Origin of the sequence: Lysinibacillus zambalensis, from assembly GCF_040183165.1 — a bacterium.
Lineage (GTDB): Bacteria > Bacillota > Bacilli > Bacillales_A > Planococcaceae > Lysinibacillus > Lysinibacillus zambalensis.
The window spans coordinates 115,344-172,353 of the sequence record NZ_JBEGDG010000010.1 but is presented as its reverse complement, the minus strand read 5'-3'; the positions used below and the strand labels follow the sequence as shown (position 1 = coordinate 172,353).

66 protein-coding genes (2 of these 66 only partly in view) are annotated in these 57,010 nt (G+C 37.5%); 59 read left to right on the top strand and 7 right to left on the bottom strand.

Translation table 11 applies throughout. From position 1 onward, the window contains the following. The 27 genes from ABNX05_RS14930 to ABNX05_RS14800 form a co-directional block, all read left to right on the top strand. Positions 1-875: the 3' portion of a major capsid protein gene (locus ABNX05_RS14930; protein ID WP_349660437.1), read on the top strand. The gene continues 151 nt to the left of window position 1, outside the view; the window shows 875 of its 1,026 coding nt (coding positions 152-1,026); its start codon lies off the left edge, out of view; it ends in the stop codon at positions 873-875. Positions 876-888: 13 nt separating this feature from the next. Further along, entirely contained in the window at positions 889-1,254 is a 366-nt protein-coding gene (locus ABNX05_RS14925; protein ID WP_349660436.1) for a DUF7210 family protein, read from the top strand. Beyond that, positions 1,247-1,579, top strand: a complete 333-nt coding sequence (locus tag ABNX05_RS14920) for a hypothetical protein (protein WP_349660435.1) — start codon at positions 1,247-1,249, stop codon at positions 1,577-1,579. The genes ABNX05_RS14925 and ABNX05_RS14920 overlap by 8 nt, the downstream gene beginning before the upstream one ends. 8 nt (positions 1,580-1,587) lie before the next feature. Beyond that, positions 1,588-2,127, top strand: a complete 540-nt coding sequence (locus ABNX05_RS14915; RefSeq protein WP_349660434.1) for a phage tail protein — start codon at positions 1,588-1,590, stop codon at positions 2,125-2,127. A 3-nt stretch (positions 2,128-2,130) separates the two neighbouring features. Beyond that, positions 2,131-2,625: a hypothetical protein gene (locus ABNX05_RS14910; protein WP_349660433.1), complete on the top strand. Its 495-nt coding sequence runs from the start codon at positions 2,131-2,133 to the stop codon at positions 2,623-2,625. Continuing rightward, the gene (locus ABNX05_RS14905; protein WP_349660432.1) at positions 2,609-2,914 is read left to right on the top strand and encodes a hypothetical protein; all 306 of its coding nucleotides are present in this window, start codon (positions 2,609-2,611) and stop codon (positions 2,912-2,914) included. Before ABNX05_RS14910 ends, ABNX05_RS14905 begins: the two co-directional genes overlap by 17 nt. A gap of 1 nt (position 2,915) precedes the next feature. Continuing rightward, on the top strand, positions 2,916-4,355 hold the full coding sequence (locus tag ABNX05_RS14900) for a phage tail sheath family protein (protein WP_349660431.1): 1,440 nt from the start codon (positions 2,916-2,918) through the stop codon (positions 4,353-4,355). A gap of 13 nt (positions 4,356-4,368) precedes the next feature. Beyond that, positions 4,369-4,887 carry a phage major tail tube protein gene (locus ABNX05_RS14895; RefSeq protein ID WP_349660430.1) on the top strand — a complete coding sequence of 173 codons (519 nt, stop codon included), beginning with the start codon at positions 4,369-4,371 and terminating at the stop codon, positions 4,885-4,887. 22 nt (positions 4,888-4,909) lie between these two features. Then, positions 4,910-5,275 carry a phage tail assembly protein gene (locus ABNX05_RS14890; protein ID WP_349660429.1) on the top strand — a complete coding sequence of 122 codons (366 nt, stop codon included), beginning with the start codon at positions 4,910-4,912 and terminating at the stop codon, positions 5,273-5,275. Between the two features lie 144 nt (positions 5,276-5,419). Next, positions 5,420-8,239 carry a phage tail tape measure protein gene (locus tag ABNX05_RS14885; protein ID WP_349660428.1) on the top strand — a complete coding sequence of 940 codons (2,820 nt, stop codon included), beginning with the start codon at positions 5,420-5,422 and terminating at the stop codon, positions 8,237-8,239. After that, positions 8,232-8,447, top strand: a complete 216-nt coding sequence (locus ABNX05_RS14880) for a tail protein X (RefSeq protein ID WP_349660427.1) — start codon at positions 8,232-8,234, stop codon at positions 8,445-8,447. The genes ABNX05_RS14885 and ABNX05_RS14880 overlap by 8 nt, the downstream gene beginning before the upstream one ends. Next, positions 8,444-9,466, top strand: coding sequence for a phage late control D family protein (locus ABNX05_RS14875; protein ID WP_349660426.1), 1,023 nt, complete (start codon positions 8,444-8,446; stop codon positions 9,464-9,466). Before ABNX05_RS14880 ends, ABNX05_RS14875 begins: the two co-directional genes overlap by 4 nt. Further along, entirely contained in the window at positions 9,466-9,705 is a 240-nt protein-coding gene (locus tag ABNX05_RS14870) for a hypothetical protein (RefSeq protein ID WP_349660425.1), read from the top strand. The genes ABNX05_RS14875 and ABNX05_RS14870 overlap by 1 nt, the downstream gene beginning before the upstream one ends. Positions 9,706-9,720: 15 nt before the next feature. Continuing rightward, positions 9,721-10,380, top strand: a complete 660-nt coding sequence (locus ABNX05_RS14865; RefSeq protein WP_349660424.1) for a phage tail protein — start codon at positions 9,721-9,723, stop codon at positions 10,378-10,380. A gap of 4 nt (positions 10,381-10,384) precedes the next feature. Then, a complete protein-coding gene (locus ABNX05_RS14860) occupies positions 10,385-10,693 on the top strand; it encodes a GPW/gp25 family protein (RefSeq protein ID WP_349660423.1) in 309 nt (102 codons plus the stop codon). Beyond that, a complete protein-coding gene (locus ABNX05_RS14855; RefSeq protein WP_349660422.1) occupies positions 10,680-11,795 on the top strand; it encodes a baseplate assembly protein in 1,116 nt (371 codons plus the stop codon). Before ABNX05_RS14860 ends, ABNX05_RS14855 begins: the two co-directional genes overlap by 14 nt. Then, positions 11,788-12,753 carry a phage tail protein I gene (locus tag ABNX05_RS14850; protein WP_349660421.1) on the top strand — a complete coding sequence of 322 codons (966 nt, stop codon included), beginning with the start codon at positions 11,788-11,790 and terminating at the stop codon, positions 12,751-12,753. The genes ABNX05_RS14855 and ABNX05_RS14850 overlap by 8 nt, the downstream gene beginning before the upstream one ends. A 102-nt stretch (positions 12,754-12,855) precedes the next feature. Beyond that, a complete protein-coding gene (locus ABNX05_RS14845; protein WP_349660420.1) occupies positions 12,856-13,236 on the top strand; it encodes a phage tail-collar fiber domain-containing protein in 381 nt (126 codons plus the stop codon). An 18-nt stretch (positions 13,237-13,254) separates the two neighbouring features. Beyond that, positions 13,255-14,082 (top strand): hypothetical protein, encoded by an 828-nt coding sequence (locus ABNX05_RS14840; RefSeq protein WP_349660419.1) that lies wholly within the window; start codon positions 13,255-13,257, stop codon positions 14,080-14,082. A 16-nt stretch (positions 14,083-14,098) separates the two neighbouring features. Next, on the top strand, positions 14,099-15,703 hold the full coding sequence (locus ABNX05_RS14835; protein ID WP_349660418.1) for a glycine-rich domain-containing protein: 1,605 nt from the start codon (positions 14,099-14,101) through the stop codon (positions 15,701-15,703). A 13-nt stretch (positions 15,704-15,716) separates the two neighbouring features. Next, positions 15,717-16,004: a hypothetical protein gene (locus ABNX05_RS14830; RefSeq protein WP_349660417.1), complete on the top strand. Its 288-nt coding sequence runs from the start codon at positions 15,717-15,719 to the stop codon at positions 16,002-16,004. 1 nt (position 16,005) lies between these two features. Further along, the gene (locus ABNX05_RS14825) at positions 16,006-16,155 is read left to right on the top strand and encodes a hypothetical protein (protein WP_349660416.1); all 150 of its coding nucleotides are present in this window, start codon (positions 16,006-16,008) and stop codon (positions 16,153-16,155) included. A 169-nt stretch (positions 16,156-16,324) separates the two neighbouring features. Further along, the gene (dcm, locus tag ABNX05_RS14820) at positions 16,325-17,593 is read left to right on the top strand and encodes a DNA (cytosine-5-)-methyltransferase (RefSeq protein WP_349660415.1); all 1,269 of its coding nucleotides are present in this window, start codon (positions 16,325-16,327) and stop codon (positions 17,591-17,593) included. Positions 17,594-17,713: 120 nt separating this feature from the next. Further along, on the top strand, positions 17,714-18,211 hold the full coding sequence (locus ABNX05_RS14815) for a phage holin family protein (RefSeq protein WP_349660414.1): 498 nt from the start codon (positions 17,714-17,716) through the stop codon (positions 18,209-18,211). Then, positions 18,211-18,477: a holin gene (locus ABNX05_RS14810; protein WP_349660413.1), complete on the top strand. Its 267-nt coding sequence runs from the start codon at positions 18,211-18,213 to the stop codon at positions 18,475-18,477. The genes ABNX05_RS14815 and ABNX05_RS14810 overlap by 1 nt, the downstream gene beginning before the upstream one ends. Next, positions 18,477-19,148: a M15 family metallopeptidase gene (locus tag ABNX05_RS14805; protein ID WP_349660412.1), complete on the top strand. Its 672-nt coding sequence runs from the start codon at positions 18,477-18,479 to the stop codon at positions 19,146-19,148. The genes ABNX05_RS14810 and ABNX05_RS14805 overlap by 1 nt, the downstream gene beginning before the upstream one ends. Positions 19,149-19,267: 119 nt before the next feature. Continuing rightward, positions 19,268-19,624, top strand: coding sequence for a YhjD family protein (locus ABNX05_RS14800; protein WP_349660411.1), 357 nt, complete (start codon positions 19,268-19,270; stop codon positions 19,622-19,624). Between the two features lie 268 nt (positions 19,625-19,892). On the opposite strand, the gene ABNX05_RS14795 is transcribed toward ABNX05_RS14800, so the two are convergent. Then, positions 19,893-20,081: a hypothetical protein gene (locus ABNX05_RS14795; protein ID WP_349660410.1), complete on the bottom strand. Its 189-nt coding sequence runs from the start codon at positions 20,079-20,081 to the stop codon at positions 19,893-19,895. Positions 20,082-20,558: 477 nt separating this feature from the next. On the opposite strand from ABNX05_RS14795, the gene ABNX05_RS14790 reads away from it, so the two are divergent. Continuing rightward, complete coding sequence (locus ABNX05_RS14790; protein WP_349660409.1) at positions 20,559-21,035, top strand: PH domain-containing protein; 477 nt, start codon at positions 20,559-20,561, stop codon at positions 21,033-21,035. 80 nt (positions 21,036-21,115) lie between these two features. On the opposite strand, the gene ABNX05_RS14785 is transcribed toward ABNX05_RS14790, so the two are convergent. After that, entirely contained in the window at positions 21,116-21,313 is a 198-nt protein-coding gene (locus ABNX05_RS14785) for a helix-turn-helix domain-containing protein (protein ID WP_340809465.1), read from the bottom strand. 175 nt (positions 21,314-21,488) lie between these two features. Between ABNX05_RS14785 and ABNX05_RS14780 the strand changes: the two genes are divergently transcribed. Then, a complete protein-coding gene (locus ABNX05_RS14780; RefSeq protein ID WP_349660408.1) occupies positions 21,489-22,349 on the top strand; it encodes a helix-turn-helix domain-containing protein in 861 nt (286 codons plus the stop codon). Here ABNX05_RS14780 and ABNX05_RS14775 read toward each other — a convergent pair. Both ABNX05_RS14775 and ABNX05_RS14770 read right to left on the bottom strand, forming a co-directional pair. Continuing rightward, positions 22,336-22,938, bottom strand: a complete 603-nt coding sequence (locus tag ABNX05_RS14775; protein ID WP_349660407.1) for a hypothetical protein — start codon at positions 22,936-22,938, stop codon at positions 22,336-22,338. The genes ABNX05_RS14780 and ABNX05_RS14775 overlap by 14 nt on opposite strands. Positions 22,939-23,066: 128 nt before the next feature. Next, the gene (locus ABNX05_RS14770) at positions 23,067-23,279 is read right to left on the bottom strand and encodes a helix-turn-helix domain-containing protein (RefSeq protein ID WP_349660406.1); all 213 of its coding nucleotides are present in this window, start codon (positions 23,277-23,279) and stop codon (positions 23,067-23,069) included. A 264-nt stretch (positions 23,280-23,543) separates the two neighbouring features. Here ABNX05_RS14770 and ABNX05_RS14765 point away from each other — a divergent pair, with 264 nt between their 5' ends. The 10 genes from ABNX05_RS14765 to ABNX05_RS14720 all read left to right on the top strand — a co-directional run bounded on the left by ABNX05_RS14765 (position 23,544) and on the right by ABNX05_RS14720 (position 31,921). Continuing rightward, positions 23,544-24,842: an FtsK/SpoIIIE domain-containing protein gene (locus ABNX05_RS14765; RefSeq protein ID WP_349660405.1), complete on the top strand. Its 1,299-nt coding sequence runs from the start codon at positions 23,544-23,546 to the stop codon at positions 24,840-24,842. Further along, entirely contained in the window at positions 24,781-25,377 is a 597-nt protein-coding gene (locus tag ABNX05_RS14760) for a replication-relaxation family protein (protein ID WP_349660404.1), read from the top strand. Before ABNX05_RS14765 ends, ABNX05_RS14760 begins: the two co-directional genes overlap by 62 nt. Before the next feature lie 13 nt (positions 25,378-25,390). Continuing rightward, complete coding sequence (locus ABNX05_RS14755) at positions 25,391-25,921, top strand: hypothetical protein (protein ID WP_349660403.1); 531 nt, start codon at positions 25,391-25,393, stop codon at positions 25,919-25,921. A gap of 58 nt (positions 25,922-25,979) precedes the next feature. Continuing rightward, positions 25,980-26,855: a hypothetical protein gene (locus ABNX05_RS14750; protein WP_349660402.1), complete on the top strand. Its 876-nt coding sequence runs from the start codon at positions 25,980-25,982 to the stop codon at positions 26,853-26,855. Positions 26,856-27,024: 169 nt separating this feature from the next. Then, positions 27,025-28,374: a tRNA (N(6)-L-threonylcarbamoyladenosine(37)-C(2))-methylthiotransferase MtaB gene (gene mtaB, locus ABNX05_RS14745; RefSeq protein ID WP_349660401.1), complete on the top strand. Its 1,350-nt coding sequence runs from the start codon at positions 27,025-27,027 to the stop codon at positions 28,372-28,374. A gap of 403 nt (positions 28,375-28,777) precedes the next feature. Further along, positions 28,778-29,449, top strand: coding sequence for a deoxyribose-phosphate aldolase (deoC, locus tag ABNX05_RS14740; RefSeq protein ID WP_079563484.1), 672 nt, complete (start codon positions 28,778-28,780; stop codon positions 29,447-29,449). Positions 29,450-30,029: 580 nt separating this feature from the next. Further along, on the top strand, positions 30,030-30,515 hold the full coding sequence (locus ABNX05_RS14735) for a DedA family protein (RefSeq protein WP_349660400.1): 486 nt from the start codon (positions 30,030-30,032) through the stop codon (positions 30,513-30,515). Positions 30,516-30,740: 225 nt separating this feature from the next. Next, positions 30,741-30,968 (top strand): spore coat associated protein CotJA, encoded by a 228-nt coding sequence (locus ABNX05_RS14730; RefSeq protein WP_349660399.1) that lies wholly within the window; start codon positions 30,741-30,743, stop codon positions 30,966-30,968. Continuing rightward, positions 30,961-31,224, top strand: coding sequence for a spore coat protein CotJB (locus ABNX05_RS14725; RefSeq protein WP_079563481.1), 264 nt, complete (start codon positions 30,961-30,963; stop codon positions 31,222-31,224). The genes ABNX05_RS14730 and ABNX05_RS14725 overlap by 8 nt, the downstream gene beginning before the upstream one ends. A 127-nt stretch (positions 31,225-31,351) precedes the next feature. Then, entirely contained in the window at positions 31,352-31,921 is a 570-nt protein-coding gene (locus ABNX05_RS14720; RefSeq protein WP_079563480.1) for a manganese catalase family protein, read from the top strand. A gap of 68 nt (positions 31,922-31,989) precedes the next feature. Here the strand turns inward: ABNX05_RS14720 and ABNX05_RS14715 are convergent, their stop codons facing one another. Then, positions 31,990-32,646: a potassium channel family protein gene (locus tag ABNX05_RS14715; RefSeq protein ID WP_349660398.1), complete on the bottom strand. Its 657-nt coding sequence runs from the start codon at positions 32,644-32,646 to the stop codon at positions 31,990-31,992. A 25-nt stretch (positions 32,647-32,671) separates the two neighbouring features. Then, positions 32,672-34,009, bottom strand: a complete 1,338-nt coding sequence (locus ABNX05_RS14710) for a TrkH family potassium uptake protein (protein WP_349660397.1) — start codon at positions 34,007-34,009, stop codon at positions 32,672-32,674. Between the two features lie 223 nt (positions 34,010-34,232). Here ABNX05_RS14710 and rpsU point away from each other — a divergent pair, with 223 nt between their 5' ends. The 14 genes from rpsU (at position 34,233) to ABNX05_RS14640 (ending at position 48,661) form a co-directional block, all read left to right on the top strand. Next, on the top strand, positions 34,233-34,406 hold the full coding sequence (rpsU, locus tag ABNX05_RS14705; RefSeq protein WP_004227078.1) for a 30S ribosomal protein S21: 174 nt from the start codon (positions 34,233-34,235) through the stop codon (positions 34,404-34,406). A gap of 323 nt (positions 34,407-34,729) precedes the next feature. Further along, the gene (locus ABNX05_RS14700; protein ID WP_349660396.1) at positions 34,730-36,058 is read left to right on the top strand and encodes an NfeD family protein; all 1,329 of its coding nucleotides are present in this window, start codon (positions 34,730-34,732) and stop codon (positions 36,056-36,058) included. 3 nt (positions 36,059-36,061) lie between these two features. Beyond that, on the top strand, positions 36,062-37,066 hold the full coding sequence (gene floA, locus ABNX05_RS14695) for a flotillin-like protein FloA (RefSeq protein WP_349660395.1): 1,005 nt from the start codon (positions 36,062-36,064) through the stop codon (positions 37,064-37,066). A gap of 27 nt (positions 37,067-37,093) precedes the next feature. Next, positions 37,094-37,576 carry a YqfB family membrane protein gene (locus tag ABNX05_RS14690; RefSeq protein WP_349660394.1) on the top strand — a complete coding sequence of 161 codons (483 nt, stop codon included), beginning with the start codon at positions 37,094-37,096 and terminating at the stop codon, positions 37,574-37,576. 55 nt (positions 37,577-37,631) lie between these two features. Further along, positions 37,632-37,892: a hypothetical protein gene (locus ABNX05_RS14685; protein ID WP_079563475.1), complete on the top strand. Its 261-nt coding sequence runs from the start codon at positions 37,632-37,634 to the stop codon at positions 37,890-37,892. Beyond that, on the top strand, positions 37,882-39,000 hold the full coding sequence (locus tag ABNX05_RS14680) for a sporulation protein YqfD (RefSeq protein ID WP_349660393.1): 1,119 nt from the start codon (positions 37,882-37,884) through the stop codon (positions 38,998-39,000). The genes ABNX05_RS14685 and ABNX05_RS14680 overlap by 11 nt, the downstream gene beginning before the upstream one ends. 2 nt (positions 39,001-39,002) lie before the next feature. Next, complete coding sequence (locus ABNX05_RS14675; RefSeq protein ID WP_349660392.1) at positions 39,003-39,959, top strand: PhoH family protein; 957 nt, start codon at positions 39,003-39,005, stop codon at positions 39,957-39,959. Positions 39,960-40,453: 494 nt separating this feature from the next. Then, positions 40,454-42,574 carry an HD family phosphohydrolase gene (locus ABNX05_RS14670; RefSeq protein WP_349660391.1) on the top strand — a complete coding sequence of 707 codons (2,121 nt, stop codon included), beginning with the start codon at positions 40,454-40,456 and terminating at the stop codon, positions 42,572-42,574. Positions 42,575-42,582: 8 nt separating this feature from the next. Next, a complete protein-coding gene (gene ybeY / locus ABNX05_RS14665) occupies positions 42,583-43,056 on the top strand; it encodes an rRNA maturation RNase YbeY (protein ID WP_349660390.1) in 474 nt (157 codons plus the stop codon). Beyond that, on the top strand, positions 43,057-43,407 hold the full coding sequence (locus ABNX05_RS14660; protein WP_349660389.1) for a diacylglycerol kinase family protein: 351 nt from the start codon (positions 43,057-43,059) through the stop codon (positions 43,405-43,407). 459 nt (positions 43,408-43,866) lie between these two features. Continuing rightward, the gene (locus tag ABNX05_RS14655) at positions 43,867-44,280 is read left to right on the top strand and encodes a cytidine deaminase (RefSeq protein ID WP_079563886.1); all 414 of its coding nucleotides are present in this window, start codon (positions 43,867-43,869) and stop codon (positions 44,278-44,280) included. Beyond that, positions 44,267-45,184: a GTPase Era gene (era, locus tag ABNX05_RS14650; RefSeq protein ID WP_079563883.1), complete on the top strand. Its 918-nt coding sequence runs from the start codon at positions 44,267-44,269 to the stop codon at positions 45,182-45,184. The genes ABNX05_RS14655 and era overlap by 14 nt, the downstream gene beginning before the upstream one ends. 134 nt (positions 45,185-45,318) lie before the next feature. Continuing rightward, positions 45,319-46,113: a DNA repair protein RecO gene (gene recO, locus ABNX05_RS14645; protein ID WP_349660388.1), complete on the top strand. Its 795-nt coding sequence runs from the start codon at positions 45,319-45,321 to the stop codon at positions 46,111-46,113. A gap of 829 nt (positions 46,114-46,942) precedes the next feature. Next, a complete protein-coding gene (locus ABNX05_RS14640; protein WP_349660387.1) occupies positions 46,943-48,661 on the top strand; it encodes an HD-GYP domain-containing protein in 1,719 nt (572 codons plus the stop codon). Between the two features lie 218 nt (positions 48,662-48,879). On the opposite strand, the gene ABNX05_RS14635 is transcribed toward ABNX05_RS14640, so the two are convergent. Then, on the bottom strand, positions 48,880-50,265 hold the full coding sequence (locus tag ABNX05_RS14635) for a glycine--tRNA ligase (RefSeq protein WP_349660386.1): 1,386 nt from the start codon (positions 50,263-50,265) through the stop codon (positions 48,880-48,882). 456 nt (positions 50,266-50,721) lie between these two features. Between ABNX05_RS14635 and ccpN the strand changes: the two genes are divergently transcribed. The 6 genes from ccpN to ABNX05_RS14605 form a co-directional block, all read left to right on the top strand. Then, the gene (ccpN, locus tag ABNX05_RS14630; RefSeq protein WP_079563877.1) at positions 50,722-51,354 is read left to right on the top strand and encodes a transcriptional regulator CcpN; all 633 of its coding nucleotides are present in this window, start codon (positions 50,722-50,724) and stop codon (positions 51,352-51,354) included. Positions 51,355-51,373: 19 nt separating this feature from the next. Beyond that, entirely contained in the window at positions 51,374-52,186 is an 813-nt protein-coding gene (locus ABNX05_RS14625; RefSeq protein WP_349660385.1) for a pyruvate, water dikinase regulatory protein, read from the top strand. 207 nt (positions 52,187-52,393) lie between these two features. After that, positions 52,394-54,226: a DNA primase gene (dnaG, locus tag ABNX05_RS14620; RefSeq protein WP_349660471.1), complete on the top strand. Its 1,833-nt coding sequence runs from the start codon at positions 52,394-52,396 to the stop codon at positions 54,224-54,226. A gap of 32 nt (positions 54,227-54,258) precedes the next feature. Next, the gene (gene rpoD, locus ABNX05_RS14615) at positions 54,259-55,386 is read left to right on the top strand and encodes an RNA polymerase sigma factor RpoD (RefSeq protein ID WP_079563872.1); all 1,128 of its coding nucleotides are present in this window, start codon (positions 54,259-54,261) and stop codon (positions 55,384-55,386) included. Positions 55,387-55,636: 250 nt separating this feature from the next. Further along, positions 55,637-56,200, top strand: coding sequence for a hypothetical protein (locus ABNX05_RS14610; protein ID WP_349660384.1), 564 nt, complete (start codon positions 55,637-55,639; stop codon positions 56,198-56,200). A 498-nt stretch (positions 56,201-56,698) separates the two neighbouring features. Next, positions 56,699-57,010 carry the 5' portion of a c-type cytochrome gene (locus ABNX05_RS14605; RefSeq protein WP_349660383.1) on the top strand. 39 nt of this gene lie beyond the right edge of the window, so 312 of the gene's 351 nt are visible here — the first part of the coding sequence; the start codon lies at positions 56,699-56,701; its stop codon lies beyond the right edge, outside the window.

Sequence of the window (57,010 nt, the reverse complement as noted above, 5' to 3'; positions counted from 1 at the left end):
AAGTCGCACCTTATGTGAGTGAAAAAATCGGTGGTAAAGTTGTTGAAAATAGTGGGTATCGAACAGAAACATTTGCTCCACCACTCGTAGCACCTCTGAAAGTGACAACAGCTGCAGATATACAAAAGCGTTCTATGGGAGAAAATCTTTATTCTTCACAAACTCCAGATCAACGAGCTGCTAGAAAGTTGATGGATGATTTAGAGGATTTAGATCAAATGGTGACACGTCGAGAAGAATTAATGTGCGCCCAAGCGATTTTTAATGGAGAAATTGAAGTAAAGGGTGACGGTATCGATTACTTGATTTCATTTGGCCATACGAATCGTGAAACGCTTTCTGGTGCGAATTTATGGTCTGCTGAAACCTCTACTAAACTAGCTGATTTAAAACGTTGGCGCAAATCAGTACAAGAAACAGGATTTGTAAATACAGATCATGTAATTATGGCTGGTGATGTAGCAGATGAGCTATTAAAAGATGAGGAGATCTTAAAGCTTTTAAATATCCGTAATGTCACTATTGGACAAATTGCCATTAATGAATTACCTTCTGGTGCCACATACATTGGCTATCTTTCAGAGGTAGGGCACTTATATTCCTATAATGCTTATTATTTCAATGAGGATAAAAAGAAAGCAGAGCCATTAGTGCCAGCGGGTTCACTTGCTTTACTTTCATCAGAAACGGATTTCTCGATGGCATATGCAGCAATTACAATTATTAAAGATGAGGATTTTACAACATACGAAACTGAACGTGTGCCTGATACGTGGGTTGAGAAAAATCCAGATCGTAAAATGTTGCAATTAAGCTCAAAACCATTACCAATTCCAAAAGAAATTAATGGTTGGTTTGTTGCGAAAGTGCTTTAGGGAGGAATAGTTAATGATTAGAGCAAAGCATGTTATCAGGCACAACAATGTCGCATATAAAAAAGGTGCCATTATTGCAGGGTTAACAGATTCTGAAGCAGAACGATTAGTACGTTTAAAATCAGCTGAATATGTCATTTCACCTGAAGAGGAAATGAAAAAGCAACAAGTGGCCAATGATGTTAAAGAGATTCCATCAGATGTATTTGAAGAGTTACGAGTAGCACTTGATGAGGAATACAATGCTGAGGAATTGAAACGTGAAGCTGGAGAGGTAGGAGTAGATTTAACAGGGTTAACACGTAAAGGCGATATTATCGAAGCCATCATTCGCCAGGGAAAAGCTGATGAGTTATTAGAGGATGATACCAATGAATAAAACGTTTAGAGACTTCATTATGGAGGATTTGGACGTTTTTTTTAATGTCGATGAAATGGCAACACAGCATGAATTAGAAGGAGACACATTAGATTTAGTGGTCGTAGATACTACTTTAGAAGATTTACAAGGTTTTGGACGAGATCAGTTAAATGCTTCACAGGAGGTGTTTAAAGTCTTTAAAACAATCTACGTAAAAAGTAGTGAATTTTACGTTCCTAAAGTTGATAGCCTCTTAATTTTAGACGGTGATGAATTTTACGTTGAAGAAGCTGGAGAAGAAATGGGTATTATACGAATCTTAGTAAGCGCAAATGAAAGCTAGGTGTTTATATGATTGAACTAAAATTGCATCACGTTGAAGAATTAGAAAAATTGTTTGCTAAAACACCAAAAGAGGCACCAATAATCATGGCTCGTGCCATTAATAGATCAGCGGTTACTGCTCGGGCAACAGCAAGTCAAGAAATTAGAGCGAAGTATATTATTCGTGCATCAGATGTAAAGAGTGCTATCAAGATAAATAAAGCTACATCGGGCAAGCTTTCGGCTCAAGTTAGTGCTAGTGGACCTGTTATCCCTCTAATGAAGTTTGATGTAACACCTAAAAAGTCGAGTGATGTAATTGTACGTGCTCGTGTAAAAAAAGGCGGAAGTAGGAAACCCGTTCAGAATGGTTTTATTGTTTCAGCGTATAACAATGTGTACGCACGTACAGGAGATAGTCGATACCCAATAAAAGGTGCGTTTGGTCCTTCTATCGCTCAAATGATGGGTGAGCGTACAATAATCAAAAATATCGCAACACGTTCACAGGAAACGCTAGACAAGCGTATGGAGCATGAAATGAGACGATTAATATACGGAGGATAAGTAATGGACTCTTTGAATATGACAGACGAACTAGTCTCCTTTTTTACAGATGAATTAGCAGAGATGCGCTTACAAACAAAGTATGAAAACATATTAAAAGCACCAACAGTATACGATGGCTACTTACCACTCAAAAAGAATGCTAGGCGTGGTGACGAGGACACCGAACAGGACTATTATCCATATGTAATTGTCCGTTTTTTATATGAAAAAGATAACCTAAAAGATAGTAATGTGATGAAATTTAGACTTTTAATTGCTACTTATAGCAAAGATGAACGTCAAGGGTGGCGTGAAACTCTTGATGTGATGAATCACATTAAATTTGCTTTAAAAGAAGTAGATAGTGTGGGTCCTGGTCTTTTGACGGGAGAAATTGAATCAGCCCTTTTTGAAGAACAAATGAAACCGTTGTGGCATGGAGTCATGGAAGTAGACTTTGCAACGCCATCAGTTCAATTAGATAGGAGTGTGTTAGGCGATGGCTTCAACCATTAAAAATCAACAAGCATCAGCAAAACAAGTTGGCGATGCAATTACAGAGAATGTTAAGCATGAAATACTTCTCTATGTAGGTCCACCTGTTAAAGGATTACAACGATTTAGCTCTTTTGTGGGTGGATACCCAGAGCATTTTAATGAGCATCTGGAACAATCACCGGCATTTAAAAAAATGTTTATTCAACCAGAAAAGTTAACTGAATTTCAAAATAGCATGCTTGATGCTTATTCAGTTGAATCTATGTTGTTTAAAAAGACTGAAGAATATTTTAGCGAGGTGAAATAAAATGGCACGACATGGTTCAAGAGTAAGAGAGAATCCTACCTCTTTATCAGCACCAGTAGTAGCTACAGCAACACTACCAGTTGTTTTCGGTACAGCACCAATCAATCTAGCTGAAACGCTAGAAAACGTAAATAAACCTGTTTTAGCGTATTCGTTCCCTGAGTTTGCAAAATCTCTAGGGTACTCTGATGATTGGGAAAATTATACTCTTTGCGAAATGGCTGATCTAGCATTTAGACAATTTAATGTAGGTCCAGTTGTGTTTGTTAATGTTTTAGATCCGGACATACACAAAACAAACAAGCCAGAATCAATTGATGTAGAAAATAAAAAAGGTGTTATTGAAACTGAAGGTATTTTATTAAAGTCCTTAGAGGTTCGTAATAATGATAAAGAATTAAAAAGCGATCAAGATTACATTGCATCATTTAACGAAGATGGCCATGTAGTTATTGTGCTGTTAATTGATAATGTAACAAAATTAGATGTTAAATACGATCATTTAACGCCTGACTCAATTAAAAACAACCATATTATTGGTGGATATGACATTAATACTGGAAAGAGTACAGGATTAGAATTACTTAATGCGGTGTTCCCTAAACTTAGTATGGTACCAGGTCTTGTGCTTGCACCAAAGTATTCAAAAGATCCAACAGTGGCAGCTGTGATGAAAGCAAAGGCATCATCTATTAATACTTACTTTAAGGCACAAGCGTTAGATGATGTAAATACGCTAGAAGCTAATACTTACACAAAGGTTAACGAATGGAAAAACAAAAATAGTTACACAGGTAGCAATGAAATTGTTTGTTGGCCATTAGCAGGCATAGGCGATAAGGTATATCACATGTCCACTCATATTGCTTGTCGCATTATGAAAACGGCATATGACAATGGGGATTATCCTCATGAATCACCGTCCAATAAGCCATTACCAATGACTAAATTATTGGTAGAAACGAAGGACGGTCATGAGGATATTGATTTATCACCGGACCAAGCAGAACTATTAAATAACCAGGGGATTACAACGGCCATTAACTTTATTGGCGGTTGGCGCGCTTGGGGTAACTACACTGGAGCATTTCCGGCTAGTACGGATGTTAAAGATATATTTATTCCTGTTCGTATTACGCACAATTGGCTAGGTAATACAATTATTCTTACTACTTGGGATAAGGTAGATGGACCAATTGGACGACGTTTAATTGACAACGTATTGGATACGATGAACATGTGGCTGAATGGGTTACAACCAGAAGGTGTACTTATTGGAGGTCGTGTAGAATTCCGAGAAGAAGATAACCCAATAACGGATTTACTAAGTGGTAAAATACGTTTCCGTTATATGGTCGCAGAACCAACACCAGCGCAAGAAATCGATAATATCTTAGAGTTTGATGCAAGTTACTATAAATCATTATTTATTGTTGAATAGGAGGTAAGATACAATGCTTTTTCCTGAAAAATTAAATGAATTCCGGATATTCGCTAATGATAAACCTGATTTATTGGGCGTATCAGACATTGAATTGCCAGAATTAAATGCCATGACAGAAACAATAAATGGTGGTGGTATTTTTGGTGAATACGAAAGCCCGAACTTTGGCCATTTAGAATCCATGCAGTTAAAGATAAATTGGCGTGCTATTACAAGTGAATTAATCGACTTTTATAAACCTGATGGTATTAAAGTCGATTGTCGAATGGCCAACCAACACTTTAATACAAAAACACGTAAACATGAGCTTACACCGTCTAGAGTTCTTGTTCTAGGTTCTGTAACAAAAAACGCTCTAGGTAAGGTTGAAAAAGGTTCTCCTTACGATGGATCTTCAGAGATAGAGATTCATTATTTAAAGCTTGAAGATAAAGGTAAAGTTCTTTTTGAATATGATCGCCATAACTACATTTATAAAGTTGATGGTATTGATTATGGTGCAAGACTTAGAGAATCATTAGGACTATAAAACATAAAAGGAGCGAATTAAAATGAGTCAAAAAACAGAAAACCAAAATGAAACAAGCACAAGTGTAGTAAATGCAACTGAAACAACTGCTGAGAATCCAGATTTAAAAATTATTACATTAAAGAGTCCTATCGAAATCGATGGGGCTCTTTTAAATGAAGTTAAACTAGATTTCGGGAAAATGACAGGTGCTGATTTATTTAAAATCGATGCTGAATTAAAAGCTGAAGGCCATATGGAAGGATTCAACTCTGTTTACAACCAAGAAGTATTATTAAAAGTTGCTTCTAAGGCATCAGGTATTATACCAGACGATTTACTGAGACTATCATTTAGAGAGTTAGTAGAGGTAACATTTTCTGCTCGAAATTTTTTCATGGGATACTAGGTAAAGGCGGAACGAAGGAAGTTAAAAAAATTCTTCTATCCCTAGCATCTAATTCTTTTACTTCTATCGAATATTGGGAAAAACAATCTTTTTCATCGTTAGAAGAATGGAAAGACATAATGTTTGAGAAAGGAGCTGAAGACGATGGCTAAAACCTTTGATATGACTTTAGAGATAAATGGTAAAGTCGGTAGCTCCTTTAACAATGTTTTTTCAAAGGCAACAACAAATTTAGGTGACTTAAAAAATCGTGCCCGTGAAGCACAACGTGAGCTAGATAGATTAGGTCGCGATTTCCGAAGTGGCAAAATCCATCAGTCTCAATATGCAGAAAGCACAGCAAGGCTCTCTCGCGAATTAAAACAGCTAGAAGGTAGCCAACGTCGTGTTACTGCTCTTAAATCGACTTTTTCTAAAGGCATGAACACAGCAAAAACAGCTGCAGGTGTTGGAGCAATTGGTACAGCAGCGACAGCTGCTGGTGTTGCTATGTCTTCACTAAATACAGCTGGAGATTTTCAAGCACAAATGGCCAAAGTAGGCGCTAAAACAGAAGCTACTAAGGCAGAAATGCAAGCTTTAAACAATGAAGCATTGCGATTAGGTGCAAGTTCAAGTTTATCATCTTCACAAGTTGCTATTGCTATGGATGAGCTTGCTGCCAAGGGTATGGACGCAAATAAAATCATAGCCGCCATGCCAGGGTTAATTGCAGCCACTGAAGCATCCGGGGAAGATTTAGCACTTGTTTCAAACGTCGTTACGTCTGCAATCAATGCGTATGGGATGGAAGCGAGTGAGGCTAGTAGGGTTGCTGATGTGATGGCCATGAGTGCTAATAAGACTGCTGCAGGTGTTGGGGATTTAGGCTATTCCTTTAAATATGCTGCACCTGTCGCAAATACATTGGGTATCAGTCTTGAAGAATTAGCAGCAGCTACAGGTATGTTAGTTGATAAAGGCCTTGCAGGCGAGCAAGCCGGTACAGCTTTACGAATGTCTTTAGTAAGACTTTCAAGCCCTCCAGCAGAAGCAGAAAAAGCTCTTAAAAAATTAAATATTACTGCAGTAGACTCTAATGGTAAATTTAAAAGTCTAGCTCAACTCTCTGCAGACTGGGAAAAAGCTACTGCAAAGCTTTCTGACACTCAAAAGGTCCAATACGCTTCAACTATCTTTGGTACAGAGGCAGCGACAGCTATGTTAAGTTTATTTGAATCTGGACCGAAAAAACTTAATGACATGACGACAGCACTTGAAAATAGTGGTGGTGCTGCAGCAAAAGCAGCCGCAATTATGAAAGACAATTACGCAGGGTCAAAAGAGCAAATGTTGGGTGCTTTAGAATCAGCTCAAATTGCTTTTGCTACTCCGGCACTTGATGTATTAAAAGATACATTTGATGGCGTGGCATCGATGATTGAAAAAAACATGGGTGGCATTGAGAATGCCGGAAAAGCTACGGCAAAAGTTTTAAGAGACATTACAGCACCATTCAGCACTAAAAAGCCAATTAAACCAAAAATTGAACCTAACATGGATCCAACCGATGCCCAAAAGATGATCACTCAGTACAACAAAGACCTACAAAAATACGAAATGTTTAACGATATGGGCTTTGGCGAAAAAATTGAATATATGTTAGACACAGCTACTCAAAAAGCAGAAGCCTGGTTAGGTGGTTCCGGTGGCGAAGCGATGGGTCGAATCTTTACACAACTCGGCACGATTGCAGGTAAAGCTTGGATTGCAGGACTGACCGGTGCAACTACCGGTGCTGTTTCTAGCGCCTTAGAAGGTAATCTTAGTGGTGCACTGGGACTAGGTGCAGCTGCTTGGATGATGGGCGGTGGAACACTCCTTAAGGGTGCTGTTGGTGCAGGCAGATGGGCAATGGAGAAACGTGGCAAGAAAAGATCCAATAAAGGTTCATCAAATGATCAAGACTCCTCAAGTGCTTCTGTTGAACCGACGGAATCTAAAAAGAAAAAAGGAAAGAAACAAGGAACTAACAAAGGAGCAGCAAAAGGTGGAAGTGGTGGCAAGAAGTCTATCTTTTCATCAATCTGGGATACAGGGAAAAATGCTGTTAAAGGTGGCGGTAAGGCTTTATCATCTGCAGGTAAATGGATTGGTAAAGGTGTTGCTCCACTGGGAGTTGCAATGGGCATAAGCGACATTTTTAGATCAAGTGATAAAGTTAAAACAACCGGAGAAACTGCAGGAGGTGCTATTGGTGGATGGGGTGGAGCTAAGGCAGGTGCAGCATTGGGTACAGCTATCGCTCCTGGTATTGGCACAGCAATAGGAGGAGTCCTTGGTGGGGCAGCTGGATATTTCGGAGGAAAATGGTTAGGTGGTAAAACTGTTGATACTGTACGAGGTAGTGGTGAGGCAGCTAAACCTGCACCAATACTAGCACAGACAGCTGCACCTACACTAGCTGCAACGCCAACAAAACAAGCAAGCGCTGAAGCTGTTAAACCAATCGATACCACAAAGTTAAATGAATCTGCCAATAAACTTGCAACTACACTAGATACTACTAATACAGCTTTTACAGCAATAGCTACAAGCGCTCCACTAGTTGGTCAAAATATGACTACCTTAGCAACGAACGTTGGCCAAGTTGGTACAACGTTGACTGGATCATTTACAGCACTTCAAACAAGTGCCAGTACAACAGCTGCTAATATGGGTAATTTGACGATGTATACTGGATCTGCAAGTATGATGCTTTTCACGTCGTTTAACTCACTACAAGCAGCAACTAATCTATCAAGCGCGAACATGTCTAGCTTAGCATCAACCATAGGACAGGCTTCTGGATGGGTTTCTGCAATACAAGGTATTCAATCAGCTGCTCAAAATGTTATTGCAGCTTTAAACAGTCTTAAAGCACGTATCGATAGTACACAGATTCCAAGTGGTGGTGCTACATCAAGGAGGACGGAATATGCATAGTTATACAACTATCCAGGGCGATACGTGGGACCTAATTGCATACAAGTTATGGGGGAGCGAGTATTTGCTCCCTCTTTTACTTGAGGCAAATCCGAAACATCGCAACACTATTTTTTTTACAGGTGATGTTGTTTTAAACGTTCCAAGTATTGATACATCTATTTATACAGAGCGTCCTATTTGGTTAGGGGAGCATGATGATTTATGACGACTTATGCTAGAAGAACAGGAATTCATGTAGTCTACAATAACAAATCGTTAACTGATGAATTAAGTGGGGATCTAACTGATTGGACGTACACGGATAATCTGAGTGGCGAAATAGACGACTTACAGCTTACTGTACAAGATGCAGATGTCCATTGGATAAACGATTGGTTTCCTGTAAAGGGTTCAGTTTTAGATGTTGAAGTTAAACGGTACTATTGGTCAAATGAACTTGTGAAAACGAAGCTAGGGAAATTTGAAGTAGATGATTTGAGTGGTGGGGGTCCACCTACAACGATGACAATTAAGGCGCTAGCTGTCCCTGAAACGTCATCTATACGCGGTGAGGAAAAATCCAAAGCGTGGGAGAAAGCTACTCTTAAACAAGTGATTGGAGATATTGCCCAAAAAAATCGTTTAAAGTTTTATTGGCAAGCAAACGAAAATCCTAAAAAAGATCGTTATGAACAGGAATCTGAAACAGATTTAGCCTTTTTGCATCGTTTATGTAAAGAAGAAGGCTTATGCCTTAAATTATCTAATAGCGCGATTGTAGTCTTAGATGAAGCAGATTATGAAGCTAAGCCAGTAGTCGATACAATATTTCGTGTCAGTAAAGAGACCTGCAAAATACAGGTACTACAATGGGATTTCAATACAAAACTTAATGGCACTTATCGAGCATGTCGTGTACAGTCCCACGATGCTAAGAAAAAGAAAACTATAAAGGCTACTTTTACGCCTCCTAAAGCTCCACAAGTTGGACGTACATTAGTCGTAAAAGAAGAGGTTAAATCTGTAGCAGAGGCTCAGAGACTTGCTAAAAATCGATTAAGAGAAGCAAACAAAGATGCAACAACAATTAATCTAGTTGTAATCAGTGAGATTCATATAGATGCTGGAATGACATTTAATTTAAATGGCTTCGGGCGTTTAAATGGTAAATATATTGTGACAAGAGCTCAACATAATAAAAGTAAAATCACACTAGCTTTACGTAGGTGTTTGGAGGGATATTAATGCGTTTACAGGTGGGCGAGGTAACTTCAGTTGATTCAACACAAGGGACAGCACGCGTCAAGATTGAAGAACAAGACGGAAAAGTATCAGCTCCATTAAGTATTTTGCGTCGAGGAGATGATGACTGGATGCCGCGAATAGATGAGTCTGTACTTTGTGCTTTTACAAAACAAAGCGAAGGCTTTATTTTAGGGGCATTTAATTCAGAAGGATTACCACCACAAACTGATTCAGAATAGAAGAAGGTGATTTTTATGGTGAAAATAGGAAGTTTCGGAGATGTCATTTTCGAAGTGTCTCAGAAAAAAACCCTTACTTTTAATGATCTTGAAATGAAAAGTAGTCCAAAGTGGGATGAACATTCTATTCACCGAAACAAAGCAAAACTTGAATTTGACGGGCCAGGATTAATTGAATTGAATCACACTCTTTTATTACGTGCTGAACAAGGTATTAATCCCATGAAAGAAATTACCAAACTGGAAAGGATGAGGGATAAGGGTGAAGCCCATCATTTCATCTTGGGACAAAAACCAATAGCACCAAACAAATTTGTCATAATAGATACATCTGCAGGGCTACGAAACATTGACCAAAAAGGGAATGTGTTTTCTGCAGAAGTCACAGTGTCTTTAAAAGAATATGTGGAAAGCAAATCACCAGTTAAAAAGACAACGGCAAATACAAAGCAGAAGACGGCTACTTCTAGCAATAAAAAATCACTTGGTACAATAACAATTACTGTTAAGTCAGTGAATATTCGAAATGGACCAAGTACAAATAATAAAATACTAGGTCAGGCCATGAATGGTCAGAAATTGACCGTATATAGTGTGAAGAATGGTTGGTACTCTCTTGGAGGGGGTAAATATATAACTGCAAGTAGCTCATACTCTAAGCTAAAGAAAGGGTGATAGCATGTATGATGTAGAGCCAATGAAAAATATAAATTTCGGAGCGACAGGTGTAGATGAAATACTACAAAATGTCGCTTTTATTATGGCCTCAGAAAAAATGAGTTGCCCACTGGATCGTGAGTTTGGGTCGGATATGACTGTTATTGATACGCCAATTAACATCGCGAAGGCAAGAATTACAGCAAATCTTACTGAAGCAATTCATAAATTTGAACCACGAGCGATAGTTGAAGCCATTGAAGTTACAGGGGATGGCTTGATAGGTAGATTAGAGCCGAAAGCGAAGGTGAGTATTAATGAGTCGGTTTAACTTACCTGATTTATATTTTCTAGAAAAGGCTCCAGAACAAATTGAAGCTGAAATGTTGTTCCATGTTAGAGAAAAAACAGGACTGACCCTACAACGTGCAGATCCAAGATTAAAATTTATTCAGGCCTTTGCTGCATTTGTTTCAATCGAACGCAACAAGTTAGAACACGGCTTACGTCAGAATCGCTTGTCGTATGCAGAAGATGACATTCTTGATCACATGGGGATGGAAATGTCTACAGACCGTCTGCCAGCTAAATATTCGAAAACAACAATGGCTTTTGTGTTAGAAGAAGATCGAGTGGATGCATTGCCAATACCTGCAGGGACAAGATTCCAAGTAGGTGATATATATTTCGCCACAAATGATCCGCAAGTCATTCCACAAGGCACACATTTGTATGCTATTGAAGCAACTTGTACAGAAATAGGCGAGATTGGTAACGGCTTTTTAGTTGGTGAAATATCTACTTTGGTGGAGCCTTTACCGTATGTGAAATCAGTACAAAATACAACAATAACTAACGGTGGAGCAGACGAGGAAAGTGATGATGCTTATGCAGAAAGAATTCGTTTAGCACCTGAAAGCTTTTCAGTTGCTGGTCCAGAAGGTGCTTATATTTATTGGGCAAAGGCTTCTAGTCAAAACATTGCTGATGTAAAAGTACATTCACCGGATCCTGGTGAAGTGGATGTATACATTTTAATGGCAAATGGAGAGTTACCTAATGATGCAGATATAGCATTAGTAGAAGCTAATTTGATGAGTAAACACACACGGCCACTCACAGATAAAGTTCGTGGTACTGCACCAACGGTTGTTGATTACACAGTGGAAGTTGAATATTGGATCGCAAATCAAAACGCTACGGTTTCTACTATTATCGAAAAGCAGGTTAGCCAAGCATTTAATGACTACCTTATTTGGCAACGTTCTAAAATGGGTCGAGATGTGGATTTTTCTGAACTGATTGCAAGATTAAAAGAAAAAGGGGCAGCACGAATTTCAGTCAATTCACCGATGTTTATCGAGGTTGGAGATACAGAGGTGGCCAAGGAATTATCAGCTAAAATTACCTTTAAGGGATTATCAAATGGCTAGTGATTTATTAAAATTATTGCCCCGAAGTTTACACCAAGATCCTGTACTTGTGGCCATCGCTGAAGCTGGTGAGATTCAATTAAAACAAGCTTATCAGGAAGCAGAGGACATTTATAACCTTTATGACATTGATAAGAAGCCAGAACAACTATTAGACCTTCTAGCATACGAAAAGCATGTTGATTTTTATGATAATGAGCTATCTATTGATCAAAAAAGAGAATTGATAAAGTCATCTATTGGTTGGCATCGTAAAAAAGGAACTAGATGGGCAGTAGAGCATGTAGCATCTATGGTGTTCGAAGATGCTGTTGTAAACGAATGGTTTGAATATAAAGGGAAACCTTATTTTTTCAAAATCAAGATTAATATTAATCAACCAGGTTCGATTCAGCAGCTTAAAAATTTAATTAATGCTACAAAAAACAAGCGGTCTTGGCTAGATAATATTACATTGGCTATTACAGATCGTCCTAGTAATGAAGTTGAGCACGATGTTTTACTCAAAAAACGCCTATTTCCTGAAACAACCTGGTTCGGCGGTCGTTACAACCCAGATTTAGGCGCACTTATTGATGGTTCATGGCGTATTAACAGTAATTACTCATTAAACCCATCTTTTGATAGAGCTGAAGATCCTATCAACCACGTCCAAGTTCGTGAAACAGCTAAAATCGAAAACGTATTTCACGAATTTGAAGAAAATCTAGCGTTGGTAATCAATGGCGACTGGACATTGGACAGCACGCATACACTTGACAATTCTTCAAAGCTTGTAAAAATGCGTCCGATACAGCACGATGTAAAGATTTTAGAACGAAAAACATACGAACGTCGAATTGATGGTACATGGTATTTGGATGGTTCTCTGACAGTAGGTGTACAGCGCATGATGAATGGTAGCTGGTTAATGGACGGTGAGTATTTCATGGATGGTAATCGAATGCAAACGTTATAGAAAAGGGGGTATCTAACATGCATCATCAAATTGACATTGAAAGCGAATTAACCATTTCCTTAAAAAAGAAGGGAAAAGAAATAGAAAAAGAGGTGGTTTCAGATGAGCAACAGCACGACACTGATGCAAGCACGTAGTCATTTCGCGCAAGCGCATGCAGGATTTGTGCCACTACGTCCGATTGTTAAAATGGCATTCGGCTCTGGCGGAGTAGATGAAAAAGGCAATCCCATTCCACCTGATGCTACAGTCGCTGCTTTAAACACAGAGTTGTATCGTAAAGACATTGAAAGCTATACTTTTACGGCAACTGCATCGGTCACATTTGTTTGTGTGTTAACAGCTGATGAAATAAATAATACGGAATTAAGTGAAGTAGCATTAGTAGATAGCAATGGGAGCCTTGTCGCCATTAAGACCTTCAGGAAAAAATATAAAGATAACGAAACCGAGATAATGTTTGAATGGACAGAGAAATTTTAGGAAAGGTAGGCAATAAAGATGGCTGTACAAACAGGTAGTACAACAACTTTTTATCCGGATATTCGATTAATCGAACCAACTGATCCAGGACACGCAGATACGTTTAATCTGCTGTTTAAAGTATTAATTGACAATGATGCATTTTTAAAACTAACAAAGGCTGATTTATCGTATGTAAACACAGAACTCGCTAAAAAAATTACACCAAGTGAAGTCGATACACGTATCAAAGCATTAATTGGAGCTGCTCCAGCTGCTTTAGATACGCTCTATGAATTAGCAGCAGCATTAAATAATGACCCGAATTTTGCCGCAACAATCACGAATGAGTTGGCAAAAAAAGTAGATAAGGTGTCAGGTAAACAGCTATCAACAGAAGATTACACATCAGTTGAGAAAACAAAGTTAGCAGGTATTGCAACTGGTGCAAACAACTATACACACCCGGCTAACCATCCACCATCGATTATTACACAAGATGCGAATAATCGTTTTGTAACAGATGCTCAGATTGCAGCTTGGACCGCGAAACAGGGTGATATTGGTTTCGCACCTGCCCAAATGGTTAGTGGCACATACACAGGGGACGCAAAAGCGAACCGAGCGATCAACGTAGGTTTTCAGCCGAAATATGTAAAAGTAATTGGTAATGGTGTTACATTCGAAGCCTATCCAACGTTATCACAATTAACACCACAAGCACAGTTGATGGACGGTACAAACTATTCGCTAAACGATGCAGTCAATTTCGGTGCAATTACCGCGACAGGCTTTACTTGTGGCTCTAGTACAGCAAGTAAAGCAAATACGACAGGTCAAACTTATACGTATATAGCGATGGGTTAAGAGAGGAGAATACTAGATGGCTAATTTAACAGGAACACCAACGTATGTAAATGTATTACGACAACTAGAAACAACAGACCCAGCACATCCAAACACATGGAATCCGAATTACCAAGCGCTCCTTAACAATGATGCATACTTGAAAGGTTTCATCGAAGGTTTAATGAAGGCAGCTACTGGACATACACATAGCGGAGTAGATGGGGATGGTGCAAAGATTCCAATTTCTTCTCTTAAAGAGGATATTGTGACGCAAGCAGAGTTAAATGCTCATATAGGTAGCCGAGGTAGTGCACATGCGATTGTCACAACAACAGAAGATGGATTCATGAGCAAAACAGATAAATCGAAATTAGATGGTATTGCTGCAGGCGCAAATAACTATTCACACCCTGCCAACCATCCACCATCGATTATTACACAAGATGCGAATAATCGTTTCGTGACAGATGCAGAAAAAGCAACTTGGAATGGCAAAGCACCAACAACAGTGGCTACTACTTCCGCCAATGGGCTTATGTCTACAACAGACAAAAGTAAATTAGACGGCATTGCTGCAGGCGCAAATAACTATTCACACCCTGCCAACCATCCACCATCGATTATTACACAAGACGCTAACAACCGTTTTGTGACGGATGCGGAAAAGGGTACATGGAATGCAAAGGAGACAACTGCAGGTTCCCAAGCTAAAGCTAACGCTGCTGAAACAAATGCTAAAGGGTACACAGATCAAAAACTTGCTGAACATAGCACAGAAGATTTAGGTCACACGTATTACTGCGGTATTGCATCGGGTGACAATGCACTAGTGTTAACTGTTACCTCGCTTCCAGTGGTTGATCCAAATGCGGCAACCCCGGTGCCTAAAGACGGTGTGGCTGTACGTTTCAGAAAAGCAGGTGCTACTAACACTGGCAACATGACAATACAATTTAAAATCAATGGTAAACTAACGGCAGTTTACCCACTTAAAGGCAGTGACACTTGGGAAATTCCTGCTAATACATTAAGCCCATCTGTTTTATATACGGTAGCTTTCAACGGTATATCTTTTTTCTTGCAGGGTAGCGGAAGCGGGGTGATTGAAAGAGGCGGTAAAGAGTTTACGACACCAGGGTCGTACGCATGGACAGTTCCTAAAGGCATATACAGCGTGCTAGTGGTACTCATTGGCGGTGGTGGCGGTGGTGGCGGATTCTACACATTCGCAAGCGGTGGCGGTAATGCAGGCGGTGGCGGCGGGTCTGGTGGTACGTTAGTTGATATGATTGCCGTAACGCCTGGAGAATCTATTAATATACAAGTAGGGACAGGTGGTTTAGGTGGTTCGAATGGGTGGGCTCCTAATACCGTAGCAACTATAGGTAATACTGGAGGGCAATCCTCATTCAAGACGTCACTGGCATACGGCGGTCAAGGCGGCTTTGCAGGGACGCAATATGGTAACGGTGGCGGCGGTAACGGCGGTAACGGTGGAGGCTACGGAGGAAACGGGCAACGTGGTACCGATGGTGTTGGTAGTAGTAGCGGTCTTGGCGGTAAAAACCCAGGGGACATAGGTAACGGTGGTAATACGTCGAACCCAGGACTTAACGGCAAAGTTTCAATAAAATGGTAAGGGGGAGTCAAATATGATAATTATTCCAAATTCAGAAGATACAAAAGTCAAAGTATCTGCAGTATTTTCATTCGACGAAATCGCTGTCGAGTATGATATGAGCAATTTGCCACAACCAGAAAACAAACCAGGTAAGTCGGCAGAGTTATTCTACGACAAGGAAACAAAAGAACTGTTTTACGAGTACAAGGATATTCCTAAGACAGAATTAGAACTTTTACAAGAAGAGAACGAGAAGTTTAAAATCTCTCAAGCAGACCAAGATGAAAACATTATGCTTTTATTACTAGGAGGTAATTAATTTGAACGCTGTATACAATCTATTTTTACGCAACTGGTGTAATTGCAGAGCAACAGAGGAACAAATTGATTTAGCTGTTACAAAAGAGTTAATAACCGAGGAAGAGGCTATCAAAATTAAAGCCACTGAACAAAATAACGAAAACAAGTAAACGCAGCATAAGCTAGCGTTATTTTTTATGCCTAAAATCCCGAACGTTTGGGGTTTTGGGTATTAAATAACATAAAAAAGAGGCTCACATAAAATGAGCCTCCGATCACAAAATAAGAACAAGCGTTCCTACCCGATATTCATTATTACATATCGGGAGGGAAAAAGCTATGCATTTTTTAGATTTTTTTGCGGGAATAGGTGGTTTCAGGCTAGGCATGGAACAAGCAGGACACACCTGTGCTGGTTATGTCGAATGGGATAAGTTTGCACGCAAGTCTTATGAAGCTATACACAACACAGAAGGAGAGTGGACTGCACATGATATTACAACAGTCTCAGATGAAGAATTCAGCAAATTTAGAGGAAAAGTTGACATTATCTGCGGAGGATTCCCATGCCAAGCTTTCAGCGTTGCTGGAAAGCGACAAGGATTTGAAGATACTAGAGGAACGTTGTTCTTTGAAGTTGCAAGGGCAGTTAAACAAATCCAACCACGGTATTTATTCCTTGAAAACGTTAAAGGGCTACTATCTCACGACAAAGGGAAAACGTTCGGAATTATCCTCAATTCGTTGGATGAACTTGGGTATGACGTTGAATGGCAAGTGCTTAACACTAAAGACTTCTCCACAAAAGAACGTCCAACACCACAAAACCGAGAACGAATATTCATTGTCGGACATCTTAGAGGAACAAGTACCAGAGAAGTATTTCCTATCGAACGAGAAGGCGAAGGCTTTAATAAAAAATCAAAAATAAAAATCTTTGGTAGTACGCAAGCAAAGTCACAATCCACGCTTAGTCAACGTGAGATTGTGTACGATTCAGAAGGTGCTATGGGATCTTTGTTAGCATCAGATGCTAAAAATCCTAAACAAGTTGTTATTCGTACTGTGGGAAAATTACCAGGTAAACACAATCAAAGTAATCGAGTTTTTCACGTAAAAGGATTGAGTCCTACATTAACTACGATGCAAGGTGGAGGAAATGAACCTAAAATTTGCTTACCTGTACTTACACCAGACAGGGTAGAAAAAAGACAAAATGGTAGACGTGTAAAAGGACCAGAAGAGCCAATGTTTACAATTACAGCACAGGATCGTCACGGAGTTGCAATTAAAGAAGCTACCACGAAAGGTTATGAAGAGGCTTATCCAGGTGACAGTGTGAATTATAGTGTCCCTAACTCAACAACACGCAGAGGACGTGTAGGGAAAGGGATTGCAAACACATTAGATACTGGATGCCAACAAGGTGTATTAACAGACGAATTTCGTATTAGAAGGCTTACACCGAAGGAATGTTGGAGACTACAAGGCTTTCCTGATGAAGCATTTGAGAAAGCAGCTGCCGTCAATTCGGACTCACAGTTGTATAAACAAGCTGGCAACTCTGTAAGTGTACCTGTTATATACGAAGTAGCTAAACGACTCTAAGCACTCTTAAAATAGTGCTTTTATTATGTGCTGTGAGAGTAATCGAGATGGGCAACAGTACATGTTACTTGTTCTCGATTGCTCTCATGGCTCTTTATTTTGTATAAAAGGAAGTGCTTTATGGATCAATTAAAGAACTACTTATCTTTAATGACTGGCCACCCAATAGCAGGAGCAATTGGAGCTGTTTTAACAGCAATTTTTTCTTATGCTTATGGTGGCACACAGTTTGCAATAGGAGCAATTTTGATTTATGCAGGTGCAATTTCCCTCGATTGGATAGCAGGGTATCGCGCAAGTAAAAGAGATGGAAGTTACGCAAGTGAATATGGTATCGATGGTGGGTTTCGTACAGCCTTTTTATTAATTGTCCCAGCATTAGCACATCGAGCCGATGTAATGATGAATTTACCAAATGTTATATTTGCCTTTGTTTTATTTTCATTTGGGTTACACATTTGGAAATCCATGACTGCAAATGTGGTTAGATGTGGTTGGGATGTATGGATACCAATTTGGGCACTAAATTATGTTGCGGATGAAATTGAACATAAAATCGCACGTTCACAAAAACGTATAAATGAGAGACAAAAATACTTAAAAAAGGATGATGAATAATGGATTTAACAAACATTTTTATGATTGCAATGGTTATGGTGGCTATTGTTTTAGCAGTAGCAGAGGTACTTAAAAATACATTCAAAATTAATACTCAATACATGCCAATCACATCTGTAGTGGTTGGTATTTTTGTTGGTGTTATTTGTTGGCCACTAGCAGATTATCCAGTGTATGTCATGCTGATGGCAGGCTTTATTGCAGGGTTAACAGCTTCAGGAACATTTGATTTACTAAAGGCGGCTAAAAAAGAAGGTGAACAGTAATGACGAGTGTAACAACTACATGTCGTGATCTAAGTGAATTAACAGCATCTTCTCAAACAGCCTGCAGACTGCTCTTTCAAGAGTGCTACAAGGCAGGTATTGATTATATTTTCATCACTGAAACATACCGCAGCCAAGCTCGACAAAATTATTTATATGAACAAGGACGAACAAGACCAGGGCAAGTAGTTACCTGGACGCTTAAAAGTAACCATACATCACGCAGAGCATGGGACATTGCTGTAGCTCCGCCACGAAATCTATATGATATTTCCGCACTTTCGAAGGTTGGTACAATCGCTAAAAAGCTAGGCATCACTTGGGGTGGTTATTGGCCTGCCGGACAGTATGATGCTCCACACTTTGAAATACCTACAAATTGGTCTATGCCTAAAGGATACAAGCTAGAAGGACAAGTAATTGTTCCAACTAGTAGCGCCACAAAAGTTCAATTAATTGTGGAAGGCGATAAACCAAAACCAACTGAAAAGGATGATGATATTATGAAATTTTCAAATGAAGCACCGAAAGCTGCGGTACGTGACCACCTTAAACAAGCAGTAGATAAAGGTTTAATTGATAAATCATGGTTAGATAAGTTTGATTCAGGAACTATGACAACTGGTGACTATGAAGGACTGAAACTCATCATTGCACAGCGTAGTGCTTAACAGCAAAAGCCCTTTACCTTAATTGGTAATGGGCTTTTTTATTTTCTCTTGCCAAATTACAAACATTTGCTTTAAAATAACACAAACAAACGTTCTTGTATAAGGAGTGGGATTGTATTATGTTGAATATTGAACAGCGTCAATTATTTCATAAGTTTGTGATTTTAGATATGGCAGTTCAATCATTACAGCGTGATTTCAAAGTGATAGAAAATCTTAAAATGAGTAAGGTCTACCTACCAATCCTCGAAAAGCTTTTAAAGGACATAACACAAGATTATTACAACTCTAAGAGGTTGTTAGCCAAAGATAAAATTAAGATAGTAAAATGGGAAAAGATAGACGAATACTTTAGTGATGTACATGTAGCGACAGCAGGGAATGATGTTGTTCTTCGATATGCCAATCAAGCAATCAAAACGCAAGTTGAAAATTTACTAATTAGTCACCAAAATAAAGACCAGGCGCTCAATTAATTTTGAACCTGGGTTTAATAATTTTCTTGATTGGGCATCCTTTAACTGTAAAATGAATAAATTTAATTAAAAAAGTTACAAAAAGTATATATAATGATTGCAGAGGGACAGTATAAAATATTAAGTAGGTTAGATTGACACCTTAAAAAATCAGTGTTATATTACATATTAGTATTAGCAATACATTTTTGTATTGAAAAAATTTAAAAGACGTTTTGAATGACAAGTCGATTAGGCCGCGAACCCATCGACTCATCAAACAAGTGAATTATTTCGTTATTATGAAGTGAATAATAAAAAGAAGTAATACAATAATGATTAAAAGAATTTCAATAATTTGGTGCGGTACACTGGTATTCATGATTGGAAAAACGGTAAGTACTAATCTATCGACTGCACACCCTAACAGTCCTAGTAATATAGGTATTGCGATAATAATAGTGAGACTAAATGTCAAAAAAGCTCCTCCTTTCTATATACTTTATTGGGGTAACGCTATATTCAACACAATACAGCGTTATAACTAGATCGCTTTACCATCACACTGGAAAGCTATATCTAGCAAAGGTTTTTTCGATTCTATTATGTTGGAATAATAGGAGAAAAACTTTAATTTAATATAACACATGATAGGAAGAACGTTCCATTATTTCGCACACAGAAATTTACTGTGTGTTTTTTTGTTTTTCTATCATGTCTTACATTCTACCATATTACTTTTTTTATGTAATGGCAAAAAAATGTAGAAAAAATATTTTGGATACAGTTAAATAATAATGTTATTTCTCTTGATTAGCTAGTCGAAGGTGGAAAAAATAAATAGCCAGGCGCTCAAAAATTAATTGAGTACTTGGTTTTTTTATTTAGTAATATTGGTATATTAGGAAATTAGAAGTATACTTTATAAGAAATACATAATAGGAGCGATGAAGCTATGGTGAAAGCTTTAAATTGTCCAAACTGTGCTGCAACATTTGATCCAAAAGAAAATGTCTGTGAGTACTGTGGTAGTTATATTATTACGGCAAAGGCAAAACAAATCACTTTTGATTCCAATGAATTTAAACTAGCAAATAAAAAAATCTTCTTCCATGAGATTGAAATGAATAAAAATGAATTTCCAATACGCTCAGGTGTAGCAAATATGTATTACAGTGCTACAAAGTCTGATGGAGGCCGTTTGTTATTAACAAATCAACGTCTGATTTTTTGCGCTCACGCTTTTAATATTAATCCTAATTTATATTGGGAACTATATTTGGATGAAGTAGATCAAGTTGAACTTGGGCTGAATCTTCTTATTACACAAAGAATTATTATTTTTGATACTGAAGATAATAAAACAACATTTGTCGTCTATGGCGGAAAAAATTGGTTAAGTGAAATGGAAAATATTTTAGATCAACAGTGAAGAAAAGACCAGGTGCTCAAAAATGCTGAGTACCTGGTCTTTTTGAATACAAAAAACAGACAACAGTAATTAGTTATCTGTTAATCCCATTCCAATATATCGTCAAAGCTTTTTATTTCTAATGTCTTACAAATGGTTTCTAAATGCGCTTTGTTAATTGTGTCTCTGCGATTATTTACTATTTCACTGATAGCTGCTTGGCGAATCCCTGTCATTTCAGCCAATTTTGATTGTGTGAGTCCTCGTTCTTCCATTACTTCTTTTAGTTTTATCCGCATATTAAACCACCCTTCGTTAATTAATCTCTTATTCAAAATATATCAAAATATACGTTTATACGCAATATCGAATAAAATTTCCGTAAAGGTATTGACTATACGAATATACGTATAATATGATATATCTAAATAATCGTATATACGAATAACGGTATAGAAAAGAGGTGGAAAACAAATGGCATTCGAATACCTAGCACAATACATAACATTCGATTCAGTAACAGATATGGATAAGAGTGTGGAGGACCATATGGCGGTTCACTACTACGAACTAACAGAATCAGAACGAGCTATCGTTTTCAAACTTGCATCACATAGCTTAGAGCATCCAGGAGTATGCCACCTTAAAGCAAGTACTATTGCTGCATCATTAGAGATCAGTACTAAGACAGTTTACCGTAGCGTAAAGAAATTGGTTGAGTTAGGCATCATTGAGAAGTTACCAAGCACTAAATTAAACGGCATAAAAGGAGCTAGTATTTATCGCATTTTACCTTATGTCCCATCGAGCGTGTCCCAACGAGAGACAGTCGATGAAGTTAGTAATGACACGGTTTGTCCTCCACAATCTGAGAATCAAGCATTTAATTCTTTTAATCTTTTAAGTTCTAAACAAGCAAGTAATAGTTTATGTGATTTAGAAAATGAATTGGCTTTGCAAGCTGAAAAGAAAAAAGAGTACATGAATGAGTATCAGAGAATGCTATTTGATTTCATGCACTCACTACCATTAACAGATAACCTAAAAGATGAATTACACAAGGTTGTATTAGCTACTCAGGTTCAAAGTGCACCTGACTTCATAAAAGCTAAGAACGTGTTATTCAAAATTGCAATGGATATTAAAGAAGGTGTACTGACGGTTACAAATACATTAAGAGCTGTATTTGTAGGGGCTTATAGTAAGGCTGTAGAGCGATTAAGTAGCCAGTCGAATGAATCGTTATCTATAGAAGAAACTCCTGTTAAAGAACGTCCAGTACCTTTCTACAATTGGTTAACAGAGCGTGATGTATATAAATCTATAAAGCTATAGTGATACCAGCCATTGCATTTCCAAAAATGGAAACAGTTCCAACTGATGAAGTGGCTGTAAACACCATTAATAAAAGATCACCAGCTACAACAGAAACAGGTGGTGAAACGTTCTTAAGACCCCTAGCTACGGAAGATGGAGTAGATATTGGTGTTAAATCAACAAATGCGTTTGTAGGAGAGAAAATATTGCTATCCGCAGCTGCACGGTAAATCTGCGCTCTAATTGTAGTTTCTACTTCAGGTACAAAAGAAAGAGCATTATAGGATGCAGAAATGGCTGTAATATTGCCTGCTTGTGGGGTAGAAAAAGCTTCTGACAAAGTAGTAGTTAAATCAATATCACCATTGGCTGGTAGCACTACTCCAGAAATAGCAGTACCGAATCCTATTAAAGATATAAGATTAGGTAATCCACCAGTTGTATTGAAACTAGACCCAGTAGATCCGGAAGAGAAAGGAATGATTGTGATTCCTGAGGTAACTGAAGGTACTGGTGAACATGTAGCATCAAATGCTTCAAAAGGTCCGATTTTGCATTGGTTGTTATCTGACGAACAACCACAATTCATAGATTTATCATCATGCATTTTATACCTCCTTTTTCTCCAGTCTATTCAGAGGAGGTGGGTGTTAATTCCACAGATGTTAATAAAACTGTTGATAAGAAGAAACCAAAAGGGAATATTGTACGGAGAAAGGAAAAGACCGCAATAAATCAGCGGTCTAATAACAATTCAAATATTTCGTTCATATCTGTGATTTCAAGTGTTTTGCATATTACAGCTAATTGTTCACGATTTATAGTACTACGTTGATTATTTACCATTTCACTTATTGCATTTTGTCTTAATCCTGTTTTTTGTGACAATTCTTTTTGAGTTATTCCACGATCTGTTAGTATCTTTTTTAATTTTAATCGTACTTCCAATTGTGTCACCTCAAATAAAAAATATTTAAATATCGACATTTAGTGATTATTCCCGAGATATCGACATATCAATATAACACCAAATGCTTCTTGATTTAATTCTCGATACACTACCTGATTTCCTTCCACCCTAGAATTCAATCAGGTAACTTGTACTTATGCGCTGCTATAGAGTTTTTGCCTATCTTTTTTGTTCTCGATGTCAGCAACTCTTATTACATAAGAGAACCGTGACGCTAATGAAAATGAAGAAAGGATGAAAGTGTGCTGTTTGAAATATTAACAACTTCTTTAATGGGTGGAATTGCATTGAAAGCTTTCACAAAGAGTAGGGGATTGTCTTCAAATGATTCGGGGAAGATCCAAAGGATTATGTCATTGTCTGGTCTTAATGTCCGTGATGGTAAGGATACTTTGACGACTCAATTAGTGAAGAAAAAACAGTATGAATGGGGATGGGAATATAAGTACCGTATTCCTTTAGGGAGGTCATTCAGTGACTATGAAGCAAAGCTGAAGGTCTTTGAGGATGGGCTGAATAATCGTAGAAAGAATATTACCTTTAACGATTTACGACAGTTAAATTTTGATAAAGACATCCTTCTGCAGCTACAGAAATTGTGGAAGGCAAAGCTAACTGAACAAAAGGAAATCGAACTATCCTATGATGGATTATTAATTATTAGGGTGTATGATATGCCGCTTACAAGAGAAGTAGCATTTACACCAGGAGAAGGTTGGAGAGTGCCTGTCGGTGTCACTAGGGCTTTGAATGAATTTAAATATCACGACTTTGAATTGATACCGCATCTAGTATTAGGTGGTGCGACACGGTATGGAAAGAGTAATTTCATCAATTCAATGATTTGCAGTTTACTACAGAGTAAGCCAAACCACGTAGAATTATTTCTAATCGATTTAAAAGGTGGAGTTGAGCTTTGTGACTACGAGAATATAAAGCAGACTGTATCAATAGCTTACGAGCCAGAAGAAGCCTTAAATACGTTGCAATTAGCTTATGAACAAATGAGAGAGATACAACGTGAATTAAGGCTTAAAGGCAATAAGAATGTTCAAGAAGGAAATATCAAAGATCGCTACTTTATTATTGTTGATGAAGTAGGTGAGTTAAATCCCGCTGAAGCAGTTACAAGGGAAGAGAGATTTTTAAAGCAAGAATGTCAAACGCTAATGAGTCAAATCGCGCGACTAGGTGCCGGATTAGGATTCAGACAAATACTCGCTACACAATATCCCACAGGTGACGTAATCCCTCGTCAATGCAAACAAAATTCAGATGCTAAATTATCCTTCAGAGTACAATCTGCAACAGCTTCTAGGGTTGTATTAGATGAAACAGGTGCAGAACTCCTTCCACAAATCAAAGGTAGAGCAATCTACCAAACTGCAGATAAACGTGAAATCCTACAAACTCCACTAATTACTTCAGATACTATTCAATCTATTATCCTTCCACACATTAAAGGGGAGGAGGTAACTCATGAGAAAGAAACCTTTATCGAACCGAGAAGAGTCGATACTGTTACTTTTACAGAAGTTTGATTTCCTTACTCGTGATCAGTTAAATAAATACCTCAATTTAGGGACTATCCGTAATACAAACAGAGTACTTAATAATTTATCCAACTACCTAGAATGCGTTAGAAAAGGGTATCAAAGTGTTTACTATTTAAACCGTGAAGGAAGGCTGTATGTTGGCTGCGATAAAGTTCGCAAAAAGGGTAGTCACGTTGAACATACAGTAATGCGGAATGATATGTGGTTGTTTCAAGGGTGTCCATCCGATTGGAAAAATGAAATGAAGATAGATAATAAAAAGACTTTCGTTATAGCTGATGCGATGTTCAATAAAAATGGATATTCTTATTTTCTTGAAGTAGATCATCTACAAACGATGCAAGAGAATCGTTCAAAGATATTGAGATACAAAGAACTGATGCCGAATATCGCACTACAATTGGGCCATTACCCAGTGTTATTGTGGATGACCACAACAGAGTTAAGAAAGAAACAAATAGCTGAAGCGTGTTTTGAAATACCTAATTTTAAGATTTATACAATCAATGATGTTAAATAAAGGGGGAATAAGAATGTTTAAAAAACGATTTAAAACTGAGGTAGTGCCAGTTAATGAATATACGGATTTCTCTGATCGATTTGAGGGTGATGAAAAATATGCCACATTAAGACATGTAGCCATAGCTGCATCTGTTCCGGTAATCACAGCTGTTGGTACAGGGTTATTTATGTTTAACAAATTTCATAGCGCAATTTCCTCCTTAAACATTCCTGTAGATGCTCCAGTCCAACATGTATTAGCTCCAGCGATGGCACAAATACCGTCCGCAGTACCTCTTAATGCTATAGCTCAACCAACAGGTATAATCGCAGATAAGTCACTAGAAATGTTAGCTACAATTTTAGATCCTGTAATTCAGGTGATGGTTTCAATATCATTTCCGATTGCAAGTGTGATAATGATTGGTGCATGTTTTTTCTTCATGTTTGGAAATAACGAAAAAGCTTGGTCCATGATAATGAATGCGGGATTAGGTTATGTATTAATTCAGATGTCACCATTATTTTTGGATATACTTAGAACGATTGGTAAAGCTATTTAAAGACTTTCGCTATGATATAATCATTTTAAAAATAATAAATATTACAAAAGGAGAATTCATGGATTTAACTAGTTTAATTACCACAATAATTAGTGCAACAGCAGCTTTAGTGGCTATTATAGGAGGATTTTTAGTTAGCCGAGTAATTTCGCTTTCAAATGACCAGAGCTTTTTAAGAAGAAAAATTGAGGAAATAAATATAACTATTGAAAGTAAAACAGACTTGGTAAAAAGTATTACTAAATATCTGTTTGAAGATGATTTAAAGGATTTTGTTACTAAAAGTAATATGAAATTATTAATTGATGATTATTCATTAGAAGAAATAATTAGGGAAGATGACTACACTTACCTTTCAAAAGAAGAATTAGAGCCATATTTTATAATATTATTAGAAATTAAAGAAGAAGTGTATAAAATCTATCATTCTGACAGTTATTCAATGGAATTTTTTGAGGAAATTATCGAACAAAAGAAAATCAAACATATTGAACGAAGCGAATGGTACTCAATTATGTTAGACGCTATTATCTCTTCTGAAACTATTTTGGGCATATCTTCAATGCCATATTCACCAATAATTAGACGAACAATTGCACCAACAAATACAGATTATAAAGATAAGAAACGAGAAAAAGAGCAACTTATATATGAAATAGAAGTTCTTCGTAAACAAGAGTTAGAACAATGGAGAGCAATAACTGATCAATTAGAAACAAAATGGGTTTGGTCAGGAATAGGAGTGCTAATTTATTCATCAATCTTCGGTATATTATACCCAGCAACTTTATTACCGTACGATATCAATATTTATAACAATGAACAAACAAAAACTTTTTTATTAATACTTTTTGGAAGTTGTTTACTTTCGATATTTATATATTTAATCTTCGCTACTTATAAATTAACAAATTTTAAAGCAATGAAAAAGTAGAATAGGATCATAAGGCCTATACGATAAAAAGACCACTTCGTGAATACTTTTGGATTTTATTCAACAAAATGAGCCTAGCTAAAAAACTAGGCTCATTATATTTATTTGTGCTATTATAAGACACGTTAATAAATTTTTGTAGTGTACTCTTGAAAGGATGATATATATTATGAGTTACGAGCGTACGAAAACCGTATCTCTAAATACTTTAGGTTGTAAAGTAAATCATTATGAAACAGAAGCAATTTGGCAGTTGTTTAAAGAAGAAGGCTATGATCGTACGGAGTTTGATCGTCAAGCAGACGTCTATGTCATTAATACATGTACAGTAACAAATACAGGGGATAAAAAATCACGTCAAGTTATTCGTCGAGCTATTCGTCAAAACCCAGACGCTGTCATTTGTGTTACAGGCTGTTACGCTCAAACATCTCCAGCTGAAATTATGGCAATTCCTGGTGTTGACATTGTTGTAGGAACACAGGATCGTACAAAATTACTTGGCTACATAGATCAATATCTTACTGAACGCCAACCAATTAATGCTGTGCGTAACATTATGAAAAATCGTGTGTATGAGGAATTAGACGTGCCTGCATTTACAGACCGTACACGCGCATCTTTAAAAATACAAGAAGGCTGTAATAACTTCTGTACGTTTTGTATTATTCCGTGGGCACGTGGGTTAATGCGCTCTCGAGATCCTCAAGAAGTATTGAGCCAAGCCCAACAACTAGTGGACGCAGGGTATCTTGAAATTGTACTAACTGGTATTCATACAGGTGGCTATGGACAAGACTTAAAAGATTACAATTTAGCCCAGCTTCTACGTGATTTAGAGGCAAATGTAAAAGGCTTAAAACGTCTTCGTATTTCTTCGATTGAGGCAAGTCAATTAACAGATGAAGTGATTGAAGTTTTACGTGAATCAAAAATCGTTGTTAACCACCTACACATTCCAATCCAATCTGGCTCAGATACAGTTTTAAAACGTATGCGTCGTAAGTATACAATGGAGTTCTTCGGTGAACGTTTAACTAAACTACATGAAGCTTTACCAGACTTGGCTGTCACTTCTGACGTAATCGTAGGTTTCCCAGGTGAAACTGAGGAAGAGTTCATGGAAACATATAACTTTATTCGTGACCATAAGTTTTCTGAATTACACGTATTCCCATTCTCTCCACGTACAGGTACACCAGCTGCGCGCATGGAGGACCAAATTGACGAAAACATTAAAAACGAACGTGTTCACCGATTAATCGCTTTAAATGATCAATTAGCGAAGGAATATTCTTCTCGCTTTGAAGATCAAGTGCTAGAGGTAATTCCTGAGGAATTCGTGCATGATGAAAGTGGTGAGGCAGGGCTCTTAACAGGTTATACTGATAATTACTTAAAAGTAGTATTTGAAGGTCCTGAAAGCCTAATCGGTCAGCTTGTAAAAGTGAAAATTACACAAGCTGGATATCCTCATTCTAAAGGACAATTTGTTCGTGTATTAGAAACTATAAAATAACAAAAGAGTACCTATGAATAGAAACACCGTTCAAACTTTGAACGGTGTTTTGCTATATTTTAACTTCTTTCTGTCTAAATACCCGCGGAAGCGAAGGGGATACCTGGGGAAGCGTGGGAATACCCGCGGAAGTGTGGGAATACCCACGGAAGCGTGGAAATACCCGCGGAAGGAGAGCGAATACCCGCGGAAGGAGAGTAAATACCCGCGAAAGCGGAGCCATGGAGTTAAATGTGCAAGCACAAACACGATTCCGGATGTAATTATGCCTAGGGATGATGGAGTTGTTTCTAAAATAATTTGAATTCATCTAATTTCATTCAAAATTAGACGGAAACGTTAAAAAATGTTATGATTCCAGAGAGGTACGTACAACTTGTTGATAGAAGGAGAGTCTAATAAAATGGAACAAAATTTCGCACGTATGATTGATCACACATTATTAAAGGCTGAAGCTACAAAAGAGCAAATCGAAAAATTGTGTGCAGAGGCAAAACAATTTAACTTTGCTTCTGTTTGTGTAAATCCAACTTGGGTGAAATATAGCAGCGAGCTTTTACAAGGCTCAGATGTTTTAGTTTGTACAGTAATTGGCTTCCCTTTAGGTGCTAACACACCAGCTGTTAAAGCATTCGAAGCGAAAGATGCGATTGCTAACGGTGCAAAAGAGGTAGACATGGTTATCAATATCGGTGCATTAAAGGATAAAAACTATGACCTTGTGCAAGCAGATATTGCTGCAGTTGTTGAAGCGGCAAAAGGTAGCGCACTTGTAAAAGTAATTATTGAATCTTGCCTACTAACAGATGAAGAAAAAGTAAAAGCATGTGAGCTAGCTGTGGCAGCAGGTACTGACTATGTGAAAACATCAACAGGTTTTTCTACTGGTGGCGCAACTGCAGAAGATATTGCCTTAATGCGTAAAACAGTAGGCCCAGATTTAGGTGTAAAAGCTTCTGGCGGTGTACGAAGCTTGGAAGATATGCAAAAGATGGTTGAGGCTGGAGCTACTCGTATTGGAGCAAGTTCTGGTGTTGCTATTATGAACGGATTAATTGCAGATTCTAATTATTAATAGTAAGGACTACGGGGCTGTTCGTTATGGATTAGCCCCGTTTTCATTGAAATTTTGATTGAGAGTCTAATAATGGAAAATATTCATTTCCTGAAATGATATTCCTGTACATAAAAAATGAGCAAATTGATAAATTCCATTAGCATTTATGGATGATTATTATAAAAATTTAACCTATTGAACGATTGTTGTTGTTTTATTCACAATACACCTCTTTTTAACTCATGGTAGATGATGTATTATGAAAAGTACTTGTAAAAATGTACAGAGAGGAATATCATCATTTTTATGTGTTATCATTAAGAATCTTATGAATATAAAAATCTTGATGATTGGGTCATTTTACAAGAACTTTGTATAGATACGAACCGAATTTTTACATAGCTTAGTAACATCGATAATATAGGGAATTTAAGATTGAATGCGTAGATCATTAGCAGGTCAATCAAAAACTATTATTTAATCTTAATTGCCTCTCCGTTTTTAATAATCCTTCGAGTGTTTTAAATGAAAAAATGGGGGAATATATGATGTTTAATGAAATAGGTAACGATTTGTATTAAAAAAGGAGAAACTATTCGTGGAATTCATAAGCAGTTTTATAAGTCAATATGGATACCTAGCTATATTTTTAATCTTATCTTTAGGAATAATTGGCTTACCCATTCCCGATGAGATCTTAATGACGTTTGTGGGATTTTTGTGTCATGAGGGACATTTAAACTTTCTATTGAGTATTATCTTAAGCTTTTTAGGTGCATCCACTGGTATGGTATTTAGCTATGCAATTGGAAATAAATTAGGAACGCCATTAATAATAAAATATGGAAAGTGGTTTGGACTAAATAATAGACGGTTTACTAAAGTTGAACGTTGGTTTCATCGTTTTGGACCGTGGACAATAATTATAGGATATTTTGTTCCGGGGATTAGACACGTTACAAGTTACATGTCTGGAATCACACAGATGAAGTTTAGTACTTTTCTGGCTTTTGCTTGTTTTGGTGCGATGGTATGGGTAATTATTTTTATTTCTATAGGATATTTTCTTGGAGTAACATTTTAAAAATAAATAGGTGTAATTTTTATCTGTGCGTCTGATGGGCAAAGGACCCTACCAAACTAAACATAAAATATAGCTCGCATTTTTTAAATGCGAGTTTTATTATGTGTTCATACTTATACATGATATGCGAATTATTTGCTACGATTAAATAGATCTATGTCTGAATATAAATTAAATCTACTTCATATACTCCACTGATGTAATTGATACAGAAGGGAGGATACAATGTTTACTCAATATAAGTATTGGAAGCCTTTTGTTAGTCCGTTCGATCCATGTCCACCTATAAGAGTTAAAAGTTTTTCAACACCGCCTCAATTATATATGGGTTTTCAACCGCCTGGGCTACCGCAATACCCAACCCCTAGAGAAGCTCTCAGATCAGGCACGTTATGGCCTCAATTATTTAGCCCCTATCCAAATCCCCAACAAGGAGGGATAAAGAATGAGTAAGGAGATGCCACCCGAATTTTATACGCTACTTGAAGAAATCCAAGCTATTGATTTTGTAATAGTGGAATTAAATCTTTATTTAGATACTCATCCTCACGATTTTGATGCTATTCAGCAATTTAACGAAAACACTGAAATCAGTATGCGACTTAAGGTTGAATTTGAACAGAAATTTGGTCCGCTTATGAATTTTGGGAGAAGCTATTCAAATTATCCGTTTAATTGGATAGATACACCTTGGCCATGGCAAGTTTAACTGTCTATTGAAAGTGTAACGTCGGCTACCAAATGTATTAGTGGTTTTTTGTGCACGCCCAAAGCCGATTCTAAATGCAATTATGCTCCAGGCATAATTGATTATGAGTAACTAGGAGGAACTATTTTTGTGGTATTATGAAAAAAAGCTCCAGTATCCTGTAAGGGTTAGTACATGCAACCCTATGCTGGCTAAGTATTTAATTGAGCAGTATGGTGGTGCAGACGGGGAATTAGCAGCAGCCCTTAGATATATGAATCAGCGCTATACGATTCCAGATAAAGTAGTTGGACTGTTAACCGATATAGCGACAGAGGAGTTTTCTCACTTAGAAATGATTGCCACGATGATTTATAAACTAACAAAGGATGCTACTCCAGAGATGCTAAAAGAGGCAGGTCTCGGAGAGCACTATGTTAATCATGACAGGGCATTATTTTATCAGAATGCAGCTGGATCACCGTTTACGGCAACTTATATTCAAGCTAAAGGGGATCCGATTGCTGATTTGTATGAGGATATTGCAGCTGAAGAAAAGGCAAGGGCGACATATCAGTGGATTATTGATTTATCAGATGACACTGATTTAAATGATAGCTTGAAATTTTTACGTGAACGAGAAGTTGTTCATTCTCAACGTTTCAGAGAAGCTGTAGAGATTTTAAAAGACGATAGGGATAGCAAGAAAATCTTCTGAAAAATAACGAAGGCTGTTTCAAAGGAGAAATCTTCTTCGGACACAACCTTCGTTATTTTGTATTTTATCTATTCAACACTTGAAAATATAGTAAGATCCTTTCTATGGCCAATCATAACTAATAGATCGCTTTCTTCAATAATCTGATCAGGAGAGGGTAAGATGGTAATATTACCGTCCCGAACTATGGCAATAACACTGACATTATATTTCGAACGAATGTCTAAATCCCGTAAACTTTGTCCGGCCATTTTAGAAGGAATCATAATTTCCTCTATACTGTATTCCTTTGATAATTCAATATAATTCAGCATGTTTGGTGAAAGAAGCTGATTAGCTACTCGCTCACCCATATCTCTTTCAGGGTAAATAACCCAATCAGCTCCAACCTTTTCTAAAACCTGTCCATGTCTTTTGCCGAGAGCCTTTGCAATTATTTTTTTTATGCCTATTTCCTTTAATAATGAGACCGTTAAAATACTTGATTGCATATCAATACCTATAGCGACAATGACACAATCGAAATTTCTGATTCCAATGGAGTTAAGTGCTTTTTCTTCTGTCGTATCAGCAACTACTGCGTGTGTAACATAAAGTTCAGCATCTTCGACTCTTTCCTCATTAATATCGATTCCTAAAACTTCATTCCCGGCTTCGTATAATTTGCGGGCTACGCTTACACCAAACCTACCTAGACCTATAACAGCATATTGTTTGATCGTCATTGTGTGCATCGCTCCTTTATTATGGTTAGCCAATCATAATTTTTCCTTTTGGATGACGGAAAGCCTCCGTTTTTCGACGATTTGTAATGGCGAAAGCAATTGTTAAGGGGCCTAATCTTCCTACAAACATTGTTAATATAATCAGAAGACGGCCGCCGGTTGATAGCTCGGGAGTTAGCCCCATTGTAAGTCCAGCTGTTCCGAATGCAGAAGTAGCCTCAAATAAATACATCATAAAACTATGACGTTGTTCAATAAGACTTAAGACGATGGTAACGATTACGACTATCATCATCCCACACATTGTAACTGTTAAAGCTTTTAAAATCGTTTCATTAACAATTCTACGCCTAAAAAGCACTACATCTTCTTTCCCTTTCATTTGACACCACATCGTAGCAACTAAAACAGCGAAAGTCGTTATTTTGATACCTCCAGCAGTTGATCCAGAACCTCCTCCGATGAACATTAACCAAATGATTAAAAATAATGTTGAATGTGTTAAATCACCAATAGGGAGGGTATTAGAGCCAGCAGTTCTAGGTGTCACAGCTTGGTATAATGAACCAAGAATTTTGCCCCATTCAGATAGTGGGCCAATGGTTTTACTATTGTTGTATTCAAATAAGAAAATTAATAGCGTCGAGCCTACTGTTAATATAAACGTAGTAGTTAAAACAATTTTTGTATGCACTGAAAGTCGCTTCGTTCCGCGGTATTCATATAGTTCGTTAATAACAATAAATCCTAAGCCCCCAATCGTAATAAGTGCACAAATAGTGAATACGACGAAAGGATCATCTACATACTCTGTTAAGCTCTTAAAGTCACCCACTATATCAAAACCAGCATTATTAAAATTCGAGATGGCATGGAAATATCCGAAGTAAAAGGCTTTACCTACAGGCATATCGAACGAAAAACGTATAGATAAAATGAAGCCACCTATCATTTCAATTAATGCAGTAAATAACAGGATCCTTTTAACTAATTTAACTAGGCCAGCTATTGTAACGTTATTAAATGCCTCTTTTAACAAAAGTCGTTCTTTTAAAGAAATTTTTTTTCCTAATAGTAAAAATAATAACGTCGCAAATGTCATAAAGCCCAGTCCGCCAATTTGGATAAGAAAAAGAATAACTAATTCTCCAAATATCGAAAATGTATCGCCGGTATCTACAACAATCAGTCCTGTTACACAAGTAGCGGAGGTAGCGGTAAATAGAGCATCTAAAAATGAAAGACCATTAGCGTCGACCGTTGCAATGGGGAGCGTTAAGAAAAATGTTCCGATTAAAATGATGATGGCGAAGCCCAAAACAAGTGCTTTTGGAGGATTTAATTTATTGATAAATGTTTTCATTTTATTCTCCTCATTGAACCTATAATTAATAAAATTTGTATGTTTATTGTTGTCCAAAAGTGAGCTAAAAATTCTTAAGGGAATAAAACCAAAAATTCACCAGATTAATTCGTACACTTTCTATTGACCATTTTTAGACAATACGTTATAATTCTTTAGTACACAGCAAATGGTTATTAGCCTATTTGTGTATTGACGTGTGTTCGGAGGGAGGGAAAGAGAGATGTCAAAAACTGTCGTTCGCAAAAACGAATCGCTTGAAGATGCTCTTCGCCGCTTCAAACGTACTGTATCAAAAAGTGGTACAATTCAAGAAGTTAGAAAGCGCGAGTTCTACGAAAAACCTAGCGTAAAACGTAAAAAGAAATCAGAAGCTGCACGTAAACGTAAGTGGTAATTTAATTTCCCATTAAAAATCCCTACGTTCATAACACGCAATTGTATGATTCACTGAGCAGACAAAAATATACCTGAAATTAATCTCATGTCGATTAATTTCAGGTATTTTACATTAGCTCAATTTTACGTACATATTGGAGAAGCCGAATGTGATCTTTGTGATTCATTCGGCTTTTATGTTACATACTTATAGTAGAAGCCTTATCCGGGGCCACATAAGTTAATAATTCACTGTATAATAAAATTATTAGGATTTATGAAACTTTTTGCAAAGTCAGTCGTATATACAGGAGAGAAGCATGTTAGAAGGGAGGGAAAAAGATGCGAAGACGAAGAATCCTCAGTTATTTACTAGTTATTTGGATGACATTTTTGTTAGCGTTTCCACTAACGTCTGCTTTTGCAAGTAGCGAGGTCTACCACATACCAATTCATAATGAAGTAGAAAGAGGACTTCACGCATTTTTAGAACGAGCTTTTAAAGAGGCGGAAGAAAACAATGCAGAAGCGATTATTTTAGACATTCATACACCTGGTGGTTTTGTGAATGCAGCCGGTGATATTGCAATGCTTATGGATGCAACGGATATACGTAAAATTGCGTACATTAACAAAGATGCTCATTCTGCAGGTGCCTTTTTAGCCTTACATGCGGATGAAATCTACATGGTGCCAAATGGAACGATCGGGGCGGCTGCAGTTATTGATTCAGCAGGAAATGCAGCAGATTTAAAGGCTCATAGTGCATGGGTTGCTCAAATGGAGGCAGCTGCAGAATCAAAAAAACGCGATCCAAAATATGCACGAGCAATGGCTGATGTATCTGTTGATTTACCAGAATTTCGAGCAGGAGAAGGGAATTTATTAACGTTATCAGCTTCAGAGGCAGAAAAAGTTGGTTATTCTGATGGAACGGTTTCGAATTTCCAGGATCTTTTAAAAGCAACGCAAATAGATGAGCGTGACATCGTTCCGATTGAACCTACTTTTGCTGAAAAACTTGCTCGTTTTATTACAAATCCGATTATCGTTCCGATTTTATTGTCGATTGCAAGCTTGGGGCTTGTAGTTGAGCTATATTCGCCAGGTTTTGGTGTTCCGGGTATAATGGGATTGTCAGCGTTAGGATTATTTTTCTTCGGTCATATGGTGGCGGGCTTGGCAGGTTATGAGACATTACTTTTATTTATTGTAGGTTTAGCGCTTGTTATAGCGGAGTTTTTTGTCCCAGGGGGTATTGTTGGTATTTTAGGTGGTGCGCTAATATTACTAAGTCTAATACTGGCAGGTGCAAACATGATGCAAATGATTATAGCGATTTTCATTGCATTTGTTGTAGCGATAATAGGAATGGTGATCTTGATGAAATTTTTCGGTAAAAAATTACATGTTTTAAACAAGCTTGTCTTGATGGATGCGACAACGACGGAAGAGGGCTATGTATCTAACGTGAATCGCACAGAACTGCTTGGAAAAGTGGGTAAAGCGATTACACCCCTTCGTCCGGCGGGTACAATGTTATTTGGTAGTGAACGCATTGACGTAGTATCGGAAGGTGGCTACGTTGATGCTGGAAATCATGTAGAAATTATTAAAGTAGAGGGCTCACGAATTGTTGTGAGACGAACAGAAAAAGAGATGGAGGAATAGCAAATGGGTTTTGATTTAGCTTTATTAGGTCCAATTGCAGGGCTAGTCTTATTATTCATTGTAGTCGCGGTATTCTTTACCTTTGTACCAGTGGCGCTATGGATTTCTGCACTTGCTGCAGGTGTCCGTGTTAGTATTTTCACATTAATCGGTATGCGTTTACGTCGTGTAATCCCATCACGAATCGTGAACCCATTAATAAAAGCACATAAAGCAGGATTACCTGTTACGATCAATCAACTTGAAAGTCACTATTTAGCAGGTGGTAATGTTGACCGTGTAGTAAATGCGTTAATCGCGGCTCATCGTGCAAATATTGAGTTATCATTTGAACGTTGTGCAGCTATTGATTTAGCGGGACGTGACGTATTAGAAGCGGTACAAATGTCTGTTAACCCGAAAGTCATTGAAACACCATTTATTTCAGGTGTTGCGATGAACGGGATTGAAGTAAAAGCGAAGGCACGTATTACTGTACGAGCAAACATTGAACGTTTAGTCGGTGGTGCTGGTGAAGAAACGGTTATTGCTCGTGTAGGTGAGGGGATCGTTTCGACAATTGGTTCGGCTGTGCATCATACAGAAGTTTTAGAAAACCCTGATATGATTTCTCAAACGGTTTTATCAAAAGGTCTAGATTCAGGTACAGCATTTGAAATCTTATCGATCGATATTGCTGATGTTGACATCGGCAAAAACATCGGTGCTGAATTACAAATTGAACAAGCACAGGCTGATAAAAACATTGCCCAAGCGAAGGCTGAAGAACGTCGTGCGATGGCTGTAGCGAACGAGCAAGAAATGATTGCACGCGTACAAGAGATGAAAGCGAAAGTAGTAGAAGCTGAAGCTGAAGTACCACAGGCTATGGCAGAGGCTCTACGTTCGGGTAATCTTGGTATTATGGATTACATGAACTACCGTAACATTCAAGCAGATACAGCGATGCGAGACTCCATTTCTAAAGTAGGCTCAGATAAATCAGAAACTAATGAATCTAACCAATAAAAAAACTGAAAGGAGCGGTACTAATAAATGGAACAATTAATTATATTTGTGATAATTGCCATAGTCAGCTCTATTTTCGGTAAATCAAAAAAGAAAGAACAAAAACCAATGCCTCCTTTTAACAAGGATTCACAAGTAGAGCCTCCTGTTATAAAAAGAGCAGAGGTGACGCAACAGCAACAATCTAAACCACAGAGTTTTGAGGATTTTGCACGTGGGTTTTTAGGTGAATGGGAAAATGAAAAGCCCCAATTCGAAGAGCCGAAAAAAAATGTCGAAAAAACAGTAATTGAAAAAACACCGAGCTATGTAGCTCCCTCTTTAGTCCCGACTGAGAAAATGGGTCGTACGTCGAATAGAGAAAGTATTGGCCGTTTGGCAGCTGGAAAAAAAGTCGAGGGAGTAGCTGAACCACAATCGGCTTTTCAATTACCGACATCAAAAAAATCATTCATGCAGGCTGTTGTAATGGCAGAAGTTTTGGGCCCTCCAAAAGCAAAAAGAAAATAACTAGCATGTCCTCCTTTTTCGATGCATATATTGCCGAAGAAGGAGGCATTTTTTTATGAGAAAACTATTTCAATTAACGCCACTACTTGAATTATTACAATATGAAACACTAAAAATCATTGGCCCGTATCGTTTTCTACATGCTGATGCTTCATCGTGCTCTTTTATCTACGCAGACTATCATATTACTGTGCGTGGAAAATCGGTGGAAATTAATGCTCTTAAAGAAGATATGTTGCATCTTTCTGTAGAGGATTTACAGGAGCTTCAGATGAAAATGACAAAGAATATGGGTGTGAGCGATAATGTGGAATAATCGGCCAATTATCATACGTATAAAGCGCCATGAAAATGTTCATCCTTTTATTCAAGCATTGCATGCGCAACATGTGCCATTAAAGCGTGTTGTTTTTCGTGAGCAAGAGGTTGTCTTTGAAACAACTATGCATTATCTACCAAAGATTCGCCGTGTGCGTAGTCGTTACCGACTTAAAATGGCAATCTATTATGCAGATGAACTTCAAGTTTTTCGAGCGCAGCTTTGGACTTTGCTTGGCCTAGCGTTGATGATATTAATACCATTACTATGTGCGCAGGTTATTTGGCGGATTGATATTAAAGCGGCAACACCGGAGTTAGAGGAACGTCTAGGAAAGACCTTTCAAGATACATTTCAATTAGAAACACCCATTTCTAAAAAAAACTTACCCTCGGATGCTGTCATGCGACAGAAGCTATTAGAAGGGCATCGAGACCTTTCGTGGGTGCATATTGAAAAGTACGGTGGACGTGTAATTTTACGACCTCAGGAGTCCCCAAAACAAACTAAACAAACGAATGAAAAGTTAGCGGAGCATTTAGTAGCAACAAAAAGTGGTGTAATTACTCACTTTAATATTCAAAATGGAGAACGGAAAATTTCAGTTAACGATACGGCTTACGAAGGTGATGTTCTCGTAAGTGGCGTAATTGAAAGTGGTGAAGATCAAGTCTTTGTTGGGGCTAAGGGAGAAGTTTACGCAGATTATTGGCTTGAATGTTCATTTAAAATTCCGACAAAACTAACGATGGAAACGCTACAACAAAAGCAGTGGCGCGTATTAGTGAAAGGCATTCATGAAGAAAAAGATAAAGTTGACTATGTGCAAAAGAAGGATTTACCTGATTGGCTCGATCCATATGTTTCGGTTGTTGAGGAGCAGTACTCAAAAAAAGTGCAAGTAGAGCTTAATGAATCCAAAATAGATTCATTGCTCATACCATTGCTTCATGAAAAGGTACTTCGTTCACTACCTGCGAAAACGGTTATAAAAAAAGAAAACCTTTTACAGGTAAAGTGGGGGAATGGTACAGTTGAAGGGAAAGTTCTATTTTTAGTCAATGAAAACATTGCCAGTCCAATACAAGGCCTACAAGGAGAATGATTATGTCAGAACATTTAACTGTATTACAAGTGGATAATCCAAACGAAGCGGTCATGCTACTCGGAATTTCCGATGCAAATATGAAATTAATCGAAGAGGCTCTAAAAGTCCACATTATTACACGTGGGGAACAAATTCAGCTTGCTGGTGAAGAGGATGCAAAGGAACAAGCAACATTCCTTTTACATGCTCTTTTAAAGGTCATTCGTAAAGGTATTAATATTGATCAGCGTGATGTTGCAACAGCAATTGAAATGACACAAAAAGGAACGATTGAATACTTTGCAGAACTTTATGATGAAGAAATAGCTCGCACGACGAAAGGTAAGCCTATTCGTGCAAAGACAATAGGTCAACGAGAATACATACAAGCAATCCGTCATAAGGACGTTATTTTTGGTATCGGACCAGCCGGTACTGGGAAAACGTATTTAGCGGTAGTCATGGCAACACAGGCGCTAAAAAACGGGCACGTTAAGCGTATTATTTTAACACGCCCTGCAGTAGAGGCAGGCGAGTCTCTAGGCTTTCTTCCGGGGGATTTGAAGGAAAAGGTAGATCCTTATTTACGCCCTCTTTATGACGCTTTAAACGATATTTACGGATCAGAACAAACACAAAGGCTTATTGAAAGAGGCACAATAGAAATTGCACCTTTAGCATATATGCGTGGCCGCACATTAGATGATGCCTTTGTTATTTTAGATGAAGCTCAAAATACGACACATCAGCAAATGAAAATGTTTTTAACGCGACTAGGATTTGGCTCAAAAATGGTCATTACCGGCGACAAAACACAAATTGACCTACCAAAAAATATGGAATCTGGATTAATCGTAGCGGAACGAACATTAAAGTACGTAAAATCTATACATTTCCAAACTTTAGAACAAGGTGATGTAGTACGCCACCCAATCGTAGCAAAAATCATCCAAGCATACGAAGAGCAGCAACTTTAATATGACCGCGTAGCGGCAGGTGCAACAGGTGTTTAAAAGAAAGTTGTGGATGACTTTTGTTTAAAACGTCTACTATGTAAATAAGTTGATCTTCGTTACGACTGGGCGACTCCTTGGGGATTAGCGATATAGAGGAACGAAGGCTAAAAACATCACGTCCTGTGATAACGCCTTCGTGACCAACATCGTGTTGGCCCGAGACTCTGCAGCGTAACGGATGTTTTCTGTGCGAAAGCGCAGTCCTAACGTAGCGGCAGCAAATGTTTTAACTGTGCGAAAGTAAAGCGACAGTAACAAAGCGCACAGTCGGAACGGAACTCAACCACACGTTTTGATGATGATCCAAAACTTAACAAGCATGAAAAAGGTTTAAAAATGGAAAAATTTGTGACGGCTATACGATGTGTATAGCTGTTTTTTTACTTTCTTATACATTTTTCGGGAAAAATGTTTTTTGAATTGGTATGATAGTAGGTAGATAGAGGAGGTGCAAGATGGAGAAACAATTAAAAAAAATAACAGAACTTATTGGCTTTCGCTACTTTTTAATTGTCGTTCTCATCTTAACAGGAGCCCTACAATTTACTTTTATGTATGGCAATGTTAAAGGTGTTACATATGATTTTAAACCATTACAGCTAGCGCCTGAAACAGTACGATCTACTAAAACGATAGAAGATACTTATAAAACGCAACAGGAACGAGAAAAAGCAACAAATGCAGTTGCACCAGTCTATCAATTTTCTGCGGATGTTGCTAAACAGCGAGCTTCGATTGTAACGTCTTTATTCGACTATGTTCTCGAGGTAAAGGCAGATGTTGAGAGTAGCAAAGAACCTATTCCTGTTGTTGATCAAGTGGCGCAGCTTCGTAAAAAACTTGAATCTATAGATTCAGAGCAAATGCCCATTGTCTTCACTGATTCACAACTAGAAGGATTGTTAGTACAAAGTGAAGCGGATCTAAAAAGAACAAGTACACAACTATCAAAACTCGTACAGGAATATTTACAAAAATCCATTCGATCTGAAAATGTGTTTGCGTCTCAAAATGATTTTGAGACAAAAATTCGTGGACAACGAGGCTATCCTGATAAAATATTTAATACAGTAGTTTTAATTGGTCGTACGAGTATTATTGAAAACGAGACGATAAACGAGGAACAAACGAAAATTCGAAAGGAACAAGTGAGGGAATCAGTTGAACCAACTCGAATTCTTCAAGGACAAATCATCGTACAGGAAGGGCAAATTATTGATAATGAGGCGTTCCGTCAATTAGAGCTTCTAGGTATGGTAAGTAATAAGGCATCGATGAAGCCGATTGCAGGGCTGATTATTTTAATACTTCTTGAAATGATGTTCATGTTTGTTTTATTCGAACGCTGGCATATAGATGAGTACAAAAAACGTAATGCCCTGTTGGTAACAGTAATTGTTTATAGTTTATCGATCCTGCTGATGAAATTTATTAGTCTAGTCTCAGGAGGTTTCGATGTTACGATTGCCTTCCTTTTCCCAACAGCATTGGCAACGATGCTAGTACGGTTATTAGCGGATGACCGTGCTGCAGTTCTTATTACGGTTATGACAGCAGCATCTGCGGGTGTTATATTCCAAGAGGGTTATTCATCTGTTATGCAGATGGAAATTACACTGTATATAATTTTTGGAGGATTTGCGAGTTTATTCTTTTTGCAAAGTATGGAAAAACGTTCGCATATTTTACATACTGTAGGTATTATAGGGCTCGTAAATATGTTATTTATTGCATTTTATTTACTGATGACACAATCTTCCTACGGCTTGTCAGAGTTAGTGTTTTACTTTATCGCGGCAATGATATCGGCTTTATTATCAGGAGCTCTTACAATGGGTCTCTTACCATTCTTTGAATCAGCATTTAGCTTATTGTCGTCGTTGCGTTTAATTGAATTATCGAACCCGAACCATCCATTGCTGAAAAAATTACTAATGGAGGCCCCGGGAACATATCATCATAGTGTTATGGTGGCGAACTTAGCGGAGGCTGCGTGTGAGGAAATTGGTGCGGATGGATTACTAGCTCGTGTAGGATGCTATTATCATGATATTGGCAAAACGAAGCGCCCTGCCTTCTTCATCGAGAATCAAATGTCTGGTATTAATCCCCATGATTCATTGTCTCCGGAAAAAAGCGCGGAAATTATAATTGCGCATACTACTGATGGGGCTGAAATGCTAAAACGATATAAGATGCCACAGGAAATTATTGATATTGCTTTGCAGCATCACGGATCTAGTCTGTTAAAATACTTCTACTTTAAAGCGAAGGAAGAAGGAAAATGCTTAGATGATACAACATACAGATATCCAGGTCCGAAACCGCAAACGAAGGAAGCGGCAGTTATTAGTGTTGCAGATAGCGTTGAGGCAGCGGTTCGATCGATGAAGGAACCGAATGCAGAGAAAATTCAAAAGTTGGTACGAGCAATTATTGATGATCGAGTACAAGACAGTCAGTTTGATGAATGCGATATTTCGATAAAAGAGTTAAAATGTATAGAGAGAGTACTTTGTGAAACGTTGAATGGAATTTTCCATTCACGAATTGAATATCCAAAGGCAGATAAGTAGGAGGATCTATGATTTTAACAATTGATTTTACAGATGAAACAAATGAAGTGGCTACTGAGCATATGGAGCTTGTTGAAAAGCTTTTGCAGCTAGCTGCGAAACTAGAGAATATTGAGCCGGAAACGGAAGTGTCAGTGACGTTCGTTACAAATGAAGCGATTCAAGAAATAAACCGAGAATATCGTGACAAGGATCAACCTACAGATGTTATCTCATTTGCCCTGGAGGAATTAGGTGCGGGAGAAATGGAAGTAACATTTGAAGGGATGCCTCGTATATTAGGAGATATTATTATTTCAACAGATCGTACAAAAGAACAGGCAGCGGAATATGGGCATACATTTGAGCGAGAATTAGGCTTTTTAGCAGTCCACGGTTTCTTACATTTACTTGGCTATGATCATATGGTGCCAGAAGATGAAAAGGTGATGTTCGGAAAGCAGGATGAGATTTTACAATCTTTCGGCTTAGGACGAGAATAAATGAATGTTCGCAAATTTGTACGCTCTTTTGGGTATGCCTTTAAAGGTATTATTACAGCCTGTGCGGAGCAAAATTTTAAATCCCACTTACTTAGTGCGGGAATAGTTTTGATTGCTGGCTATTTTACGGGTTTATCTCGTATAGAATGGTATATTGTATTGTTATTAATTGCTCTAATGTTTGCGCTTGAAATGATTAATACAGCAATTGAACGAGTAGTGGATTTAGCTTCACCTACGATCCATCCGCTTGCTAAGCAGGCGAAAGATCTTGCTGCAGGTGCAGTACTTGTATTTGCGATATTCAGTGCTATAATCGGATTACTCATATTTATACCGAAATGGTTTTAATACTACTGTTCGGTCATGAAGTAGTTGCAATTGTGCTGGAGAATTTATGATTTATTAGACTCACCAAAAGTTCGGGATGTCATTTGGTTAAATGAATTATAAGTTGATTGGAGTGGAGGTTTGGGCAACTCCTTAGGGCTCAGCTGACGCCCTTAGGAAAGTGCCCAGCCGGAACGGAAATCAACCCCGCTTTAAGGTGATGAGCTATTTATCTTCATTCATGAAGATAAAGCCTCCGGCGGATGTCACGGATTGTGAAAGGAATGTACAAAGGATGTTAGACTAACAACTTTGCATCCTGCGAAAACGGCTAACTGACCTGCATCGGTAAAAACGCCACGTCCTGTGGCATTACCGAAATGACCGACTTCGTGTAGGTCCTTATGCAGGCCTAGGCACAATTCAAAATCCGGACGCAATTACGCCGAGGTGAAATTGATTATGTAGAGGTGGACATTGATGACAATTGATATGCAAGCATTACTAGAAGAATCAAAAAAAGCGCGTGAAAAGGCTTATGTACCTTACTCAAAATTTAAAGTTGGCGCGGCGATTTTAACGAAAGATGGAGAGGTCATTCATGGCTGCAATATTGAAAATGCGGGCTATAGTATGACAAATTGTGCTGAGCGTACAGCATTTTTCAAAGCTGTGTCAGAAGGTATTTATGATTTTGAGGCGATTGCTATTGTAGCTGATACAGATGGACCATGTGCGCCATGTGGAGCTTGTCGTCAAGTGATGATGGAGTTTTGCAAGCCATCTATGCCTGTATATTTAACAAATTTAAAAGGTGATGTCACGGTAACGTCTGTAGGCGAATTACTACCGTTTGCATTTACAACGGAGGATTTAGAGAATGCTGGAAAATAATAATGGCTATAAGTCAGGTTTTATCTCCATAATCGGTCGACCGAATGTTGGGAAATCAACATTTTTAAACCGTGTTATTGGTCAAAAAATTGCGATTATGAGTGATAAGCCACAAACAACACGAAATAAAGTACAAGGTGTACTAACATCAAATGATAGCCAAATGATCTTTATAGATACACCAGGAATCCACAAGCCTAAACATAAGCTAGGGGATTTTATGCTAAAGGTTTCTAAAAATACATTGCGTGAAGTGGATGTTATTATGTTCATGGTTAATGCAGAGCAGAAACTTGGAAAGGGTGACGAATTCATCCTTGAAATGCTAGCGGGTAATCCAACGCCTGTCTTCCTGGTAATCAATAAAATCGATCAAATTCATCCAGATGAATTAATAGGGATAATTGAAAGCTACAAAGAGCGTTATGACTTTGCGGAAATTGTACCGATTTCAGCATTACAAGGGAATAATGTAGAAGATTTATTAACGACATTAACGAAATATTTACCAGAGGGTCCGCAATATTATCCAGCAGATCAAGTAACGGATCATCCTGAACGTTTCATTATTTCAGAGTTAATTCGTGAAAAGGTGTTGCATTTAACGCGCGAAGAGATACCTCATTCCATCGCTGTTGTGATTGATAAAATTCGCCGTGATGAAGAAAATGAAGATAAAATTCGTGTAGCAGCAACGATTATCGTAGAAAGAGATTCGCAAAAAGGGATTGTCATTGGTAAACGTGGTGCGCTATTAAAAGAAGTAGGGATACGTGCTAGAAAAGATATTGAGATGCTTCTTGGTTCAAAAGTGTATTTAGAGCTTTGGGTAAAGGTGCAAAAGGATTGGCGAAATAAATCAACGCATTTACGTGACTTCGGTTTCCGTGATGATGAATATTAATAGGATCTGTTTTTAAGTTAAGAAGCAACTTTACAACAATCTTATTTATCGCTGTAGTTTTAAATGGAGCTGTCCAATAATTTTATTGGAGAGCTCTATTTTCATGCGAAACAGTGTAGAAAGGAGGGGGATCGATGCTTCATAAATGGGAAGGGATTGTCCTAAAGGTGCGTGCCTATGGAGAATCAAATAAAATTGTAACATTACTAACAAGAGAAGCTGGAAAGGTTGCGACGATGGCTCGTGGAGCGAAGAAGCCTTCCAGTAGACTAGCATCTGTGACACAGCCATTTACGTATGGCATGTTTATGGTGCAGCATCATACTGGTATGGGAACATTGCAACAAGGTGAGCATCTCAATTCAATGCGCCATATTCGTGAGGATATTATGGCAACAGCATATGCTAGTTATATAATGGAACTTGTCGAGCGAGTAGTAGAAGAGGGGAAGCCTGAGCCATATGCATTTGATGTGCTTCTACAAGCGTTACAAGCCATTGAGGAAGGTTATGACCCGGAGGCCATTACATTGTTCGTAGAATGGAAAATGCTACCCTATACAGGTGTGCAGCCTATTTTACATACTTGTGCTGCTTGTGGTGCCGTAGACGGTGAATTTGCATTTTCTTTTGCACAAGGTGGTTTTTTGTGTCATCGCTGTTATCACCATGATCCTTATATCATTCGATTAACACCGACCCAGCTTAAGCTTATTCGGATGTTCTATACTGTACCAATTGACCAGATTGGGAAACTAGACCTGAAAAAGGAAACAAAATATTTTATTAAAAAAATAATTACAACTATTTACGAGGAACAAACAGGAATTCGTTTTAAGACTAAAAAATTTATTGAACAGCTAGAGCGAACGCCTGAATTTCAGATAAGAACAAATACAGAACAAGAAAAAACGCCAGAAGACCATTAACATTGATCTTCTGGCATTTTTATGTTTTTAACAAATGTCATCCGCAACTTTTGGTGAATTACAGGGAAAAGGTGATTTTCTAATGTTCCTTATTCGCATGCTTGGTAGTTATTTTATCAAAATGCTATTTATTTTGGAGTTGCATTGATTTTTGTAAATGGCATTAGGACAAATTGATTAATCCTTTATCAATTGTAGAAATATTATTTATGAGAGAAATTTAACTATAACTTATAAATAAAAACTTATACTTATTGATATATAGGTATTTATATACTTTTTATTTCAAATTAACGAGTAATACAATACAATTCGTTAGGTATAAAATATTAATTTCGGTAGAGTTTTTAATATAAACATAGTAGAAACTATTCATTCTAATGCCATATACTAGTTGAAAAGGCATTTTAATCTATGATATTGTAATTGATATAGATGATGATATTTAACTTCTTACAATAAATAATCTCTGTAGCGAAAGTTACGCATGTGAAAGAAGTTAAAGCCTCCCGCAGATGTCATGGAATCGGTAAGGAGTTAGCGTTGGATGTTAGCCTAAAACCATCTCATCCATGTGATAACAGCTAATGGACCTGCATCGGTAAAAAAGCCATGCTGTGGCATTAGCGAAATGCCCGACATCGTGTTGGCCTTCATATTGCTGCTGCTGTCGACTCGCTTTCGCACAAAAAATATTTGCAGGCCTAAATAACAAGCCAATTTCGGACCAATTATGCCGAGGCATAATTGACGAATAACGAACAACGCAGTCTTACGGGAGAAGGAGGGAGTCACATAATGCTTAAGCATCGCGTATGTGGCAGAAATTATGCTAAGAAAAGTGACGTTAAGTATTGATGAAGTCGAAGCCAATGATATTTTAGCTGAAGATATTTTTTCTGATTATCGTTTATTAGCTAAAAAAGATCTTGTTTTAACGGAACGAATTATTGCTTTACTTAAACTTAGAAAAGTTGACGAGTTATCGGTTTATTTACCGACTGATTCAGTCCGAATTGTTCATGATTTGAGTGTTCAGCGTTCAAAGGATTACGAGGATGTTTTTGCACCGCTAATGGATAAAAATGATGATACAGATGAGTATAAAGAAACAGTAAGTCAGCTTTTTATGACTACATTAGAGAATGTTGTGCATGAATTACGCTATGGCCAAATTTTAAAAAGCATCCAAGACACTGCTTATGTACGAGGTGTTTTTGAAAAAATTTTAGAAAAGAAACATCGCTATGAATTACTCATGCGATTAAAAGAATGGGATGAATATTCTTTTGTTCATTCATTTGATGTTTTCGTTTTAGGTACAATCTTCGCCCGTAATTTAGGTTTAATGGATATTGAAACGCTAGCAAGAGGCTATTTGTTCCATGATATTGGGAAGGTATGTATTCCGCAAGATATATTAAATTTAAAACGAAAATTATCGGAAGATGAGTTTGATATTGTCAAAACTCATACGACTAAAGGTTATGAGCTACTCATTGAAAATGGGGAAGACGATATTGCCTATTTAGCACGGGATCATCATGAACGCTTTGCTGGTAAAGGTTATCCGAATCAGCTTTGTGAGGATGATATGTGTGAGGGAGTTCAAATACTGCAGATTATTGATGTTTATTCAGCGATGACATCAAAGCGAGTATACCATTCGGGATATGCTGCAACAGATGCATTAGCTGTTTTATATCGTGATCGACATTTATATAACGAGAAATTTATGCATAAATTTGTAGAGTGTCTAGGAATTTTTCCTGTCAACTCAGTCGTTCAATTATCAGATAATCGAAGTGCACAAGTAGAACTTGTCTATGATTTATTCCCGACATTGCCTAAAGTTAAGCTATTAGATGAGCAAAAGTCAATGATTTTACCTTTGAATTATAGTGTGAAAATTTCGAAAATTATAGATTATCGTACAAACAGCTTTGAAGAAATTTTTAACTTATTTGTAGAACAATTAATTCGCTGTGATGAAAATAGCTTAAGAGTTTACTTTAAAAGATTAATAGATCATTTACATCCTAAAGAAATTGTTTTAAAAATATTTTTACCTGCTTTTCAAATTCTACGTTTATTAACAAGAGAAATCCAAACGGATATGACAAAGTATAGAAATTCTATTGATATTCTAAAAAAGTTATTAGAAGAGCAAATAAATATATTGTATATGGATTACCAGCATGAAAAAACAACTGTAGTAGTTGTGGAAACTGCACTTCGTGAAAATTTCTTTATAAAACTTGTGCAAAGTATTTTGTATATTGACAAAATTGTTCCGTTTTTTATTAATCCAGATGATGACCAACGTATTTCGCAATTGATGGAACATTGTAACGTAAATGTAGCTTACTTTATTGAAGATAAACTAACCATCGATAAGAGGGTTCGCCCAATGCGAGAAGGAACCTTCCTTTATTATACGCTTGGAGATATAGAGGAAATTCTAATAAGCTTAGTAGGTATGAGTATGAAAAGATTTTCATTTGAGGAGAAGATGCAAGAGCGCTTGTTTTCATCAATTAAGACCTGACAAAAGATTGAAATGTGTATCCAAAAACTAAGGTTGATTTTCGCTCCGAGTGGGCACTTTCTGCGGGCTTAGCCTCTACTTTCCGGAAGGGCTTTCATTGCAAGTCATCTTGCTGGTCGAGGTAAATCGCCGGTTCCTCATCATTAGTACGAGTAGTCATTTTTCCACAGAAAAAGGGAGTCGCTTAAAATGCGACTCCCTCTTTATATCTTGTGAACTTAGAATTGAAGATGTTTTTCAATGTATGCTTTAACTTCTGTAATTGGCATACGAACTTGAGACATTGAGTCGCGGTGACGTACTGTAACTTGACCATCCTCTTTTGAGTCAAAGTCGTAAGTGATACAGAATGGTGTACCAATTTCATCTTGACGACGGTAACGTTTACCAATTGATTGTGACTCGTCAAAGTCAACTGGGAATGATTTACGAAGCTCTGCCCAAACATCAGTAGCCTCATCCGAAAGCTTTTTAGAAAGTGGTAGGACCGCAGCTTTAAATGGCGCTAGAGCAGGGTGGAAGCGTAAAACTGTACGTTTATCGTCGCCTTCAAGCTCTTCCTCGTCATAAGCATCGCAAAGGAATGCTAATGTCACACGGTCTGCACCTAAAGATGGCTCGATGCAATATGGTACATAACGTTCGTTTGATACTGGATCGATGTAAGTGAAATCTTCACCAGAATGCTCCATATGCTGTTTTAAATCGTAATCTGTACGATCCGCTACGCCCCAAAGCTCGCCCCAGCCGAATGGGAATTTGAATTCGATATCAGTTGTAGCATTTGAGTAGTGAGATAATTCGTCTTCTTCATGATCGCGAAGGCGCATAGACTCTTCCTTCATGCCTAAATTTAATAACCAGTTTTTACAAAACTCTTTCCAGTATGCGTGCCATTCAAGATCTTCGCCTGGCTTACAGAAAAATTCAAGTTCCATTTGTTCGAATTCACGTGTACGGAAAGTGAAGTTACCTGGCGTAATTTCGTTACGGAAAGACTTACCGATTTGTGCAATACCGAATGGTGTACGTTTACGCATAGAACGTTGCACATTTTTAAAGTTCACGAAAATACCTTGTGCTGTTTCTGGGCGTAAATAAATTTCGTTAGTAGAAGATTCTGTTACACCTTGGAAAGTTTTAAACATTAAATTAAATTGACGAATATCTGTAAAATCAGCTTTACCGCAATCTGGGCAAACTACGTCATATTTAACCATTGTTTCTTTCATTTGATCAAATGTCATACCATCAACAATGATTTCATCGCCTTTAGCTAGCGCAGCATCCTCGATGATTTTGTCAGCACGATGACGCGCTTTACATGCCTTACAATCGATCATTGGATCATTAAAGTTACCAACGTGACCAGACGCAACCCAAGCTTTTGGATTCATTAAAATTGCAGCATCGATCCCAACGTTGTGCTCTGATTCTTGGACAAATTTTTGCCACCATGCTTTTTTTACATTGTTTTTTAATTCAACACCTAGTGGACCGTAATCCCAAGTGTTTGCTAAGCCTCCGTAGATTTCAGAACCTGGGAAGACAAAGCCGCGATGCTTCGCTAATGATACAATTGTTTCCATTGATTTGTTAGCCATAAAAATAGCCTCCTTTATAGTTTTCAAAGAGTGAACTTTGATTTTGTTTTAGCGTATTTATACAATTGATAAATTCGCTAAATATTTTTAATTTAGGTAAGACTAAATTAAAAATAGCACCCGTCTCCGGGCACGATAAATGCCCAGGGACGAGTGCTAAAACCCGCGGTTCCACCCTGATTGTTTTAAACGAATTGTTTAAAACCTCTTTTCGAAAAGTTAGCTCAAGGAGTGCCTTTTCTCTGTTGCTGTGTAGACTTTCACCATCTTCTACTCGCTTTAAAATGGAACAGATACTTTTTTCCCGTCATCGCCTATATAACGCAAATCACTCGAAAATACATCGAGAACAAGCGTATGTGTCAATATTGTAGCATGTAGTTCTTTTCTTCGCAATAATTATTAAAATAGTATATAATAATTGAGCATAAGTATAACACTATTAGATTTGAGGCGGTGAGTCCAATCGAACTCAATAAACGTCAGGAAGACATTTTACAAATTGTGAAAGAAAACGGCCCTATCACAGGCGAACATATTGCAGAACGTCTCAATCTGACAAGAGCAACTTTAAGACCAGATTTAGCAATACTCACAATGGCAGGCTTTTTAGATGCTAGACCTCGTGTTGGCTATTTCTATTCAGGTAAAAAAACATCCGTTACATTGACGGATAGTATTAACAATTTAAAGGTGAAAGATTTTCATTCAGGACCTGTTGTTGTACCAGAAACAATGACTGTTTATGATGCGATTTGCTTCATGTTTTCTGAGGATGTTGGTACACTATTTGTCGTAGATAAGAATGAATTTTTGACAGGGGTACTTTCTCGTAAAGATTTACTACGTACAAGTATTGGCACGCAGGATTTAAACAAAATTCCTGTACATATAATTATGACACGCATGCCAAATATATCGTACTGTGAAAGATCAGATTCTTTAGTCGTCGCAGCGAATAAACTAATTGATCGAGAAGTTGATTCGCTACCAGTAGTTGAGCCACAAGAAGGTGGATTGACGATTGTTGGACGTCTAACAAAAACGACGATTACACGAGCTTTCTTATCACTTGCACAAAATGACTAAATAGTTGAAGGAGAGCAGTATGAAAAGACTACGGGTTTTTGTTGTATCTGATTCTGTCGGTGAAACTGGTGACCAAGTAGCGAAAGCGGTTATTAGTCAGTTTCGACCTGGTTTGGAAAACACGATAATTCGTCGTTTTCCTCATATACAATCAGAGGAGCTCATTCGTAAAATTGTATGCCTCGCAGCGAAACAGAAGGCATTTATTGTATATACACTAGTTCGACAGGAGATGCGATCGTTATTATGTGAACTGTGTGAGCAAGAAAATGTATATGCCGTCGATATTTTAGGGCCTGCTTTAAAAACAATGGCAACCTTTGTGGAAGAATACCCATTAGAGGCTCCAGGAATTGTTCACCAGCTAGATGATGATTATTTTAAAAAAATAGAGGCTATTGAATTTGCAGTAAAATATGATGATGGTAGAGATCCACGTGGTCTTTTACAGGCTGATATTGTGCTAGTTGGTGTTTCCCGTACCTCTAAAACACCGCTATCACAATATTTAGCACATAAACGATATAAGGTAGCGAACGTGCCCTTAGTACCAGAAGTGGAGCCACCTGAAGAACTTTTAAAAATTGATCCGAAAAAATGTTTTGGTTTAATTATTTCTCCTGATAAATTAAACTCAATTCGAAAAGAGAGATTGATGTCTCTAGGATTGAATGATGATGCTATCTATGCGCAGCATAATCGAATATTAGATGAAATCCAGCATTTTGAAAAAATTGTCTCTAAAATTGGTTGTAAAGTTATTGATGTGACAAACAAAGCTGTTGAAGAAACAGCAAACGTCATTATTGAGCATATTTTAAACTGTAAATAAGAAACGAATGATGATAAACCACCTCGGTTATAAGAGGCGGTTTTTTTGAGTCGGGTTTGAAAATAGTATAGATAAAAACTAATTTATGTTTTATAATAATAAAATTGTGGTAAAAATATTTATTAAGAGAAAAATCCTGTTTTTTTGTCGAGAAATAAAGGATTTTTAAATCGGATAGCGAATTGTGTTTTAGAACGTAATTTAAAGATGGTGATGGATTTGGCAGGGAAGATTCCTGAAGAAGTGATTGAACAGGTTCGCACACAATCGGATATTATTGATGTCATAAGCGAATACATGCAGCTTACTAAGCGTGGGCGCAATTGGTTTGGACTATGTCCTTTTCATGGAGAACAAACGCCATCTTTTTCTGTGTCATCAGACAAACAAATTTTTCATTGCTTCGGTTGTGGTGCGGGTGGTAATGCTGTTACTTTTGTCATGGATATAGAAGGTATTTCTTTTCCTGACGCTGTTGTGAAACTTGGTGAACGTATTGGCATACATTTAGATGTTGGGCCAAGTTTACCAGAAGTAACGAAAAAGGTATCTAAAGCAGAAGAAAGGATGAAAGAAGCACACGCTTTTGCAGCAGATTTTTTTCATCATTTACTGTTAAATACGGAAGATGGTGAAGAACCTTTAAATTATTTGCTAGAAAGAGGATTTACAAGGGAACTTATAGAATCTAATAGCATTGGATGGTCTCTTCCAAGCTTTGATGCATTAACGATATTGCTTGAAAGAAAAGGTTATAACTTACAAGAAATCGCGGAAAGTGGTTTAGTGATTAAGCGTGAAGGGGAAGAACGCTATTTTGATCGTTTTAGAGGGCGTATTATGTTTCCCATCCGTGATGAGAACGGTAAGATTATAGCATTCTCAGGACGAATTCTTACATCGACTGGTGAAGAGGCAAAATATTTAAATAGTCCAGAATCACCGATTTTTCAAAAGAGTGAAGTGCTATATAACCTAGATAAAGCACGAACCTCCATTAGAAAAAATCGTCAAGTAGTATTGATGGAAGGGTTTATGGATGTTTTAGCAGCAACTTCTGTTGGTGTAACGAATGCTGTAGCAACAATGGGCACTTCGCTTACGAATCAGCATATCACAAAGCTAAAGCGCTTAGTAGAGCAGGTTACGGTTTGCTATGACGGTGATAATGCAGGTTTTGATGCGGCAAAAAGAGCGGCACAGTTACTTCAAGTAGAACGTATGAAAGTCAATATTGCAGTGTTACCAGATAAGCTAGATCCCGATGAATACATTCGTAGTTTAGGTGGACAAGCATTTAAAGAACAAATTTTGGAAAACCCTCATGCGTATATTGCTTTTATGATGATGCATGCTAGACGAAATAAGAACTTTCAGTTTGAAAATGATACGCTTCAATATATTCAAGAAGTTCTTGAACAACTGGTAGGTAGATCGTCACCAGTTGAACGAGATTTGTATATAAGACAGCTATCGAATGAGACAAATATCTCGGAAGAAGCGATTTATGCTCAATTCCGAAAGCTAGAGGCAAATCAGGTGCGTTCTACAAAAGTAGAAATGCCAGTTCAGGCGCCTTCGATGCCGGTCGCTCAGCAACATAAGCCTATGGACGCAGCAGAACGTGCAGAACGTTTATTACTGGCTCATATGCTTCATAATATAGATGTAGTGGACAGGGTATTACGTAGTGAGCAAAAAGAACCGTTTGTACGAGATGCCTATTTGGCTGTTTTTGTTCGCTTAGTAGGATTTTATGAGGAATATGGTCATCCTGATTATCAGCGTTTTGTTGAAATATTAGATGACTCTGAATTACGCAAGATAGTAATGGAAGCGGCTTTAACGGAACGGGATCCCGACCAAGCAGAGGCAGAGGTCACAGACTCAATACGTCAGCTGCAAAAATATAGAATTGAGCAAGAAATTCAACAAAAGATGCATGAGTCAAAGGAAGCGGAGAAGATGCACGAGTATGCGCGTGCACTTGAAATCGCCCAACAGATTATTCATTTAAGAAAATCGTTATCGGCGATTTAACCCGATTCGGTTGTTTAGAAGGAGGAAGGTTTATGGCGGACAAGTCAGAACGTTCAAAAGAGGTAGAAGTAGAAATTACATTAGATGAAGCAAAAAAGCTACTACAAGAAAAAGCAAAAACAGAAGGTGAAATTTCAATGAAAGAAATTTCAGAGAAACTTGCGCCTTATGAATTGGAGAACGAAGAGATTTTCCACTTTGCTGAGGATCTTGAAAAGGCAAAAGACATTCAAATCATTGGAAAAGAAGAGTTTGAAGAAGAAAGCTTAATGAAAGAAGAAGCGAACGAAGAGACTTTCGATTTAAATGATTTGAGTGTACCACCGGGTGTTAAAATAAATGACCCTGTACGTATGTATTTAAAAGAAATTGGTCGAGTTGATTTACTTTCTGCCGAGCAAGAAATCGCTCTAGCTGAGCGTATTGAGCAAGGTGATGAAGAAGCACGTAAACGTCTAGCGGAAGCAAACTTACGTCTTGTAGTATCGATTGCAAAGCGATATGTTGGCCGTGGAATGCTATTCCTTGATTTAATTCAAGAGGGGAATATGGGGCTTATCAAGGCTGTTGAGAAGTTTGACTACCGTAAAGGCTTTAAATTCTCTACTTATGCAACATGGTGGATCCGTCAAGCAATTACACGTGCTATTGCGGACCAAGCACGTACAATTCGTATTCCCGTGCATATGGTCGAAACAATAAATAAATTAATTCGAGTACAACGCCAATTACTACAAGACTTAGGTCGCGAACCATCTCCAGAAGAAATTGGGGAAGAAATGGATTTAACACCTGAAAAAGTACGTGAAATTTTAAAAATTGCGCAAGAACCAGTATCTCTTGAAACACCAATTGGAGAAGAAGATGATTCACATTTAGGAGACTTTATTGAGGATTCTGAAGCTCAATCTCCATCTGACCATGCAGCTTATGAATTGTTAAAAGAGCAATTAGAGGATGTGTTAGATACATTAACTGACCGTGAAGAAAATGTACTTCGCTTACGTTTCGGTCTAGATGATGGTCGCACACGTACGTTAGAAGAGGTAGGAAAAGTATTTGGTGTAACACGTGAACGTATTCGCCAAATTGAGGCTAAGGCACTTAGAAAGCTACGCCACCCTTCTCGTAGCAAACGTTTAAAAGATTTCTTAGAATAAAGTTATACAGGCTAGGGCTATCTAATTAGTGATGATTAATTGGATAGCCCTTTTTGTGCTACTATTGAATCAGGAGAATACTCGTATATCCAAAGTCTATCAAAAGAAAATATTGTTTCGAAAATGTTTAAATCATGTACTAGAATGTGACAAACTAAATATTTTTGCTACTTTATATAGATGTGTTCTGCAATGTTTTGAGATAAAATTGGAATAACAACCATATAAAGAAATGTTTGGAGCAAAAATTATGACAAATCCTCGAAAAAAAATAATCTTGAATGAGATTTTGTTTTGGAAGCAAAATAAGCTATTACCAGAACATTACTGTGACTTTTTAGCCGCTCTTTATGCAGAGGGGGAAAATTTAGAGGAGTTAGAACCAGTACATCATAAACAAGCTATTTTGCCTTCTGAAAAGAGAAAGCTGCTACTTGTAATTGCAGGTATATGTATTGCGATGATTACTCTGCTAACTTTTTATTTTACAATACCATCTTTCATGATCATATTAACGGTTGTTGTTGGAATAGCTGCTGTAGCGTTATTTCTGACGGCATTTCGAATGGCACGAAAAAATGATTTATTAGCGCCTGTTTTCCATTTGTTAGCTGCTGTTTTATTGTTCAGTATGTCTATTCGAATTTACACTACATATTTTAACGGAAATAATATCGCATTGTTTTGCTTGATTGCAGCGAACTGTGGGGTTTGGCTTTGGTCCGGTTTAAAAATGAGGCTACTTTATTTCACGGTCTCAGGTGTCCTAGGGTTACTAGCACTGATCAGCTATTATATTATAAATTTATTATAACAACTCATTTTGTAAATTAGTTCGCCGGCAAATGACAAGGATCTGTATGCTTTTATAAAGCTTACAGATTCTTTTTTTGCATCATGATTCTACATATAAGCTTAATTAGTAGCTGTATATTAAAGTGCAGCATATTCATTAGCTAATGAATTATTTCGATAGCAATTTTAAGAAGTTATTTTAATTTTCTTGGTATATGAATGCGCAAATAGAGGAAAGATAACAACGTGTAAGGAATCTTAGTTAAACTTCTTCAGGCCGATTCTGGATGCGATTTTGGAAAGGTATAATTATTTGCTAAAAAGATAATAGTTAGTCCAAATATTGGCGATTTCAAGACATATTTTATCCAATAGATACAGAAATGTCGAATTTGTTACAAACAAAGGAAAACTTAGCGAATGGTCTTTTCGTTTCACGGTTAATGAAGTACAATATTAGATGTTGACTGATTCTATATTATAATAGAAGTAGATTTACAATGAGGAGGGGAAACATATGAAAAACAATCCAGTCGTTCCTTACATCTTAATCCTTGCATTTGGTATTGGTCTTATTTTCTTCATGTCTTTAACAGGTGCAGATAACAAAAAAGAAATTGCTGCTGAAAAAGAGGGCGGTGGCGAAAAGACAGAAGCTACTGATGACGGCTCAGCTTTAGTACAATCTTGTATTGGCTGTCACGCTGCTGACTTAACTGGTTCTGTAGGGCCAAACTTACATGGATTAGATGAGGCTCATATCGTAGACGTTTTAACTAACGGTATCGAAGGCACACCAATGACACCTGGAATGAAAACTGAAGCGGAA

What these genes read in the sequence shown, in the direction of transcription:
- ABNX05_RS14850 (WP_349660421.1), top strand. Translation starts at nt 11,788, where the DNA reads ATGGCTAGTGATTTATTAAAATTATTGCCCCGAAGTTTACACCAAGAT.
- ABNX05_RS14750 (WP_349660402.1), top strand. Translation starts at nt 25,980, where the DNA reads ATGGATTTAACTAGTTTAATTACCACAATAATTAGTGCAACAGCAGCT.
- ybeY (WP_349660390.1), top strand. Translation starts at nt 42,583, where the DNA reads ATGATTTTAACAATTGATTTTACAGATGAAACAAATGAAGTGGCTACT.
- ABNX05_RS14670 (WP_349660391.1), top strand. Translation starts at nt 40,454, where the DNA reads ATGGAGAAACAATTAAAAAAAATAACAGAACTTATTGGCTTTCGCTAC.
- ABNX05_RS14625 (WP_349660385.1), top strand. Translation starts at nt 51,374, where the DNA reads ATGAAAAGACTACGGGTTTTTGTTGTATCTGATTCTGTCGGTGAAACT.
- deoC (WP_079563484.1), top strand. Translation starts at nt 28,778, where the DNA reads ATGGAACAAAATTTCGCACGTATGATTGATCACACATTATTAAAGGCT.
- ABNX05_RS14725 (WP_079563481.1), top strand. Translation starts at nt 30,961, where the DNA reads ATGAGTAAGGAGATGCCACCCGAATTTTATACGCTACTTGAAGAAATC.
- ABNX05_RS14910 (WP_349660433.1), top strand. Translation starts at nt 2,131, where the DNA reads ATGGACTCTTTGAATATGACAGACGAACTAGTCTCCTTTTTTACAGAT.
- ABNX05_RS14715 (WP_349660398.1), bottom strand. Translation starts at nt 32,646, where the DNA reads ATGACGATCAAACAATATGCTGTTATAGGTCTAGGTAGGTTTGGTGTA.
- ABNX05_RS14610 (WP_349660384.1), top strand. Translation starts at nt 55,637, where the DNA reads ATGACAAATCCTCGAAAAAAAATAATCTTGAATGAGATTTTGTTTTGG.
- ABNX05_RS14875 (WP_349660426.1), top strand. Translation starts at nt 8,444, where the DNA reads ATGACGACTTATGCTAGAAGAACAGGAATTCATGTAGTCTACAATAAC.
- ABNX05_RS14690 (WP_349660394.1), top strand. Translation starts at nt 37,094, where the DNA reads ATGGAACAATTAATTATATTTGTGATAATTGCCATAGTCAGCTCTATT.
- ABNX05_RS14895 (WP_349660430.1), top strand. Translation starts at nt 4,369, where the DNA reads ATGCTTTTTCCTGAAAAATTAAATGAATTCCGGATATTCGCTAATGAT.
- ABNX05_RS14780 (WP_349660408.1), top strand. Translation starts at nt 21,489, where the DNA reads ATGGCATTCGAATACCTAGCACAATACATAACATTCGATTCAGTAACA.
- ABNX05_RS14845 (WP_349660420.1), top strand. Translation starts at nt 12,856, where the DNA reads ATGAGCAACAGCACGACACTGATGCAAGCACGTAGTCATTTCGCGCAA.
- ABNX05_RS14700 (WP_349660396.1), top strand. Translation starts at nt 34,730, where the DNA reads ATGCGAAGACGAAGAATCCTCAGTTATTTACTAGTTATTTGGATGACA.
- rpsU (WP_004227078.1), top strand. Translation starts at nt 34,233, where the DNA reads ATGTCAAAAACTGTCGTTCGCAAAAACGAATCGCTTGAAGATGCTCTT.
- dnaG (WP_349660471.1), top strand. Translation starts at nt 52,394, where the DNA reads ATGGTGATGGATTTGGCAGGGAAGATTCCTGAAGAAGTGATTGAACAG.
- floA (WP_349660395.1), top strand. Translation starts at nt 36,062, where the DNA reads ATGGGTTTTGATTTAGCTTTATTAGGTCCAATTGCAGGGCTAGTCTTA.
- ABNX05_RS14660 (WP_349660389.1), top strand. Translation starts at nt 43,057, where the DNA reads ATGAATGTTCGCAAATTTGTACGCTCTTTTGGGTATGCCTTTAAAGGT.
- ABNX05_RS14915 (WP_349660434.1), top strand. Translation starts at nt 1,588, where the DNA reads ATGATTGAACTAAAATTGCATCACGTTGAAGAATTAGAAAAATTGTTT.
- ABNX05_RS14655 (WP_079563886.1), top strand. Translation starts at nt 43,867, where the DNA reads ATGACAATTGATATGCAAGCATTACTAGAAGAATCAAAAAAAGCGCGT.
- ABNX05_RS14920 (WP_349660435.1), top strand. Translation starts at nt 1,247, where the DNA reads ATGAATAAAACGTTTAGAGACTTCATTATGGAGGATTTGGACGTTTTT.
- ABNX05_RS14755 (WP_349660403.1), top strand. Translation starts at nt 25,391, where the DNA reads ATGTTTAAAAAACGATTTAAAACTGAGGTAGTGCCAGTTAATGAATAT.
- ABNX05_RS14785 (WP_340809465.1), bottom strand. Translation starts at nt 21,313, where the DNA reads ATGCGGATAAAACTAAAAGAAGTAATGGAAGAACGAGGACTCACACAA.
- ABNX05_RS14680 (WP_349660393.1), top strand. Translation starts at nt 37,882, where the DNA reads ATGTGGAATAATCGGCCAATTATCATACGTATAAAGCGCCATGAAAAT.
- ABNX05_RS14890 (WP_349660429.1), top strand. Translation starts at nt 4,910, where the DNA reads ATGAGTCAAAAAACAGAAAACCAAAATGAAACAAGCACAAGTGTAGTA.
- rpoD (WP_079563872.1), top strand. Translation starts at nt 54,259, where the DNA reads ATGGCGGACAAGTCAGAACGTTCAAAAGAGGTAGAAGTAGAAATTACA.
- ABNX05_RS14880 (WP_349660427.1), top strand. Translation starts at nt 8,232, where the DNA reads ATGCATAGTTATACAACTATCCAGGGCGATACGTGGGACCTAATTGCA.
- recO (WP_349660388.1), top strand. Translation starts at nt 45,319, where the DNA reads ATGCTTCATAAATGGGAAGGGATTGTCCTAAAGGTGCGTGCCTATGGA.
- mtaB (WP_349660401.1), top strand. Translation starts at nt 27,025, where the DNA reads ATGAGTTACGAGCGTACGAAAACCGTATCTCTAAATACTTTAGGTTGT.
- ABNX05_RS14840 (WP_349660419.1), top strand. Translation starts at nt 13,255, where the DNA reads ATGGCTGTACAAACAGGTAGTACAACAACTTTTTATCCGGATATTCGA.
- ABNX05_RS14635 (WP_349660386.1), bottom strand. Translation starts at nt 50,265, where the DNA reads ATGGCTAACAAATCAATGGAAACAATTGTATCATTAGCGAAGCATCGC.
- ABNX05_RS14905 (WP_349660432.1), top strand. Translation starts at nt 2,609, where the DNA reads ATGGCTTCAACCATTAAAAATCAACAAGCATCAGCAAAACAAGTTGGC.
- ABNX05_RS14810 (WP_349660413.1), top strand. Translation starts at nt 18,211, where the DNA reads ATGGATTTAACAAACATTTTTATGATTGCAATGGTTATGGTGGCTATT.
- ABNX05_RS14640 (WP_349660387.1), top strand. Translation starts at nt 46,943, where the DNA reads ATGCTAAGAAAAGTGACGTTAAGTATTGATGAAGTCGAAGCCAATGAT.
- ABNX05_RS14885 (WP_349660428.1), top strand. Translation starts at nt 5,420, where the DNA reads ATGGCTAAAACCTTTGATATGACTTTAGAGATAAATGGTAAAGTCGGT.
- ABNX05_RS14710 (WP_349660397.1), bottom strand. Translation starts at nt 34,009, where the DNA reads ATGAAAACATTTATCAATAAATTAAATCCTCCAAAAGCACTTGTTTTG.
- ABNX05_RS14730 (WP_349660399.1), top strand. Translation starts at nt 30,741, where the DNA reads ATGTTTACTCAATATAAGTATTGGAAGCCTTTTGTTAGTCCGTTCGAT.
- ABNX05_RS14870 (WP_349660425.1), top strand. Translation starts at nt 9,466, where the DNA reads ATGCGTTTACAGGTGGGCGAGGTAACTTCAGTTGATTCAACACAAGGG.
- ABNX05_RS14925 (WP_349660436.1), top strand. Translation starts at nt 889, where the DNA reads ATGATTAGAGCAAAGCATGTTATCAGGCACAACAATGTCGCATATAAA.
- ABNX05_RS14865 (WP_349660424.1), top strand. Translation starts at nt 9,721, where the DNA reads ATGGTGAAAATAGGAAGTTTCGGAGATGTCATTTTCGAAGTGTCTCAG.
- ABNX05_RS14900 (WP_349660431.1), top strand. Translation starts at nt 2,916, where the DNA reads ATGGCACGACATGGTTCAAGAGTAAGAGAGAATCCTACCTCTTTATCA.
- ABNX05_RS14775 (WP_349660407.1), bottom strand. Translation starts at nt 22,938, where the DNA reads ATGCATGATGATAAATCTATGAATTGTGGTTGTTCGTCAGATAACAAC.
- era (WP_079563883.1), top strand. Translation starts at nt 44,267, where the DNA reads ATGCTGGAAAATAATAATGGCTATAAGTCAGGTTTTATCTCCATAATC.
- ABNX05_RS14800 (WP_349660411.1), top strand. Translation starts at nt 19,268, where the DNA reads ATGTTGAATATTGAACAGCGTCAATTATTTCATAAGTTTGTGATTTTA.
- ABNX05_RS14805 (WP_349660412.1), top strand. Translation starts at nt 18,477, where the DNA reads ATGACGAGTGTAACAACTACATGTCGTGATCTAAGTGAATTAACAGCA.
- ABNX05_RS14855 (WP_349660422.1), top strand. Translation starts at nt 10,680, where the DNA reads ATGAGTCGGTTTAACTTACCTGATTTATATTTTCTAGAAAAGGCTCCA.
- ABNX05_RS14860 (WP_349660423.1), top strand. Translation starts at nt 10,385, where the DNA reads ATGTATGATGTAGAGCCAATGAAAAATATAAATTTCGGAGCGACAGGT.
- ABNX05_RS14815 (WP_349660414.1), top strand. Translation starts at nt 17,714, where the DNA reads ATGGATCAATTAAAGAACTACTTATCTTTAATGACTGGCCACCCAATA.
- ABNX05_RS14675 (WP_349660392.1), top strand. Translation starts at nt 39,003, where the DNA reads ATGTCAGAACATTTAACTGTATTACAAGTGGATAATCCAAACGAAGCG.
- ABNX05_RS14835 (WP_349660418.1), top strand. Translation starts at nt 14,099, where the DNA reads ATGGCTAATTTAACAGGAACACCAACGTATGTAAATGTATTACGACAA.
- ABNX05_RS14790 (WP_349660409.1), top strand. Translation starts at nt 20,559, where the DNA reads ATGGTGAAAGCTTTAAATTGTCCAAACTGTGCTGCAACATTTGATCCA.
- ABNX05_RS14685 (WP_079563475.1), top strand. Translation starts at nt 37,632, where the DNA reads ATGAGAAAACTATTTCAATTAACGCCACTACTTGAATTATTACAATAT.
- ABNX05_RS14830 (WP_349660417.1), top strand. Translation starts at nt 15,717, where the DNA reads ATGATAATTATTCCAAATTCAGAAGATACAAAAGTCAAAGTATCTGCA.
- dcm (WP_349660415.1), top strand. Translation starts at nt 16,325, where the DNA reads ATGCATTTTTTAGATTTTTTTGCGGGAATAGGTGGTTTCAGGCTAGGC.
- ABNX05_RS14760 (WP_349660404.1), top strand. Translation starts at nt 24,781, where the DNA reads ATGAGAAAGAAACCTTTATCGAACCGAGAAGAGTCGATACTGTTACTT.